This is a genomic window from Kribbella sp. NPDC051952 (assembly GCF_040680855.1).
Classification (GTDB): Bacteria; Actinomycetota; Actinomycetes; order Propionibacteriales; family Kribbellaceae; genus Kribbella.
This window is the reverse complement of record NZ_JBFAXQ010000039.1, coordinates 1-51,438: the sequence shown is the minus strand read 5'-3', so window position 1 is coordinate 51,438 and position 51,438 is coordinate 1. Positions and strand designations below refer to the sequence as shown.

Genomic DNA, 51,438 nt, shown 5'->3' with positions numbered 1-51,438 from the left:
GCCTCGGTCCGGGCTGTCACCTGCTGTTCGTCGGGCACGGTGTGCTGGGCGATCGCGAGCGAGTGGGGAGAGCCGGTCGCGCCAGGGGGAGAGTGGACTGGGGGTCCTCGCGCGATCACATCGCGGGTCGGGCACGCAGCTCGGGCGGGCAAGGCACGGGAGCCTCCCGCTTGGGCTTGCGCCGGAACCAGGCCGGGCGCTGGAACTCACGCCGGAGACGGTCCTGCCGGTAGCGGATCTCGGCCTGGAGTGAGTCGGGTGAGTAGAAGAACATGATCTCTCCTCCGGGAGCTTGTCTGATGGATAGACAGTGCGCTCCTGAGGACCACCCCCACATCGGCACATATCCCTATGCCGGAGGCAACCAATGCCTTAGCGCTCACGCCCACGCGCTAGGCAACCGCAACCTGTTACGCGAGCCCCTAGGCCAGGGCGGCGGCTTTGCGTTCTAGGACTGTGCGTTCGCGTTGGTTGGTACATAGGCGGGCCGCTAACTCGAGCTCGGCGCGGGCTTCCGGTCGGCGGCCGAGGCGGGTCAGTAGTTCGCCGCGTACGGTCGGGACCAGGTGCGAGCCGGGGAGCCGATCCATGGCGATCAGCTCGTCGACAATCGCCAGGGCCTGCGCCGGGCCGGAGGCCATGGCCACGGCGACGGCACGGTTGAGTTCGACGACGGGCGAGGGTGCGACCCGGCCGAGCGCCTCGTACAGCACGACGATCCGGTCCCAGTCGGTCTCCTCGACCGAGGGCGCCGACGCGTGGGCGGCTGCGATCGCGGCCTGCAGACCGTAGGGCCCGAGACCGCGGGGCGAGGCCTTGACCAGTGCGGCCATCCCACGGCGAATCGCGGAGTAGTCCCACCGCTGCCGGTCCTGGTCCTCCAGCAGGACCGGCGTGCCGTCCGGGCCGGTCCGAGCCGGGAAGCGCGCGGCCGTCAGTTCGCACAACGCGAGCAGACCGTGCACCTCCGGCTCGTCCGGTTGCAGCGCAGCCAACGTGCGGGCCAGTCGGATCGCCTCGTACGCAAGGTCCCGCCGTACAAGCCGATCGCCCGACGTTGCGGTCGACCCCTCGGTGAAGATCACGTAGATGACGCTGAGTACGCCGCCCAACCGCTCCCGGCGCTCGGCCGCCGCCGGCAGCTCGAACGGGACCCCGGCCGCCGCGATCGTCTTCTTGCCCCGGGTGATGCGAGCCTGCACGGTCGGCACTGACACGAGGAACGCGCGGGCGATCTCCTCGCTCGACAGGCCGCCGACCACGCGCAAGGTCAGCGCCACCCGGGCCTCGCGGGAGAGCACCGGGTGGCAGCTGATGAACATCAACGCCAGTACGTCGTCGTCGATCCGGTTGGGGTCGATCTCGTCCTCGACCACCGCCGGGGCGGCCGCCATCAGGGCGTACTTGTCTTTCAGGTTGGTCCGGCGGCGGATCGCGTCGATCGCCCGCCGCCGGGCCGTAGCCATCAGCCAGCCGGCCGGATCGGCCGGGGCAGTGTGCGGCCAGGACACCAGCGCCTCGGCCACCGCCTCCTGGGCCGCATCCTCGGCCAACCCGAAATCCCCGGTGAACCGGGTCAGCGCGGCAACGATCCGCGCCGACTCGATCCGCCAGACCGCCTCGACGTCGGCCGTATCCATCAGTTCTGGCCGCGGCTGTCCGGCCGGGCGCCTTCCTTGGCGAACTCCCCGCTCTGGTCCGGGACCTCGTCCTCCTCGGGCACCCGCCGGACCTCGATCTTGGTCCCCGCCACCGCCGGGACCCGCTTGGCCCACTCGACCGCCTCCTGCTTCGAGGCGACGTCGAGCAGGAAGAAGCCGCCGAACAGTTCCTTGGTCTCGCCGTACGGGCCGTCCGTCACCACCGGCGCCTCGTCGCCGAAGTGCACCACGACGCCAAGGCTCGGGTCGTCCAGTCCTTCGGCCCCGAGGTACACGCCGGCCTTGTCGGCCTCCTCGAGGAACGTGCGGGTCGCGGCCATCAACTCCTGGACGTTCGCCATCATCGCCGCGTTCGACTCGTCGGTGCCCCGCATGATCAGCATGTACTTCGACATTTCGCGTTCTCCTCGTCCGACGGGACCGCTTCTCGGCCCGCGCACCCTCAGGTCGAACGGTCCGCCCACGGATCGACAAGCCGTTCCAAAAACTTTCCGCCGCGCCGATCTTCGGGCAAATGTACCGGTCACCGATGGAGCCGGACGCGCGTCTGGGGCGGTGAAAACTATGTGCGGTGGCGCGGCAAGGTGGAGTTAGATCGGGGCGTGTCGATCACACTGCAGACTGCGACCCCTGGCTCGTTGGACGAGGTTGTCGAGGCGGTGGCGTCCTGGCAGCAGGAGGGCGGGCCGGTCCAGCTTCACTCGGGTGACCTGGGATGGAAGTGGCGCTTCGGCGCGGAGGCGATGGCCGAGGGCGTTCGGGTGTGGCGTCGTGACCGGGAGATCCTGGCGGTTGGTCTCGTGGACGGTGTGGGGCTGATCCGGATGGCGATCGCACCGAGCGTCGATCTCGACGAACCGTTCGCCGACCAGCTTCTGGCTGATCTGTCGGACCCGGAGCGTGGGGTGCTGCCCGCCGGCCCGGCGAGTGTCGAAGCTCGCGCCGGCACCGCGTTTCGAGAGCTGCTGAGTCAACGCGGTTGGACCGCGGACGAGTCGTGGACACCGCTGTGGCGCGATCTCACCGACAAGGTGGAGGACCACGGTCTCCGGATCGAGGTCGTCGATGCGCAGACCGCTGCGGTACGGGTCGCCGTCAACAAAGCCGCGTTCCCCAACTCGACGTTCACCCTCGAGCGCTGGCACGTGATGGCCGCGGCCTCGCCGTACCGCCGGGCTCGGTGCTTGATCGGGTACGACGCGGACGACACCGCGGTCGCCGGGGCCACGGTGTGGTCGGCCGGGGCTGGACGACCGGGCCTGCTGGAGCCGTTGGGTGTCCACAAGGACCACCGCGGCCACCGGTACGGCACCGCGATCTCCCTGGCGGCGGCCGCCGCGTTGCGGGAGCTGGGCTCGTCCAGCGCAACCGTATGCACACCGACGAGCAACGTCGCCGGCGTAGCCGCCTACGCCTCGGCCGGCTACCACAAACTCCCAGCCGTCACCGACTACCGTCGCCCAAGCTGAGGGGTTGTGTAGCGGGCGATTACGTCTACGCAGCGCTGGAACTGGGCCGGTGTCGCAGGGTTCTTCCAGGCGAGCATTTCGAGGATCCAGTCGATGGCGAAGGCCGGCGTGAGGCCCGCGGCTGCGGTCTCGGGATCGGAGACTCGTGCGTACCCGCGGTGCAGTAGGTCCGCGCGATCGTTCAAGGGTGCGCCGGCGGACACCTCCCAGCGGGCGAGGTCGAAGGCCGGCGACGCGGGACCGGCGAACTCCCAGTCGATGACGCCGACGACCGTACCGTCGTGGATCAGGAGATTCTTGGGCAGAAAGTCGCCCTGGGCGAGCCATAGCGGGGGCGCCGTGCGGGTCATGATCTCGTGGCGCAAGAAGTCAGCACCACGCTCGACGACGGCGGCTGCTTCTGGGTTGAGCGTCTCCGCGACGATGCGCGTGATCCTGGCGACCGCAGGTTCGTCGGGCAGCCGCAGCTCGTGGTGAATGCCGGCGTCCGGAGCCACGCTGTGTACGCGCGCCAGAATCTCACCGGCGTCCAGGGTCAACCGCTCGACGTCAGCGGCAGGCAGCTCGCCGATCAGCTCCGCGAAGGACCGTCCCGGCAGGAACTCCTGGATCGAGAAGGACAGCAGTTCGCCGTCGTGATCGAGATGCTCGAGGCCAAGCACCTCCGCCGTCGGAACGCCTGCCGCACGCGCCTGCGTCATGAGCTGCGCCTCGTCGATGAACCACGGCGTACTCTGCCGCGCGATCCGGACGACAACAGCGACCCCGCGACCAAGCTCAGCGCGGTACGTCTCGTTCATCCCGCCACCGGCAAGAGGAACCAGACACTCGACCTCGCGGCCACAAACCGACCGCACCACCAAGTCGACAACCGCCCGAGACGTCATAACCATCACCCAAGTCTCACCCAACCCCCCGCCCCAAGCACCTGCATTTCCGTCCCTGTGCGCAGCTCGGGCGGCCTGGCGCAAATCGGCATTTTATGGCCTCGACGTGGTGCCTTTACGGTCGATTTCATGGTTATGGAGAGGGAGTTTCAGGCGGCCGAGGAGCTCGTGGCCGCGTTGCGTGTTGGTGAAGTGACGTCGGTGGAACTGACCGAGGAGGCGATCGCTCGGATCGAGCGCGAAGACAAGGTGATCAACGCGATCTGTGTTCGGGACTTCGACCGGGCGCGGGCCGCCGCGGGTGATGCCGACCGGGCGCGGGCGCGTGGTGAGGACCGGCCGCTGCTCGGTATTCCGGTGACGGTCAAGGAGTCCTACGACATTGCCGGACTGCCCACGACCTGGGGTATTCCGCAGTACCGGGACTATGTGCCACCGGAAGACGCCGTACAGGTCTCGCGGCTCAAGGCGGCCGGCGCGGTGCTGCTCGGGAAGACCAATGTGCCGTTGGGCCTGCAGGGTCTGCAGAGTTCCAACCAGATCTACGGCACCACCAACAACCCGTGGGATCACGGACGCACCTCGGGCGGGTCGTCCGGCGGGTCGGCGGCGGCACTGGCGTGCGGATTCGGCGCGCTGTCGATCGGTTCCGACATCGCCGGCTCGCTGCGTACCCCCGCACACTTCTGCGGCATCTACGCACACAAACCGACCCGCGGCCTGGCAGACGGCCGCGGCATGACCCCGCCGCCCGGGCCGGCTTTGCCGTGCGAGCCCGACCTCGCCGTCGTGGGCCCGATGGCACGGACCGCCCGCGACCTCACCCTCCTGCTCGACGTCATGGCCGGACCGGACCCGCTGACCCTCGGCGTCGCTTACCACCTGACACTGCCACCGGCGCGCCACGAAACGCTCCGCGACTTCCGGGTCCTGGTCCTCGACGAGCATCCGCTCATCCCGACCGGGTCCGCCGTACGGGCCGGCGTCGACCGCGTGGCCGCGGCCCTGGCCGACGGCGGCGCCCACGTCGAACGGCACAGTCTGCTGCTGCCCGACCTCACCGAGGCCGCGACGATCTACACGCAACTGCTGATCTCCAGCTCCCCGGCGCGCTTCCCCACCGAATCGCTCGAGCAGCTACGGACCCGCGCCGCCGAACTACCCGCCGACGACCAGAGCCTCGAAGCCACCCGGCTACGCGCGCTGGAATTCAGCCACCACGACTGGATGGCAGCAGACAACCGCCGCGAACTCCACCGGCACGGCTGGCGGCAACTGTTCGCCGAATTCGACGTCGTGGTCTGCCCGGTCACACCGACGCCCGCGTTCCCGCACGACCACACCCCCGACCTGCTGGCACGACGGATCGACATCGACGGCGTCGACTACCCCGACCTCGACCAGCTCGTCTGGGCCGGCCTGGCCACCATGCCCGGCCTCCCCGCCACCGCCATCCCCGCGGGCCTGTCCCCCGAGGGACTACCGGTCGGCGTGCAACTCATCGGCCCGATGTTCGAGGACCGCACCCCGCTACGGCTGGCCGAACTCCTCGAACAGAAACTCGGCGGCTTCCAACCACCCAAGTAGTGCACACCACCGCGTGCCCGTCAGCGCTTCGTCAGCGGCTCGTCAGTGGCGATCGGCAGCGTAGGTGTCTGTGTTCGACACCGAATCGAGAAGGGGAGAACAGATATGCGCAAGCTGATCGTGGCCCTGGCGACGCTGGCCTCTGTGGCTGGGCTGGCGTTCGCGGCGGGTGGGCCGGCTCAGGCGGAGGGCTCGGTGAATCCGTTCGCCGACCAGGCGCGGGCCGCGGGGTTGTCCATGGACCAAGCGCGGACCTTGCAGGCGAACGTCGATCGCGAGCTCGCGGCGAGTGGTGGCAAGCAGGTCGCCGCGAACAAGATCGAGTGGGCCGGCGGCGAGACGCTCGTACCGTTGCCCGGCGAGGCGACTGTCCGGGACCTGACGGCAGCCGCGCGACCGACGTACAACCGGTGCCCGTACTTGTACCTGTGCACCTTCTACGGCACGAACTTCACCGGCACGATGCACCTGATGAAGGAATGCCGGGAGTACTCCGACGAGACCTACACGCAGTCCTTCCACTCCTGGATCAACAACCAGTCCAACGGCACCAAAGCCCAGTTCCGGAACTGGGCCCACAACACGATCCTCACCACCGGCCTGCCGTTGAGCTATGACAAGGATTCCGATTGGCTCGGCGACTACACCGATTTCTTCAAACCCTGCAACTAGTGTCCCGTAAGCGACACTAGAGGCCTAGGTGCCGTACGAGAGGTTCAGTTCGAAGTGTTCGGGGTCGAGTAGTTCGTCGGCGTGTTCGGCGAAGCGTTCGTCGGCGGTCCAGCTGGTTCGGGTGGTGTGGAGGAACCAGCCGCCGTGGGGGCGGCCGAGGAGGGTGGCTTCGGGTGGGGTGAGGGGGCGGCCGCGGAGGCGTTGTTCGCAGTGGTCGAGGTAGAGGCCGGCGCGGTTCAGGGTCGTGCTGATCGAGCCGCGGTCGAGCCCGCGTTCGGGGAGGTCGCGGAGCGAGGTGATCGCCGGGATCCGGCTGCGCTCTAGGGAGATCGCCGTACCGTCGGCAAGTTGCCGGACCCGCTCGATCACGATCACCTCGGGGGAGTCGAGGCCGGCCACGGACGCCAGGTCCGGCTCGCGGACGAGCTCGATCCGGATGGTCCGCATCCGGGTCTCGATGCCCTGCTCAGACAGGGCATGCGTCCACCCGAGACGCCCGTCCAACGGCCGCCCGTCGAACAAGACGAACGACCCCTTCCCGGTCCGGGTGGTGATCAACTCGTCCTCAGCCAGTACGGCGAGAGCCGCACGGACCGTATTCCGGCTGACCGAGAATCGCCGCGCCAGTTCGACCTCCCCAGGCAGTTGCGCACCACGCCGTACGACGCCCGAACGGATCTCCCGGCCGAGGACCGCCGCGATCCGCTCGTGCTTCAGCGTCATGTTTCGCATGATCACAACTGGTCGATGCCGACGATCTCCAGCATCGGTGCGTACAGCCGCATGATGTCGATCGCCTTGCGATGGTTGTCGTCGGTCGAGCCGGCGCAGGCCTCCTCGACCACCTGGACGCGGATGCCGGCGTCGACCGCGGCGAGGGCCGTGCTGATCACACAGCAATCCGTGGTCACACCGGCGAGCACCAACCGCGCACCCGCCCGGGCCGCGAGCTCAGGACCCCAGGCGCCGAAGGTGGTCTTGTCCAGAGTTCGAGCTCCCTTGAACTCGTCGACGAGCTGGTAGTCGTCCGCGTCCGGCGGCTGCAGCGCGAACGGGAACTCCTCGTAGTAAGGCACCCAGGCACCGGTCGGTTTCGCCGGCGCCACGAACCGGGTGAACACGACGTCCGGTGTGAAGAGCTCGATCAGCCGCTTGGTCGGCTCGATCACCCGGTCGAACTCCGGCGTGGCCCAGCCGGACTTCGGGTCGGCGAAGATCCGCTGCAGATCGATCAGGGCCAACGTCATCGGGCGATCGTCTCCTGCTCACGGACGGCGGCAACTCCGGCGAACCGCTGTACGACGAATCCGGCCACGAGCGCGACCAGTACGCCGAGATTCGCGAAGGCCCACGAGCCTTCCTTCCCACCGAGCCCGAGCGGCCCGAGCAGGTACCCCTGCCAGGTCAGCCAGTCCGCCAGCGTGTTCGTGACCAGACCCCAGCCGATGCCGGTGGCAACGATCATCGTGATCACCGGCAGCCACCGGATGTCGCCGTACCGGCCGGTCGGGGTGTAGAGGTCGCTGTCGGCGTAGTCGCGCCGGCGGCTCGCGATGTCGGCCAGCATGATGCCGCACCACGCGGCGATCGGGACCCCGAGCGTGATCAGGAAGCCCTGGAACTGGCCGAGGAACTCGCCGCCGTAGAAGACCACGTAGACGGTCCCGGCGATCATCACGAGCCCGTCGACGAAGGCCGCGACGTACCGCTTGACCGGCAGACCGAGCGACAGCAACGCCAGACCGGACGAGTAGATGTCGAGGACCGCGCCGCCGACCAGGCCGAGTACGGCGACGATCACGAACGGGACCAGGAACCAGGTCGGCAACGCCCCGGCCAGCGCCCCGATCGGGTCGGCCCCGATCGCCTTGCTCAGGTCCGCCGACGAGCCCGCCAGCAAGAGGCCGAAGATGAGCAGTACGACGGGAGCCACCGACCCGGCGAACGTCGTCCAGCCGACCACCCCACTGCTCGACGCCCGCCGCGGCAGGTAGCGGGAGTAGTCCGCGGCCGCGTTCACCCAACCGAGCCCGAAGCCCGTCATCAGGAACACCAGCGCACCGATCACCGCCTGGGTCGAACCGCTCGGCAGCGCGGACACCGTGCTCCAGTGGATGTGGTCGGCAACCAAGATGATGTAGACGACCGTGAGTACGCCGGTGACGATCGTGATCACGGTCTGCGCCCGCATGATCAGGTCGAACCCGAGCACCCCGCAGGCCACGATCAGTACGCCGACAACGACCAGCGCGACCACCTTCGTCACGTTGCCACCGCCCCAGCCGAGGCGCTCGAACACGGTCGCGGTCGCCAGCGTCGCGAGGATCGTCAGCACGGTCTCCCAGCCGACCGTCAGCAACCACGACACCAGCGACGGGAGTTTGTTGCCCCGGACACCGAACGCGGCCCGGCTGAGCACCATCGTCGGCGCCGAACCGCGCTTACCGGCCAGTGCGATCAGCCCGCAGAGCAGGAACGAGAAGACGACCCCGATCAGCCCGGCGATCACCGCCTGCCAGAACGAGATCCCGAAGCCGAGCGCGAACGCGCCGTAGCTCAGACCCAGCACGGAGACGTTCGCCCCGAACCAGGGCCAGAACAGGTCACTCGGCTTGCCCTTGCGATCCGCGTCCGCGATCACGTTCAGCCCGTTGCTCTCCACTGCGAGCGCGCGGGTCTGCTGCCCCTCGAGCTGGTCGGCCATGGCGTCTCCCCACCAAGAATGGACCTGTTCAGTCCTGTTCAATCACGGTAGGCCCGGGCCGGGTCGTGGTCAACAATGAATTTCATGCTGAGCGAAGCGGTGGACGGGTTCCGATTGGCGTACGACCGGGCCGGCGAGGGACCGGCGGTGATCCTGCTGCACGGCTGGCCGGGGGACCGCACCGACTACCGCCTGCTCGCACCGATGCTGGTCGAGCACGGGGTCGAGGTGGTGGTGCCCGACCTGCGGGGGTTCGGCGAGTCGGACCGGTTCTCCGCAGACCCTTCGCAGTACGGCGTTGCCGCGCAAGGGCGGAGCGTGGTTGCCCTGATGGAGGAGCTCGGGCTCGAGCGTCCGGTGCTCGCCGGGTACGACGTCGGCAGCCGGATCGCGCAAGGGATCGCGCGGTCGCGGCCCGAGCTGATCGAAGGGATCGTCGTCGCGCCGCCACTGCCGGGGATCGGGAAGCGTGTGTTCTCCGAGCATGCGCAGGCGGAGTTCTGGTACCAGGCGTTCCATCGGCTGCCGGTGATCGAGGAGCTGATCGATGGGAAGCCCGACGCGGTTCGCGCCTATCTGAAGCACTTCTGGACGCACTGGTCCGGGCCTGGATTCGAGCCGGAGCTGGATCATCTGGTCGAGCTGTACTCACGGCCGGGGGCGTTCACGGCATCGATCAACTGGTACCGGGCGGGTGCGGGGTCGGTGGCTACGTCGGCGGCCGAGTCGGCGCCGGCGTCGTACGACCGGATCAGTGTGCCGACGGTGGTGCTGTGGCCGGAGTTCGATCCGCTGTTCCCGCGGATGTGGTCGGACCGCATCGACGACTTCTTCAGCGACGTACGGCTCCGGCTGGTCGACGGCGTCGGGCACTTCGCCCCGCTGGAATACCCGGAGATCCTCGCCGAAGAGATTGTCGGACTAGGCTGAGCGCATGTCCGAGACGGAGCTGGGGATGCCGACCGTGCGGCCGGCTGTTGGTGCGCTGGCCAAACTCGCTCCCGAGCCGGTCCGGTATCTGCTGAACTGGGGCCGGAAGTACTCGCTCTGGGTGTTCAACTTCGGGCTGGCGTGCTGCGCGATCGAGTTCATCGCGGCGTCGATGGGCCGGCACGACTTCATCCGGCTGGGCGTGATCCCGTTCGCGCCCGGGCCGCGGCAGGCCGACCTGATGGTGGTGTCGGGCACCGTGACGGACAAGATGGCGCCGGCGATCAAGCGGCTCTACGACCAGATGCCGGAGCCGAAGTACGTGATCTCGTTCGGCTCCTGCTCGAACTCCGGCGGCCCGTACTGGGACTCGTACTGCGTGACCAAAGGCGTCGACCAGATCATCCCGGTCGACGTGTACGTGCCCGGCTGCCCGCCGCGGCCGGAGGCGCTGCTGCAGGGGATCCTCAAGCTGCAGGAGAAGATCGCCGGCGAGGACATGACGTCGCGGTACGACGAGCCGTCCGCGGCGGCGCTGAACCGCGGCCTGGTGACGCCTTGAGTGATGACGCCCTGAATGCGCTGACCGGCGCCGGGATCGCCGCGACATCCGTGGACAGCTTCGGTCCGGCGGTGATCGACGTACCTGCGGAGTCGTGGGTGGCGGCGCACGAAGTACTGCGGGACGCGGTCGGCTTCACGTTCTTCGACTTCCTGAGCGCTTCGGACGAGCTCACCGATGGGTTCCGGGTCGTGTCGCATCTCGCGGACTTCTGGGGCGGGTCGCATGTCGACCATCTGCTCGTTCGCACGCTGATTCCGCGCGATCAACCGACGTTGGCGACGCTGTCCGAGTTGTACGCCGGTGCCAACTGGCATGAGCGTGAGACCTTCGAGATGTTCGGGATCAGCTTCGAGGGGCATCCGAATCTGATCCCGCTGCTGCTTCCCGATGGGTTTGAGGGCAACCCGCTCCGCAAGGAGTTCATCCTCGCCGCGCGGGTCGCCAAGCCCTGGCCCGGCGCGAAGGAGCCGGGCGAGTCCGACCACGCTCCCGCGGGCGCGCCGAGCCGCCGCCGAACCCTCCCGCCTGGCGTCCCCGATCCTGAAACCTGGGGGCCCCGCGCACCCGGCTCCCCGGATCCGGATCCTCTCGCGCCAGCCCAGGCCGCAGCCACGCCAGCCCGCCCTCGCCGCGCCGGAGCAGAACGCCGTACCCGCAAACAAGCCGAGCCCCCGCCGCCCAGCGAGCCCTCACCGGCGGCTGATCCGCCTCAGGAGTGAGGCGGGGTGTAGTTGAAGACCTCTTCGCGGGTGATCTGGCCGGACTCCACCGTGCACAGGGAGAGCTTGGTGACCTGTGAACGCTGGCCTGTCGCGGTGTCGCGCTGGTCGAAGGTGAAGCGGACCGCGAACCGGTCGTCGGACAGCAGCGGTCCGAGGATGTCGACACCCAGGATCTCGCGGCCGACCATCGCCCGGCGCGCGTTCTCCAGGACGGCCTGGACCCCCTTGACCTCGACCTCGTTCCCATCGGTCTCGAGTGGTGCCACGCGAACCGAGTCGGTCGCGGCCAGCGCCAGCGCCTCGTCGACGCGTCCGGCGGTCAGGGCAGCGACGTACCGGTCCGCGACCTCGGCGGTCGACAGCCGCCGGAACTCGTCCGCATGCTCCTCGGCCCAGTCCGCGAACGTGAGCGCCGGGCGGCCCGTGAGTTGGGTGACCGTGTTCGTGACGGGCTCGGGGTTGTCGACGAGCGAGGCCCAGTAAGTGACGGCGCTGTCGGCGACCGCCTGGTCGGCGCCTTGGTCGAGCATCGCCTGGCGCGCCTCGTCGCCGGACAGTCCTTCGACGCGCATGTCCTTGCCGACGGCGCGCGCGATCGTCTCGACCTGGGCGGCCTGTGTGAGTACCTCTGGGCCGGTCAGCTCGTAGGTCTGGCCGATGTGGTGGTCGTCCAGTAGCGCGAGTACGGCGACCGCCGCGATGTCCCGCTCGTGGATCAGTGACCGCCCGGCCTCGGGATACGGCAGCCGGACGACATCACCGTCGCGAAACTCCCGGGCCCATCCCTGTGCATTCACCGCGAACCCGCCGGGCCTGATGAACGTCCAGTCCTTGTCCGCCTTCCGCAGTAGCTCCTCGACGTCTCCCCAGACCCCGCCCGACGACGCGTTCAGCGACGACAGGTAGACGACCCGCCGGGGCAACTCCGGCACGATGTCCTCGGCCCCGGCGGCATCGAACGACGGCCACAGCAGGAACGCCGCATCCACCTCCGCCGCAGCACGTCGTACGGCGTCCACGTCGTAGAGGTCACCCTGGATCAGTTCGACGTCGGGCGGGGGGCCGGCGAGGTTCGGCGTACGGACGAGGGCGCGGACGGTCACGCCCGCGGCGCGCAGCCCGGCCACGACGTGCCGGCCGACGCGTCCGGTGGCTCCAGTGACAAGAACGGTGGTCATCTGAGTCTCCTCGAGATCGGTGTCGCGACCCACCTTTCGACCTCAACGGCGGTTCAGGTCAAGCCGGACTCGATAGGGTGCGGTCATGCTGGAGTTCGTGGTGCGGGTGGTGGGCGTCCTGGTCGCCTTCCTGGTGGCGCCGTTGCTGGTCGGTCAGGCCGAGCACAAGGTGATGGCGCACATGCAGTCGCGACTCGGCCCGATGTACGCCGGTGCGTTCCACGGCTGGGCGCAGTTGGTCGCGGACGGCGTGAAGTTCGTGCAGAAGGAGAGCGTGGTCCCGGCCGCCGCCGACAGGCGTGTCTTCGAGTGGGCGCCGATCGTCGCGCTGCTGCCCTATCTGGCCGCGCTTGCTGCGATCCCGCTCGCGCCGGGGATCGTCGCGGCGGACCTCGACTCCGGGCTGTTCTTCGTGCTCGCGGTGATGAGCATCGGGGTGCTCGGCTCGTTGATGGCGGGGTGGGCGAGCGGGAACAAGTACAGCCTGCTCGGCGGGCTGCGGGTCGCGGCGCAACTGATGAGCTACGAGCTCCCGTTCGTCCTCGCCGCAGCGAGTGTCGCGGTCGCCGCCGGTTCGCTCAGCCTGACCGAGATCGGCCACGCCTGGAATCCTTGGTGGCTGCTCTGGCAGCTGCCCGGGATGATCGTGTTCTTCATCGCCGGCCTGGCCGAGCTGCAGCGGCCGCCGTTCGACATGCCGGTCGCGGACTCCGAGGTCATTTTCGGCCCGTACACCGAGTACACCGGCCTCCGGTTCGCGCTGTTCCTGCTCGCCGAGTACGCCGGGATCGTCATCCTCGCCGCCTTGACCTCAGTCCTCTTCCTCGGCGGCTGGAGCGGCCCGGGCCCGGAGTCGATCGGCTGGATCTGGTCAATCGTGAAGATCGCGTTCGTCTCGGTCCTGGTCATCTGGGTCCGAGTCTCGTTCCCCCGTCTCCGCGCCGACCAGCTCCAGAAGCTCGCCTGGCAAGGCCTGGTCCCGGTGGCGCTCGCCCAACTAGCCCTCACCGGCATCGGCGTCACCGTTTTCTAGGTCGGACCTGCACCACTCACCAAAGCCGCTGGGTTCACCGCCGAGCAGACGAGCTGAGCGCGCGTCCCGATCCGTCGGGCCAGTTAGTGAGTGACGGGCGTCCGCGCTTCTAGTCCAGCACGACCATCAGGGCTTCGAAGCCGGTCGAGGTGTGGCTGGAGTGGCCGAAGCCGGTGGTGTCCTCGACCAGGAGGACATCACCCGGCTTGGCCGAGACCGTTTCGGTGGAGGTGATGACGTCGCAGTGGCCGGACAGCATGACCACCAGGCGGCGGCCGGCTTCCGGCTGTTCGGGGTGACCGCCGGGTCCCGTCGTGCGGACGACCATCGCCGCCGACGCGCGCAGTGGGGCCGCCGCGCTCAGATCGCCCGGTACCTCGGGCCCGAACTCAAGCTTCCAGTCCTCGAACCGTGCGATTCCGTCGTCGCCTGCGTACAACCTTTTCAACATACGCACCATTACGCACCAGATCCCTGGCCGGTTCCTAGGACGTGGCTCTATGGTCGAAGCCGGGTTGCCGCGGAGGGCTCTGGCGTGGGATCGGTGTGGACAGGTGGCTCGGGACTCGCTTGATCTTCAGGTGTGTGGGCCACCTCGGTGCGCAACGCTCGTACCTCGATGGTGAGGGCCAGGATTTGTCGGCGGAGGTCTGATTCGTCACGTTCCTCGCGGGCGACGTGTTCGACGAACCAAGAGGCCAGGGCGGCAGTTACGACGCCGAGTAGCGCGATCCCGCCGAGCATCAGCCCGACGCCGGCGATGCGGCCCGCGTTCGTCGTCGGGTAGCGGTCGCCGTACCCGACTGTGGTGATGGTCGTGACGGCCCACCACGACGCATCTCCGAAGGTCCTTATGTTCGCGTCCGGTCGTGAGCGCTCCGCGTCCAGCACCGCGACTGCGGTTGTGAATCCCAGCAGCCCAACACCGGCGACCACGTAGACCATCGCTCGCCCACGCAGGGAGGACTCGGCGCGACGGTTGAGCCGAGTCAGCGCAGTCACGACCCGCAGCGCCCGCAACGGGCGGAGCAGCGGCAGTGCCAGCACCAACAGGTCGACGATGTGCGTCCGCAGGAAGACCACACGACGCCGTACGAGGGCCAGTCGCAGCAGGAAGTCGCCGGCGAAGATGACCCAGATCGCAACCGTCACGATCGAGCACGCTCGCCGAAGCGCGTCAGGCATATCAGGCTCGAGCACCGGCCACGCGTAGGCGGCCAGAAACACCCCAGCAGCCAAGGTCAACGGCCACTCAGCACGCCGCTCGTACCGCTCGACGAACGCATCCCTTCCCATCGAACTCCCCCCGACCACCCACATCGCCCATCGACCACGGCGTGTTACGCAACCCAGTTCGTGTGACCCGCCACCGACTGCCAACGATCTCAGCGTGCACGGGCCCCGACGCGCGCGAGTCAGTCACAGGACTTGTTGCTCGCAACATCTCGCAACATCCGTTGACGGCAACAGGGCGGAACTACAGACTTGGGGTCGGCAATATTTCGCAATCACCTGGGGAGATATCATGCGCCTTGCTTTGGTTGCCGGTGATCCTGATTCCGTGCCGGACAATTCACCGACGCTGTACAAGACAGATCGTGGTAGCTGGGTTGTGCAGGGCTGGGTCGTGAGCGATCCGGAGGCGCTGGCCCAGTTGAATGTGCCTGAAGGTGAGACCGTCGTTGAGATTCCGGATCGCATGATCCCGTTCTTCAAGTAGGAGGATCGTGCCGGAGCTTACGTACGAAGAGTTTCAAGGGATCATCGCGTCGGCGAAGCGGAGCGTCGCTCACCTCGAAACCCGTGACTCGTACGGGACTTCCACAGAGATACCGCATATCGCGAGATGGGAGGCAGGGGAGCCGGACGATCTGGAATGGCTGCAGGAGTGGTGCGCGACAGTTCGTGAGCACGTTCGGAATGGCCACAGCGTGCGGAGGGCGAAGATTGTTTCCGAGCCGCTGAGCCAGTACCAGCGTTGGGTCTACGGCGTGTTCGGACCGATGGTCGAAGCGGGCGAGGACGTCCGATGGGTTCCGCGGCGGCTGGTGTCGTCGATCGCGTTGCCGGGCAACGACTGCTACGTCGTCGATGACGAGCTGGTGATCTTCCTCCACTACGCAGGATCAGGACTCAACACGTCGCTCGAGACCTCGACCAAGCAGGATGACCTCGATCTGTGCAGGGCCGCTTTCGACGAAGTGTGGGCGCTGGGCATCCCGCACCGTGAGTACAAGCCCGAATAGCGCGGCGAGGAAGGCACAGGAGGCGCTCGGCCTCCGCCTCCGAGAACTGCGCAGAGAGGCCGGCCTGACCGGTCGCGCGCTTGCCGCCGCGGCCGGCTGGCATTTCACACGCGTCAGCAAGATTGAGAACGGAGTTCAGGCGCCAACCGATCTGGACATCCGGGTGTGGTGCGCAGCCTGCGAGGCAGAGGAACAGGTTGGCGATCTGATCGCACAGGCGCGGTCGATTCAGTCCATGTACATGGAGTTCCGTCATCGGACCCGCTCTGGCATGAAGCAGCTCATGCTCTCGCCGATCCCGCTCTACGAGCGCACCGCGCAGTTTCGCATCTATGAGCACAACGCGATCCCCGGCATCTTCCAGACGCCGAGCTACGCACGGGCGATGCTGACGTTCTGGTTCGGCTTCCTGAACATCCAGAACGATCTCGATGAGTCGGTTGCTGCACGGATGCAGCGTCAGGCCGTCCTCTACCAGACCACGAAGACGTTTGCCGTCGTACTGGAAGAGGCTGCGTTGTACACACGGTTCGGTCGTCAGGACGCGATGGCCGGCCAACTCGATCGTCTGCTGACAGTGATGACCATGCCCAATATCTCGCTCGGGATCGTGCCGAGGACGGTCGACCGCGAAGTGATCGGTACAGCCGGTTTCTGGATGTTCGATGACAAGCTCGTCAAGTTGGAGACGCCGACGGCGAGTATCGAGGTGAGCCAACCGCAAGAAATCGCGCTCTATGCACGAATGTTCGACACATTGCGAGAGCCCGCCGTTTACGGCCGCGAGGCACGAAGGTTGATCGTCAAGGCGCAGGATGAGATCTCGCAACATCCGGCAACCTAGTAGAGCTCAGAAATTGGAGCGTCTTACGGTCGACGAATGAATACAGCAATGCTCGTATTGACGGTCGCGACCACCGTTCTTGCCGGCTTAATGGTGCGGGACATCTTGCGGGATCTCGAGGGCCGATAGGAAGTGAGTACCGCCGAGGATTGCCTGAGCGACGGTGTGGGCGGACCTGAGTTGCCGTTGGCGCTCGGTTACATGCGGCGGCATCTGCTGGTAGTCGACTCTGAAGTGCATCGCACGAAGGAGCGGCTCGGCCACTTCGCCCAGGCCTCGGGTCTCCGGCTTGGCGGCGTGTACGTCGAGGTGATCGAGACCTGGCCCGCAGCCTTCGAGATGTTGCTACAGGCGGCCTTGGTCGAGAAACCGCGAGCGCTGATCGTTCCGAGCGTGATCCACCTTGCTGCGCTTGGAGCTCCTGTGAGCATCAAGCAACACATTGAAAGGCTCACCGGTGCCCGGGTCCTGGCGGCGAGTGATGTTGTGTCCTACCTGCCCGGTGCGGCGGCGTCTTGATACCTCTGAATCGGCGTCGCCGCGCCGTCCCATCACCGGAATCGGGTGTCGTTGCCTGTCGATTTGGGGGTGGGGGGTTCGTATAGGGGTGAGGACAGAGATCGGGAGGTTGGGATGAGTCAGTACTTGCTTAGTATTTATCAGCCTGATGGGGCGCCGCCTCCGCCTGAGGTGTTGGGGCCGATCATGCGGGAGTTGGAGAGTCTCAACGGGGAGATGCGGGCGGCGGGGGTGTGGGTGTTTGCGGTGGGGTTGCATCCGCCGGAGACGGCGACTGTTTTGAAGGCTTCCAATGATGAGGTGCTGGTGACGGATGGGCCGTTTACCGAGGGTAAGGAGCATCTGGGTGGGTTCACCGTCATCGAGGTGGAGGATCTTGATGCGGCGTTGGGGTGGGCGCGGCGGTTGGCGAAGGTGTTGAGTCCGTTGTCGATCGAGGTCAGGCCGTCGCAGTCGTGACTCCGGACGTTGCCGGGGTGTTCCGGGCTGAGCACGGGCGGGCGGTTGCTGTGCTGACCCGGGTGTTCGGGGACCTCGAGATCGCCGAGGACGCCGTACAGGACGCGTTCGCGGCGGCGATCGAGAAGTGGCCGGAGTCCGGCGTACCGCCTAGTCCGGCGGGGTGGATCATCACGACCGCTCGGAACCGGGCGATCGACCGTCTCAGGCGGGAGTCGGCCCGGGCGGACAAGCATGCCCAGGCGGCGCTGTTGCACGCGCAGGACGAACCAGTGGAGGAGGGCGCCGTGCACGACGACCGCCTCCGGTTGATCTTCACGTGCTGCCACCCGGCGCTGGCCCTCAACGTTCGTGTCGCGCTGACGCTGCGCATGCTCGGCGGGCTGACGACGCCCGAGATCGCCCGCGCGTTCCTCGTACCTGAGCCGACGATGGCGCAGCGGCTCGTCCGCGCGAAGGCGAAGATCCGCGCGGCCGGCATCCCGTACCGCGTCCCGTACGAAGCCGATCTGCCCGAGCGCGTCCGCGGCGTACTGGCCGTGGTCTACCTGATCTTCAACGAGGGGTACGCCGCCTCATCCGGCGAAAGCCTCGTCCGTGACGAACTGAGCGAGGAGGCGATCCGCCTCGGCCGCCTCCTGGTCGAACTGATGCCCGATGAGCCCGAGGCCGTCGGCCTGCTCGCCCTCATGCTCCTCCAGCACTCGCGCCGCCCCGCGCGTGTCACGCCGACCGGCGAGCTGATCCGGCTCCCGGACCAGGACCGCGGCCTGTGGGACCGAGCGCTGATTGCCGAAGGCCAGGAGTTGGTACGTCGTTGCCTCCGCCGCAACCAGCCCGGTCCGTATCAACTCCAGGCCGCGATCAACGCCGTTCACTCGGACGCTGCGTCCGCCGACGAGACCGATTGGCGGCAGATCCTGCAGCTCTACAACCACCTACTGACCATCGAGCCGACCCCGATCGTCGCCCTCAACCGCGCCGTCGCGGTCGCCGAGGTCGACGGCCCAGCCGCGGCCCTCAAGCTGATCGACGAGCTCGACCTCGGCTCGTACTACCTCTTCCACGCCATCCGCGCCGACCTCCTGACCACATTGGGCCGCCGTGACGAGGCGCGCGCCGCCTACGCAACAGCCCTCGACCTGACCTCCAACGAGGCCGAACAAAACTTCCTCCGCGAACGACTCTGAAACGGCCGAAACTCCCACATCGGATTCCAGCACCTGAGCGGTCCGGGTGGAGCAGCCGAAGATTAAGTAAGGTCCGACGCGTGCCGGGATTTGAGTTGGTTTGTGAGGTGGAGCCGCCCACGCGGCCGGACCTGAAGAAGGTGCGGCATCAGATCGGGGTGATGAGCCCGATCGCGGACGCGTTCCTGATCCCCGACAACCACATCGGCCGCGCGACCGTATCCAGTGTCGCGGTCGCGAACGAGGTCCAGGCGATGGGCTCGCGCGGCATCGCCTGCCTCAACTCGCGGGACCGCAACCTCCTCGGGTTCAAACGAGACCTCCTGACGGCCGCGGCGTACGGCGTGGAGCAGTTCCTCTTCGTCCACGGTGACGACCCCGCCGAGGGCGCCCGGACCAGCCAGCTCACCGTCCGGACGATGATCGATCAGGCGCGACAGACGGCGTACCCGGGCTGCAACCCGTTCCAGGTCGGCGCCGCCACCCGGCTGCGGCCGGTCCCGGGCTGGAAGGCGGAGGCGGACTTCCTCTACGTCCAGGTCAGCTATGACTTGGACGAGTTGCTCCGCTGGCGGGAGAGCGTCGTACTGGACATCCCCGTGTACGCCGGAGTCATGGTGCTCGCGTCCGCCAAGATGGCCCACAACCTGGCCTCCCTGCCGCAGCTGAACATCCCGGAGACCCTGATCGACGCCGTCGAGCGGGACCGTGACGCCGGCGTCGACCATGCCTGTGAGCAGATTCTCAAGATCCGCGACTCCGGCGCGTTCGACGGCGTACACCTGATCCCGGTCAGCCGCTACCGCCAGGTCGCGGCCCGCCTCGAGCGCGAACTCTGACCTGCCGGGTCGCACCGGATCGGGCCGGAACCGACTAGTCTCCTGCAAGCAGGGTTGTACTGACGGGAGGTGGGAGCGTGGCGTTACCTGGCAAGGGGTTGATCGAGGGGCTGAAGGTCACGGCGAAGACGCTGGCCCGCCGGTCCGTCACCGAGCAGTACCCCGATGTCCAGCCGGAGTTGCCGCCGCGCAGCCGGGGCGTGATCGCGCTGCTGGAGGAGAACTGCACCTCCTGCATGCTGTGCGCCCGGGAGTGCCCGAGTTGGTGCATCTACATCGACTCGCACACCGAGACCGCGCCGTCGGTCGGTGAGCAGGCCCGCGAGCGCAGCCGGAACGTGCTGGACCGGTTCGCGATCGACTTCAGCCTGTGCATGTACTGCGGGATCTGCATCGAGGCCTGCCCGTTCGACGCGCTGTTCTGGTCGCCGGAGTTCGAGTACGCCGAGACCGACCTGCGGAACCTCACCCACGAGAAGGAACGCCTCCGCGACTGGATGTGGACGGTCCCCGCACCGCAGCCGATCGACCCGGGCCCCACCGTCACCCCTGCGCCGGAGGACAAGGCGTGACAACTGTTCTCTTCAGCGTTGCGGGAGTCATCGCCCTCATCGCCGCCGTCATCGTCGTCACCTCTCGCCGGATCGTGCACGCAGCGCTCTGGCTGGTCGTTGCCCTCGGCGCCGTCGCCGGTTGCTTCGGCGCACTGCACGCCGAGTTCGTCGCGCTGGTCCAGATTCTCGTGTACGTCGGCGCCATCGTCGTACTGGTCCTCTTCGCACTGATGTTGACCAAGGCACCGACCAATCCACTGCCCGGCGCAACTACCGGCCGCAGCCCGTTCGCGGCCGCGGTCGCGGCGGTCCTGGCTGTGCTCCTCGGAGTCGGGGTGATTCTTGCCTTCGGCAACGAGAAGATCAAGCCGGTTCACGACGGATCCGCACGGGCCGTCGGTACGGCGGTCTTCAAGGACTGGGTGCTTCCGTTCGAGGTCCTGTCCGTTCTCCTGCTCGCCGCGCTGATCGGCGCGATCGCGTTGTCCCAGCGGAAGACGGAGGACGACTGACATGCCGTTGATCCTCCCGCTCCTGCTGGCCGTCGCACTCTTCTGCATCGGCGTGTACGGCGTCCTTGCGCGCCGCAACGCGATCACGCTGCTGATGTCGTTCGAGCTGATGCTCAACGCGGTCAACCTCAACCTGGTTGCCTTCGACGCCTGGCGGGTGAACGACGCCACCGGCCAGACGATGGCCGTCTTCGTCATCACGCTGGCCGCGGCCGAGATCGGGCTCGGCCTGGCGATCGTGTTGCTGCTCTTCCGCGGCCACGGCTCAGTGGACGCCGACGCGGCACGTGACCTGGTCGAGCAGGACGCCGCCGTGGAGCCGGAGAAGGCCTCGTGATCGCGACCGTCTGGCGGGTGGCCGGCGTCGGCTTCTCCCTACTGATCATCTTGATGGCCGGTCTGCTGTACGGCGCCGACCCGGGCCAGGCTGATTTCCTGAACTCGACCGTCGGCGACCTCACCATCGGTTTCGCCGTACGGACCGACGATCTCACTGTCCTGCTGCTCGCGGTCGTCGGCGTGATCGCGACCTGCGTCCAGGTCTACTCGCTCGGATACCTGCACCAGCGGGCCGCGTCGTACCACGCGCTCGTCACGCTCTTCACGGCCGCGATGGTGACCGTCGTCGTCTCGGATAGCCTGTTCTTCCTGCTGATCGGGTGGGAGGTGATGGGTGCCTGTTCGTACCTGCTGATCAGTCACTACTGGGAGCGGCGCGACGCTCGGTCCGGCGCAGTCAAGGCGTTCCTGATGACCCGGCTCGGCGATGTCGGATTCCTGTTCGGCATCTTCGTGCTCGGTGTTGGTGCCGGGACGTTCCGGATCTCGGAGCTCGACCCAGCCGCGATCTCGCCCGGCGTACTCACCACCGGGACCCTCCTGCTGCTGGTTGGCGTGGTCGGCAAGTCGGCCCAGGTTCCCTTGCAGACCTGGCTTCCGGACGCGATGCCCGGCCCGAGCCCGGTCAGCGCCCTGATCCACGCGGCCACGATGGTTGCCGCCGGCGTCTTCCTGATCGCCCGGCTCTACAACGTCTTCTCCGCCTCCGAGACCACGATGACGGTGCTCGCCGTGATCGCCTGCGTGACCATGCTCTTCGCCGCCCTCTGCGCGATGGCCGCGGTCGAGGTGAAGCGGGTGCTCGCCTGGTCGACCGTCAGCCAACTCGCGATCATGTTCTCCGCACTCTCCCTGGGTACGGCGGAAGGACGGCACGCAGCGCTCTTCCACCTGGTCACGCACGCCGCGTTCAAGGGACTACTGTTCCTCTGCGCCGGTGTGCTGCTCCACCAGGTTGGCAGCGCGGCTTTCGTCGTACTGCGTCGCTACACCCGGCGCGGGCGGTTGCGGAACGCGCTGCGGGTCACGTTCATCACGATGACGGTCGGGCTGGCCGCACTGGCCGGCGTACCCGGTTTTGCCGGCTTCTTCTCCAAGGACACGATCCTCGAGGCGGCCTGGGAGCACGGGCGGCACGACGGCTCGGTCGTCGGTTGGATCGTGCTCGGATCGGTTGGCCTGACGGCTGCGCTGACCGCCTTCTACTGCACGCGGATGTGGTTGTGGGTGTTCTTCCGGACGCCCGCGCTCGCCGGTGCGGTCGGGGCCTTCGAGGACGACGACGCCGCGATCGCCGACCTCGACGAGCCCGACACGACCAAGCTGCGGGACGCGCCGTGGGTGATGCTCACGCCGCTGATCCTGCTCGCGCTCGCCGCGATCGGTCTCGGGTACGCCGATGGTGTCCACCTGAACTGGGTGATCGGGCTGGTGTCGGTCGCGCTCGTCCTGCTCGGTGCGCTGCCGGCGTACTCGCTGTGGTCGCGGGGTGCGGATCCGCGGCCGGTCGTGCTGGAGCGTGAGTTCGGCGTGGATGCGGCGTACGGCGGGCTGTTCGTCGTACCCATTAGCCGGCTGGCTCGTTTGACCGTCGCGGGGGATCGAGACGTCATCGGGGGATATGTGCGCGCGGCTGGACGGACCGGGACGCTGGTGTCGCAGGGCATGCGCCGGTTGCAGACCGGGAACGTGCAGACGTACCTGACCGCGGCCGTGATCGGTGTGGTCGCGCTGGCTGTGCTGGCTGGGGTGATCGGCTCGTGAACGCAATCCTGCTGGGGATTCTGCTGCTGCCCATTCTCTCCGCGCTCGCCCTGTGGGCGACCCCGGCGGGGATCGGTGATCGGCTCGCTGCGTCGTACGGATCCGTGGTCTCGGGGCTCGTGCTGATCGGGTCTTTGCTGCTCTGGCCGCGGACCGAGGGGTGGTTCGCTTATACGCCGTTGTCCAGTGACGTGATCGGGGAGAACGCGCGGCCGATGCGGGCCGTGACCGACGTACCGTGGATTCCGTCGCTCGGCGTGCGGTTCCACGTCGCGGTGGACTCGATCTCGATGCCGCTGATCGTGCTGACGGCGCTGCTGACGTTCCTGTGCTGCCTGTACTCGTTGAAGATCACGCCGCGAATCGGGCGGACCCGGTCGCTGATCGCGCTGCTGCTGGTGATCGAGGCCGGCGTGATCGGCACGTTCTCGGCGATGGATCTGGTGCTGTTCTTCGTCTGCTTCGAGATCGTGCTGATCCCGATGTGGCTGATCATCGACATCTGGGGCGACGATCACGACCCGGCCGGGCGGAAGCGGGCCGCGAACACTTTCGTGTTGATGACGGTGCTTGGGTCGGCGCTGATGCTGCTTGGGTTCCTGCTCGTGTACCGGCAGGCGGGGACTTTTGACATCGTTCAGTTGAGCAACAATCCGGTGCGCGGCGGGCATGGGATCGCGCTCGCGGCCGCGTTGCTGATCGCGGTCGGGCTCGCGGTGAAGGTGCCGTTGTGGCCGCTGCACATCTGGCTGCCGGACGCGCATGCGAAGGCGCCCACGGTCGGGTCCGTTTTGCTGGCCGGCGTACTGCTGAAGCTGGGGACGTACGGGCTGATCCGGATCCTGGTCCCGGTGTTGCCGGATGCGGTTGTGACGATCGCGCCATACCTGGCTGGGTTCTCCGTGGTCGCGATCATCGCCGGGTCGCTGGCGTGCTTGGCGCAGACGGATGTGAAGCGGCTGATCGCGTACTCGAGCGTCGGGCACATGGGGTTCATCGGGCTCGGGATCGCGACGCTGTCGCCGGCTGGGATGCGGGGGGCGCTGTTCGCGAACATTGCGCATGGGATCATCACCGGGCTGCTGTTCTTCCTCGCGGGTGCGATCAAGGACCGGCACGACACCAGCGATCTAAGGGTGATCGGACGGGCTTTGTACGCACGGCTCCCGCGGATCGGGGCGTTGTTGACGTTCGCCTGCCTGGCGTCGCTCGGACTGCCGGGGCTGGCTGGGTTCTGGGGCGAGATGCTGGTGCTGCTGGGCTCCTACCGCCCTGCTGATTCGTTGCCTCGGACAACGTATTTGGTGTTCATGGTGATCGCTGGGCTCGGGACTGTGCTGACTGCGGCGTACTTCCTCCGCCTGGTGCGCAACCTGTGTCAGGGTGATCCGGCCGAGAATCCGGCGGCCGCGTTCGCCGTGGATCTGAGCCGGATCGAGCTGATCACCTGGGCGCCGTTGATCGCGCTGACCGTTCTCCTCGGTGTGTGGCCGGGGCTCCTTCTGCAGCAGTGGGGTGCCCTGTGACGCTCACCTGGACCGACTGGCAGGCGATCGCCGTACCGCTGGTGCTGGCGATCGGTGCTGTCGCCGTACTGTTGATCGACGGCTTCTGGCGGAGTGCTCCGCAGCAGCTTCGGCATACGGTGATCACGCTGCTCACGGGTGCTGTGATTCTGTTCGGGCTGGTGTTCGTGTGGGCACAGCGGGATGACTTCAAGCCCGCGTTCTGCCGGCCGGCGGTGGAGGGGCCGGCGGAGTGTTCGCTGGTGTTCGAGCCGTTGACGGCTGGGCTGTGGGCCGTCCTGCTGATCGGCGGGCTTGGGGTTGTCGGGCTGTCGGCGTACCGGCTGTTGGCTTCGGATATCCCGATCGGTGAGTATCACTTCCTCCTGCTGAGCGTGCTGGTCGGCGCGACCGTGCTTGCCGGGTCGCGCGACCTCGCGACGATGGTGATTGGGCTGGAGGTCGTGTCGCTGCCGAGCTTCGCGATGGTCGCGCTGCGGCGGGATCGGCGTGGATCCGAGGGCGCGCTGAAGGCGTTCCTGGTGTCGGTGCTGTCGACCGCTGTGATGCTGTTCGGGATCTCCTACCTGTACGGGGTGACTGGGTCGCTGTATCTGTCCACGATCGCTAATCGGCTGACCGGGTTGGACCCTTCGCTGTCGCGGGTCGCTTTCGCGGCGGGGCTGTTTGTGATTGTCGGGTTCGCTTTCAAGATCGCGGCGGTCCCCTTCCATGCCTGGCTGCCGGACACGTACGTCGGTGCGCCGGTTGAGGTCACCGCCTTCCTCGCGGTCGTATCGAAGTCGGCCGGGGTCGCGGGTCTGCTCGTCCTCGTGACGGCCGGGGTCGCGCCGGATGGGTCGTCGCTGCGAACGGTCGTCGCGATCCTCGCGGCTGTGACGATGACGGTCGGGAACCTCGCTGCCCTTCGCCAGGTCGAGGCGGTGCGACTGCTGGCGTGGTCGTCGATCGGTCAGGTCGGGTTCTTGCTCGCGCCGCTTGCAGTTGGCGATGCGCAGGCGGTTGTCGGGTATATGGCGGCGTACGTCGTAGTCACGCTTGGGGCGTTTGGTTCGGTCGCTGTGGTCCAGCGCTACCGGCCGGGCGGTCTGCTGTCCGACTACCGCGGCATGGTGCGGTCCGAGCCGGGGTTGGCGGCCGCTTTGATCTTCTTCTTGGTCGTCCTTGCCGGTCTCCCGCCGGGCCTGGCGGGTCTCTTCACCAAGTTCGCCGCGTTCCAGGCGGTTATCGACGCTCACCTGGGTTGGCTGGCCATCGTGATGGCCCTCAATGTCATGATCGGCCTGGCCGTCTACCTCCGCTGGGTCGCCGAACTCTTCCGCCTCCCCGCCGACGACCCCTTCTCGGTAGACATCGAGTCCCCAGCGGTCGCCATGATCTCCCTCTGCGCCGCCACAGCCGCCGTAATCTCCATCCTCCCCAGCACCCTCTTCTCCCTCGCCACGTAAGAACCGGGGAGAGCTCACGCGGGGGTTGAAGAGCCCCACGCGAGCCCCACGCGCGCTCCTGCGCCGCGTGCTGCGCGGCCGCTCCCACCCGCCCGGTGCGCGCGCTGTCGCGCTTCATCGACCACCCCGTGGTTGCGGGGTGCTCGTACTTGCTCGCGTTCACGCACGTCGGGTGAAAGGCCCACGCAACCGCCACGCGCCTCCTTCGTCGCGTGCTGCGCGGCCACTCCCACCCGCCCGGTGCACGCGCTGTCGCGCTTCATCGACCACCCCGTGGTTGCGGGGTGCTCGTACTTGCTCGCGTTCACGCACGTCGGGTGAAAGGCCCCACGCGCCCTTGCACGCGCTGTCGCGCTTCATCGACCAACCCGTGGTGCCAGCTGCTCGTACGACCTGCCAGCGCGAGCACTACGTCGCCCCCGCGGGTGGCAGCTGCTCGTGTTTCGTTCGTCTACCGGAGGGCGACGATTGAGCGGCCGCTGATGGCTAGGAGTTGGTTGCCGGCGGCTACTATGCCGCGGTCGCACTTGATGGACTTGGGTAGCTGGGTGGTCTTGTGCTCGCTGAGTGAGGTGAGCTGGCAGGTGTCCGAGACCTGGTTCATGAAGATCAGGCGCCCGTCGGTCGTGACGGCGTACGGGTCGCCGTACCGCGCCGGCATCGTCGCCGTCCACACCACGCGTCCGGTGTCGGCGTCGATCGCGGTCGCGACGGTTCCGCTGTACACCTCGGCCTTGCTCGGGCAGCTGATCAGTACGACGAAATTGCCCGCCGTCTCGACCTTCGGCGGGCAGGCCCACGTGGTCGGCATCGGCCAGCGCCACTTCACGTCACCCGACCGCGGCTGTACGCCGACCAGCATGCCGCGCCCGGACACGGGGGAGCCCGACTCAGGCTCGACGCCGACGACCGATCCGCCGACCGCGGTCAGGCCGCCCAGCGACGTGCTCTGATGGCTCCACAGTTGTTTGCCGTTCTTCAGGTTCAGACCGACGAGCTCGTCGGGGTCACCGCAGCTGCGGCTCAGATGGGCGACGACAGTGTCCGCCGTGGCGGCCGCGCTGATGCCCGTGCAGGTCCCCGGCTCGTAGGTCCAGCGGTTCGAGCCGTCGACGTTCGTTCCGTACAGCTTGTCCGAGCCCTTGCTCACCGTCCGGCCCGTGACCAGCGGATCCAGGTTGTCGATGGTGTAGTCCTTGGTCCGCCCAGGCCAGGCCGCTGTCCGTCGACCGGTGTCGGCGTCGAGTACGAAGTACCCGAGATCATCGAAGTCGGCGAGCAGCGCCTGCCCGCCGCTCACGGCGTACAGACGCGGTTGTACGTCGGAATCCGCCCGCGCGTACCGCCAACGCACCTGACCGGTCGCCGGGTCGAGCATCTCGATCGTCCCGATCTGGCGGGAGACGGCAATCCCGAACCGGGTGGCGACCATGTCCCGCAGGCTGTCGCTCGCCCGGCCTGCCGCGGTGGTCCACCCGACCTCGCCGGTCAGCTCCGAACGTACGTTCTGCCCGGCCGGCTGGTGCTGTCCTTCCAGTTGCTCGTTCGCGCTGAGCAGGTACGCGCGCTGCACCGGGTTGATCACGAAGATCGTCGCCAGCACGATCACAGCGACCGCGCCGAACCCGGCCAGCACCTGGCCGCGGTTCCGCGGTCGAACGGGGTCGCGAGTGAGGAGGGAGGCGCCGAGCGCGGCGGCACCGGCGACGACGAGCAGGACCGCTGACGCGACCATCAGCGGGACGCGCTGGCCGACCCCGGAACCCTCGCTGGTCTCCGGAGTGACGATCCAGACCGCGACGGCCGCCACGACACCGGCGGCGATCACCAGGCCGGCAACGATCCGGCCCGAGCGGGCGGACCGGGTCGCGCACCAGTAGACGGTCGGCACCGCGCACAGCGCCAGTACGGTCAGCACGACTGACGGCCAGACGGAGTCCTCGTCGTACTCCGGAACTCGCCAAGGCGATCGGGCTGCCCCGAACGCGGCGACGAAGGCGACGAGGGCCGTCACGAGGGCGCCGACGACCAGAGCCGCCCGCTGCCATCCACGCCAGGGCGCCGGGAGCAGGGCGTCCAGAGTTGCGTACTCGGCCTCGAGGTTGGCCCGCGCGTCCGCCTCGAACCTCTCCTGCGCATGCCCGGTCCGGTAGATCGGCGATTTCAGCAGCTTGCGGACTTCGTCGTACCGGCGCTTGACCTCGGTGAAGGGCTCGGGTGACTCGGTCCCGCGTTCGGCATCCCGACGTACCTCGGCGGCGTGGGTTATGTAGTGGTCGCTCGCCAGCACGGCGTTGACGGCATCGAGCAGTACGTCGGCATTCGCGTCCTGCGCCTTGATCTCCCCGATCCCACCGGTCAGCCGGACGAGCCGAGCGACCTCCGCGGTCCGGGCCGGGCTGACGCCGTACGCCGGAAGAAGCCGCTCAGCCAACCGCGCCGAAGCCTCCGCGTCCTCGGTCGGCGTCCACCCCGACTCGTGGTCGGCCCGGTGAAACCACACAGCCAACTCAACCGCAGCCGCATCTGTACTCAGCTGATCCAACGCCTCCAACGCAGTCAGAACGATCCCGACGTACCGATCCCGGTACGCGTTCCTGCCCTTCTGCGTGTATCGCGCCACCAACTCGTCGGCCAACGCCCCCGCATCCGGGACAACGTCCCGCCACAACTCCCGCAACCCAGCCACCCACAGATCCTGACAGACACCGGGTCCGTGAGCTGAGCTTGGTAGCGGGGTCAGATGTGCGGAGAATCGACGGCCTCACACTGGACACGGGGCCTAGTGCGGCTTGAGGGTCTTGGTGGCGAAGTAGCCGGGTAGCCAGCCGGCGGTTATCTCCGAGTGGTGTGGGGCCTCGGTGAAGGCGGTGATGGCGAAGCCTGCGGCGGTCTGGCCGCCGATCTGCTCGGTGAGCGTGTGGCTGTACTCCAGCGGCGAGTCGGCGCCCCACAGCCGCTCCCGCTCTCCTGGCTCCAGATGGGTGAGGTCGCTGTACGGGAGGCGATGCCGTACGACGAGTTCGCCGCGCGTGTCCATCGCGTCCGCGTCGAAGAGGTAGACGTCCGGGTTGACGAAGCCGGACAGCAGCGTGCCGCCCGGCCTCAGCACGCGGTGGCACTCCCGCCAGACCGGGGCCAGCTCGGGGATGAAGAGGTTGGAGACCGGGTGCACAACCAGGTCGAACGAGGCGTCCGGGAACACGCTCAGGTCGCGCGCATCGCCGAGCACGGTACGCACGTCGAGCCCGTCCCGCGCGGCGACCATTTCGTCCTGCGCGAGCTGCCCGGGTGAGTTGTCGAAGACGGTCACCCGCGCGCCGGCCGCGGCGAGCACCGGACCCTGCTGCCCGCCGCCGGAGGCGAGGCAGAGCACGTCGCAGGCGGTGAGGTCCGAAGGAAACCAGGTGGGGTCGACCGGCTCGTACCCGATCAGCACGATGGACCACTCACCGGCCCGCGCCTTCGCGACCACCTCGGGTGTCACCGGCCGCGACCACTCGTTGCCCTTCTCCACCTCGCGGTCCCACGCGCGGCGGTTGTGGGCGACAGGATCTGTGTACGGCTCGCTCATGCGCCGAATGCTAGCCCCGCCGGCCATCCACCTCCGCCGCATTTCCGGCCGATGATGCCGCGACATGACGATGGCCCCTGGTCTGCGTTTCCGCAGGTCAGGGGCCATTCTCATGCTTACGAGAAGCGTGTGGCGGGTGCAGGGTTCGAACCTGCGTAGGGCATACGCCGACAGATTTACAGCCCAGGCCACGAAAGCCGTCTGACCAGCCAATACGCCACTTGCTGGCGCCCTGAGGGCATGGCTCGGGCGCGCCTACTCCTTCTTGCAAGGTCGAGGCCCGCACTTACGCCGCCTTGATCAGTGTCGACCTGGCCAGTTCGAGGTGCGTCTCTCGTCGGCCGAGAGTCCAGAACCGTGGAGGCGCACGAGTTGCATGGTTGGCCCCAGGTGACCGCTGCACCCGTCTGGCGAGCTTCCCGTCGGTCGCCCAAGTCGCTCGGGCGAACCCACGAGGCGGCCAGCCTCGCACCCGGACTGCGATGGGGGCGGGTCACGAGTGACCTCGGTCACTTCGACCGATACGCTACCTACCCGACGGCGCCGAGAGCGCCGCCCACCGCAAGAGTCTGTGGAGAGTAAGTGGGCCGACGGGAAGCGTTCTGGACGGCAGTCGTCGGCGTCGGTCTTCTTTGGGTCGGCCAGGTGGGTGGCCTCGCGCTCGATAGGGCAGCTGGCCTGGATAAGTGGCCCGGCCCGCTCGACTACGTCCGACAGCATTCGTGGTGGTTCGTAGCTGGCACGACGGTCGCTCTGACGGCACTCATCCTCCTGGGACGGCGCTGGGTCGATCGAGGACAAGTAGCCAGTGGCGCTGGGCCCACGATTAACCTACAGGGCTCAACCTTCAACGGGCCCGTCGCGCTGTCGCAAGGCGCAGGCGCGCCGGCTACGAGCACATCGCCGCCACCCGCTGAGGAGCTAGCGCAACCGCAACTCGAGAGGGAGCCACGGTCGCAACCAGTGGTCCTCTTTTACGCGTCCCCATTCCTCGACGGCTCCTGGCGTCAGAGACTTCTGACCACAGCAAGGGCTGTCAACCCAGACGCACTATGCGTTCGGCTTGAAGAGCAGAACATGAAGCTCTCGAACGTCACTGCGATCGTAATTGCGTTCTCCGCGGCTCAACAGGCGCTGGTCAGGAAGCGGACGCTCGCCAAGATGAGAAGTGCCAGGGAGAGCTATCCCGAAACCCCGCTGATCTTGGCTGCCGTGGACTTCGCAGATGAGCCGATAACGACCGAGGACGGTCACCGCCTCCTGCAGGCGGCGGGCTATGATCTAGACGACGCCCAGTTCATCATCTGCGCCACAGAAGAAGAATTTCAGTCGAGTCTCTCCTCGCATTTGCTATTTACAGTGGAAGTCGAAAGTATGCAAGCCCTCTTAGACCGGGCCCGGAATACCCGCATCTCTGACCGGGAGATTGAGTGATGACGAGCGGTAACGGCGACCTTCACATCGAGTGGCTCGTAGCTTGCCTGTCACCCGGAGACGTGGCGCCACATCCGAATTTCAAGAGCGACAGTGCGAACGGCGCAGAACTACTTGCGCTCGTGGTTCAGTTCCAGTGGCAGGAATATGCGACCTATCGCGACCTCTCGGAGGACGGGCAAGAGAACCAGCCTGGAACTCCAATCGAGCGGTATGCAATTCCAGACGCCGCACGGCAGGCTCTTGAGTCTGTAAGCATCCTGGAGGGCCTTGACCGCTTGGTCGCCGAGGCGGAAGATGACGAGTTGGCATTGGGAGAACGGGCGGCAGCCGCTCTTCTCGCGGCGGTATCGAGCAGCGAACTTGACAAGCCGGACGCTTACGTCAGCTTACTCGCGGAACTCGCTTCAGTTATCCAGAATAGTAGCCTCGGTGGATCCTCTTCACGTAATTTGGCGACCGGAATACTACTTCAACAATGTGCCTTGCAATCCCTGCAGTCTGGTCGGAAATCAGAAGCGCGCGCGTTTGCGAGCAGGGTAGTTGAGACTCTCGCCGACCTAGATGGCGAGTGGGACGATTTCGCCGTCTCTAGAGGCATCAGCTGGACTGCGGCCGCTTCTCAGCGTCGACTGAGCGAACTAACAACGAGTAATGCGCGGTCCCTTCTCGTAAATACCGGAGATCACCTCGACCGATCGTGGACCGAGATCGTGAGGGCTCCGTTCCCGAATGCAGCTGTACGCCCTGTACAGGATGCATTGTCAGCCATGACCACAGTCGTCGATGAGGTATTCAAACAGAAGTACTCCTCCAGGGGGAGACAGAGCATCGTCCTCGGAGGTGGCGATAGTGCGCTTCAACTCCTGTACTCATCGCTGCTAAATGCCGAAGTAACAGGAAATATGGCGCGCACGGCACGCCTTCGCCAGACAATGGGAAACGTGTTTGCCATTAGATTGTCAGGCGAACCGAATTACGAAGAATGGCATGAAGAGGCGATTCGACTATTCAGGCAGGGAGATTCTGAGGATCACCTCCGTCCGTTCCTTGATAATCTGAGAGCTCAAGGTTCATTCGCGACCATCAAGATCGCGGCTGAGAGACTTATCGATACGCGAAATGGCCAGGACTTTATTACTAGTGCGGATCTAGCTCTGATCGACTTTGCGGCCGATCTGATTTCGACGCTACACTCTGACCGGGGCCTAGGGTTAGCCATCAGGTATGCCGGCCAGAACGCGAGCGGTCGGGTCAAAGGTTCACACGCGGCTGACTGGTCACTCGTTGAAAAATCACTCAAGACCGCCAATGCGATCGTTTCTGGAAATCGCAAGGTCGATATGGAGTACATTGCTTCATCGGCCCTGAAATTGGTCGACTTCCCGACATCTGCAGCGGATCAGTTGATATTTTCCGCTTTGGCCAGATTGGCATCGAACATCAACTGGGCGGCCGTCTCAGCGGATGTTCGCACGGAATGGGCCGAAACCGTGAGGGTTGCAAGTCAGTCGCCAAACGTTCTTGCGATTGATTGCACACGAGTGTACGCAGCGCTTGACGCCCCGAAGCCCAAGGAGGTGCTTTCCAGACTTGATGGGCTTGAGCACGTCGCGGCATCGGTGGAGGGCTTGCTTGGTGAACCAGCATCGAGTGCAGATCTGGACAAGGCCGTCGAAACGGTTGGAAGCACATTAGATTCGATGCGGCAAGATGCTGCAAATGGCGTCTATTCAGGATACACTTGGTCGCCGCTCGCGTTGGCGACCTATCTCATTGCATCCCATGGCAGAACAGACCTTTGGCCTCGCCTGACGGGAGCATTGACCGACCCCATGTTGCCTAATGACGGAAAGCTCGATGCTCTAGATGTCCTGATGCATCATGCTTGGTCACTTAAACTGCCCCCTGAGGTCAAGTCCGAGTTGGCCTCGAAGAGTATCCCGTGGGCAGGCCAGGGCCCAGACCATACGTTTTTCGCACTGCCGGAGGGGCAATTCGACGCCGCGTGTCGGAGCTTCTACCTAGCGTTCGATATCGGCACACCCGAAAAAATGCAGATGGCAACTCTGCGCGACGTTGCTTCAAGGGAAAGCAGAGTACGCGCTGAGGCTGCACGGACCTGCTTTTTTGCGGCGGTCAGCGCGCCGGCCCTGGAATGGCCGGAAATTATCCTGATGCAGCTGTCTCACGATCAGGACCCTCGCGTCATGCGCAATGCTTCTAAATGGCTGGCCTACCTCAGCGTGCTGCCGGATTTGGCCTTAAAAAGAGCGGTAGCCGACCGCGTCTCTTCGCTACTTGGTAGGCCGGGTCTTGCTGTGGCGCTCGGGGCTTTGGACGGCTTGGCCGCGGCGAGACGTGATCAGGCGCTCTCTCCCGATGCTCTATGGTGCGAGCAGGAGGTACGTGCACTATTCGACTTCCATGGTTCGCGAATAGTCAGGGATTCGGCTGAGGCCGTACTCAATCTTTATGGCCGTAGGCCGACAGTGGAGCGTCGAGAGTGATCAGCTCAGGGAAGGTGCACTTGCAAAATACGATCCACGAATTTCTTGATTTCCTGGGTGCTAGGTCAGAGGTTCGAATTCACGGAGAACCCAGTCCCATCGGAAATTCTCGGCGACTTGATCTCCTGTGCCCGATACAACAGGCTTGAGCGATGCGGCCGAGCCGTCATGGGGATCGATCACTCGCACTCCCGCGTAGCGGAGCACGGCCAGCGACGCGAGCCAGGCCGGGTGGCCGGCTAGGTCGTCCTTTGTCAAACGGGATTGCTGCGATGGGGGTGCGAGAGCCGAGTGCGGCGCACAGGATCGTGAGCGGATAGGTGTTCGCGCTGCCGTTCGCCCAGGCGTTGAGCGTATTGAAAGTAGTCGGCACCACAGCCACCGCGTCTGCTTTCGGCGTGCGCTTAGGCCGGCGAAGCCATACCACCGCAGGAGTACGACACTACGATCACCTGGCTGAAGCGCCACACGTTCGACCTGTCGGAGGTCGCGCAAAGCGAAACCCTCCGAGGAGCGCTCGACCGGCTCGCGACGAAGCGGGACGGAAAGGCAGCGGCGGCGAAAACGATCACCAGGCGACGGGCCACGCTGCATGGCGCATTGCAGTACGCCGTCGAACTCGATCTACTGCCCGCGAACCCACTGGACAACCTCCACTGGGATTCACAGCAGAGCAGCGATCGAGTCGATCGCCGGCTGTTGCCGAACCGCCAAGCGGTAGCTCGCCTGCTCGCGGCGATCGGAGAATCCAACCCGTCGTTGGAGACCTACTTCGCCTGCCTGTACTACGCCGCGATGCGACCGGCCGAAGCGCGACACCTGAGCACAGACAACCTGATCAGCCTGCCGGAACACGGTTCGGGCGAGCTACTGCTGGACGGCTCAACTCAGCAAACCGGCAGACGGTGGACGGACGACGGCGAGGTCCGCCAGGAACGAACCCTCAAGCATCGAGCCGAGAACACCACGCGACGAGTGCCCGCGCCACCAGCCCTTGTGCAGGCCCTACGAAGCCACGTAGAGCGCTTTGGACCCGGCCTGACGGTCACCTCTTCGTGACTCGCGCAGGTCGGCTCGGGCGTCCACTGCCGGCGGCCTACTGCACGCCCGTTCACCCGAACACCGTCACCCGAACCTGGGCGAAGGCACGTGCGAAGGTCCTCACCGCGGACCAGATCGCGAAGCGCCACGCCGCCCGTCCGTATGACCTTCGGCATGCGGGGATCACCTTCCAGCTCAACGCCGGCGTCCCCGCCACCCAAGTAGCTGAGTGGGCGGGCAACTCGGTCAAGATGGTCATGGAGGTCTACGCCGGGTGCATCGACGGCCAGACCAGCACGGCCCTCAAGCGCCTGATGGCCGCGACGGACGAGGACGAGGCAGGACCGGTCCCAACTTCCTAGGGCACGAATAGGGCACACAGGGCCGTAGATTCCCGGATCTGGCTGGACACTGCCGGACACAGCAAGAGAGCCTCTGGTCTGCGTTTCCGCAGGTCAGAGGCTCTTTTCTAGCTGGTGGCGGGTGCAGGGTTCGAACCTGCGTAGGCATACGCCGACAGATTTACAGTCTGCTCCCTTTGGCCGCTCGGGCAACCCGCCAGGGTGGTGCTGGTTCGTGAACCGGCGTGGGAGACGATACAACAGAGGGTGCCCCTGACAGCAAATCGGAAAGGAACTGCCCATGGCTTCGGAGTCCTCCTTCGACATTGTGAACAAGGTCGATCACCAGGAGGTGGACAACGCCGTGAACCAGGCGGCGAAGGAGATCAGCCAGCGGTTCGACTTCAAGAACGTGGACGCGGGCATCAAGCTGTCCGGTGAGGCGATCGACATGCAGGCCAACACCGAGGAGCGGGTGAACGCGGTCCTCGACGTACTCAAGGACAAGCTGGTCAAGCGGCAGATCTCGCTCAAGGGGCTGCAGGCCGACGACCCGAAGCTGTCCGGCAAGGTCTACAAGATCAACGCCACGATCGACGCCGGCATCAGCCAGGAGAACGCGAAGAAGCTGTCCAAGCTGATCCGCGACGAGGGTCCGAAGGGCGTCAAGGCGCAGATCCAGGGCGACGAGCTCCGGGTCAGCAGCAAGAGCCGCGACGACCTGCAGGCCGTCCAGGCCCTGATCAAGGGCGAGGACCTCGAGTTCGCCGTCCAGTTCGTCAACTACCGCTGAGCTCCGGCCCGGTAATCGGCTCGCTTCGGCGGACCGTTGCCGGGCATGCTGGCGGCCCTTGCCACGCACCGTGACGGCTGATATCACTGTGCGCACGGAGCGCAAGGGGGATGTCAGGTGGGGGAGATCAACGCGGCGTGGATGGTTCGTGCCGGCCGGAGTGGGGAGCGGGCCGAGGCCGCCATCGCCGAAGGGCTTGCTATCGCGGGCTGGGTCGAGCTGGGCGACCTGTCAGAGGTCAAGACAAGGTCCGAGCTGCGTGAAGTCGTGCGAGCGTCATATCCCGATCGAGGTAACACAGTAATCGGCAACTGGACGGGCCAGCTCTGGCGGTTCATCTCCCGCATCCAGGTCGGAGATCTGCTGGTCCTGCCGCGAAACAGCGACCAGATCGCTATCGGTACGGTGACCGGCGCGTACGAGTACCGCGCGGCGGCCGACCCGAATCTTCGTCATGTCCGTCCGGTGAAGTGGTTCCGCACCGATGTGTCGCGGGCGGACGACGTGCTCCCCGATCTGCAGAACTCGATGGGTTCTCTGCTCACCGTGTTCGGGTTGAAGAGACATGACGCCGTGCGGCGGATCCAGCATCTTGCGGAGACCGGTACAGATCCTGGCCAGGACCAGTCCGAGTCCGGTGGTGGCGGACCGGCCAACCGGGATGAACTGCTGGACCAAGCCGCGAAGGGCGAAGGTGAGGCGCCTAAGCTCACGATTCGTCAGCTGCTCGGCTTGTGGAACACGGGCCGGCGGACCGTAGGAACCGTGGCGGCGATCGAGTCCGATCTGGCAGATCGCGGGCTGACGACGGTCCCGCCGTTCACCGAGGGCTGGATCGACAACACTATTCGTCTCGTCCCCATCAGTACGGAGCCTGAACCTACGGACGGACCCGCGGCCGTCGAGCCAAGTCGCGACATTCCGACTGCGGATGAACTCCCGGCAGTCTCCTTGCGAGTCGGCGATCTGGAGTCGGCGAACAGCCCGGTCATGGGTGTCGACTCCGAGCAGTCGCTGGACGCGGCTATCACGCTGATGCTGGCCAACGACTTCTCCCAGCTGGCGGTCCACGACTCGGCGGGCGGCGTGCGCGCTGTGAGCTGGGAGTCGGTCGCCCGGGCCAGCGTGGCCTACCCGAACGTGACGCTTGCCCACGCGACTGTCGGCGCTCGCATCGTCGACTACGACGCAGACCTGCTGGCGCAGGTCGACGAGATCTACGAGTTCGGGTACGTCCTCGTTCGCGGCCCGGACCGCGTCTCCATCACCGGTATCGTCACGACGGCGGACCTGACCTTGCAGTTCGCGTCGATGGCTCGCCCGATCGCCTTGATCGAGGAAGTCGAGCGTCGGCTGCGGCGACGTGCAGATGAGGCCTTCACCCTGGAGGAACTGCGCGCGGGGGCCAGCAGCCCGAACCGAATCAGGTCGGCCGCAGACCTCATGTTGGGGGCCTACGACAACCGACTTCTGGCGACGGAGGAGTCATTCCGTCGGATGGGGTGGCGGCTCGATCACACGCTCTTCCTCAACTCGCTCACGGCCGTGCGACGTATCCGCAACGAGCTGATGCACTTCTCGACGGACCCGTTGACCCCGGAGCAGATGCAGTCCATCCAGGGCTTGGTCAACATGCTTCGTACGGTCGACCCGCGCGCCTAAGTCAAACTCAATACCCAGTCGCGCGGCTCGGCGTTGAGCGGGCATGCTGGCGGGTGTGGGTGAGACGTTGATGCGGCGGCGGTTGGTTGAGGACTTCGGGCTGGATGTGGTGGAGCTCTCACCGGTCGCGCACGGGGCTGATCTGGCCGCGCAGGTGTGGAAGGCGAGTACGGCGACCAATACGTACGCCGTGAAGTGGAGCGGCGCCGGCTCCAACACCGGGCATCAGGTGGCGGCGTACCTGGCCGACATCGGCCTCGGTGGGGTCCCGGAGCTGATCCGGACCGTCGAGGGCGGGCTCTGGACGTTCCACGGGAAGAAGAAGCGGCTCACGGTCACTCCGTGGATCGACGGCGTACGCGCGGCCGACACCGGACTCACGATCGAGCAGTGGGCGCAGTACGGCGTACTCCTCCGGCGCGTGCACGACTCGGAGCCCCCGCACCGGCTCCGGGACGCGCTCCCGAAGCACAGCCTGATCGACGCGCGGGTCCCGGCGATCGCCGAGAAGCTACAGGCGCGACTCACCACCCAGGCGCCTGAGGACGAGCTCGAGGAGGAGCTGGTCGCGGTCTGGAAGCAGTACGACGACACCATCACCAACCTGCTCACCGCCCGCCCACCGGAGCCGACCGGCCCCCGAGTCGTCTGTCACGCCGACCCCCACCTCGGCAACGTCCTCGTAGACAACCAGCTACACCTCATCGACTGGGACGACGTGATCCTCGCCCCGCGCGAACAGGACCTGATGTTCATGCTCGGCGGCATGGGCGACGTCGGCCCCACCACGTCCACCGAGACCGACGCCTTCCTCACGGGCTACGGCCCCCACCCGATCGACCACGAGGCCGTCCACTACTACCGCCACGTCCGTGCCTACGAGGACGTCATCACCTGGTCCGACCAGGTCATCACCGGCCCCGACAACGCTGAAGCCCTGGACATCGTCAAAGGCATCCTCGAACATGGACTCGCACACCTGGCGGTCAGTGCCGGGCAGTGATCCAGCCAGCGACCTGAGTTCCCAGGACCTCGCCGTCCAGCATCGAATGGCGGAAGTGCAGGCCGGACAGGATCCGTGCCTCTCGCACATCACTCCGTACGGCGGCCAGGTTCGTATACGCGCGAGTCGTCCCGGTGACCTGACTACTGATGGTCAGCGGCACCTCAGCAGTATGGAAGAACGCCTTCAACGCCCCGGTCGCCCCAGCGGTGAAGCAGGCATGGCCGGACGGATACTCCGGATGGTTGACGTTCAGCAGGGGCTGCCATGTCGGGTCGACCGGTGTGCGCGGGTTCCCGTCAGCCCGCTGGATCGCATGCACCGGCCGCCAGGACAGGTAGTGGAACTTGGCATCCCAGCAAGCGATCACAGCATCCCCAGCGGACACGTGCGCCAGTGCAAGCATCTGCGCCGCCCCGGACAGTGACAGGTGCCGGTCGGCCGCCAATTGCAGGAACACCCGACTCCACTGCTGTGCGGTCTGCTCCGCCCAGAACCGTGCAGTCTCCGTCTGCTGGGCAGTCCGCGTCGTACTGTCCACCCGGCCAACAGACGCGACCTCAGCGACGTCCCGGGCATAACGCTTGCTGGTCAGCGGATCAGGTCCGTCCGGCCGGAACTGCGCCCGGTACCGCAGCGCCAGCGGCCGGACCTGCGTGAGCACGATGTCCACGGGTGGCGTCGGCAGTGTCGGCTCCCACACCCCCGGACCAGGCGGCTTCTGGACATAAGGCACCACGTTGTCCAAACCGTCCCCCGCACGCCAGGCCAGTACGGCGACAGCAACAGACCGCCCCAACGCGATCCCACGCGCCTTCGCGCGACCGTCCGGCACCCCAGCCAGGTAGTCGGCGTACGTCCCCTCCAGCCCCGAAGCCGGCACCCGCGCCTTCAGTACGTCGTACGCCGCAGTTGCGACCGCAGCCGACGCCGAAGCATGCCGATCAGGACGTACGGCGAAATGGAACGGCCGGCCATATCCCAAACCAGCGACCGTGTCCGCGATCGCGATGTGCACGATCCCCAGCAACACCTCGGAACTGGCCGGGGGACGCCCGGCCACGATCGCCTGCGTTGCGTACCGGCTCCAATCAAGCACCGGCGCGGCGGACACCGGCCCGGACGCAGCAGCGGGCGACCAACCGGCCGCCGTGAGTACCAGAGCGAAGGCAGCCGTCAGCGCCGGCCACCGGATCAGCGATCTCATCAGTGGGTTCCCCTCCCGAAAGGACTCTCACCACCCTGGCCAGCCTCCAACAAGGACTGCCATACGTAGTTCGACGTATGGGCGGGACGTCGTTCCGGGCATAGCCTGACGGCGGGGAGGAGTAGCGCGATGGTGGAGCAGTTGACGGTCACCGAACGCGATCTGCGCACGATGCTCGACGTCATCGAGCGCGGCCGGGAGGCGGATCCCGAGGAGGTGTTCCCGCGCGATCTCCTGCGCGGGCTGGCCGAGCTGATCCCCGCCGAGGACATCACCTTCCAGGTGAGCCGGCCGTTCGACCGGGAGTTGGTCGCCGTCGAGGAGGTGGCCGTCCAGCAGTGGGAGTTCGACACCGGTTGGGACGACGAGTTCTGGCGGTCCTACTGGGCCGACGAAGTGTGCAGCCGGCCGCAACGCACCGGCGACTACACCTCCGTCTGGAAGCTGTCCGACTACCAGCGTCAGCCGGCCAACGATTGGGCACCGGTCGACATCCGCCACGAAATCATCGTGCCGTTCCCGGCCCGTGGTGCCGAGGATCGCCGGCTGCTGCTGTTCCGGTGGACCGGACCTGATTTCAGCGAGCGCGAGAGACTATTGCTGGAGCTGCTCCGGCCGCACCTGATCGAAGTGCATCGCGAACACGAGCGCCGCCGGGCCGGCATCCCCGACCTCACCATTCGGCAGTTGCAGCTACTCCGCCTGGTCGCCGACGGACACAGCAACACCCAGATCGCGCACCGGCTATTCGTTGCCGAGGGCACCGTTCGTAAGCATCTGGAGAATATCTACGACCGCCTCGGCGTCACCAGCCGTACCGCGGCCGTCGCGACCATGTTCCGCCGTACACACTCCGGCTAGGCGTGCCGCATCCACACGTTCGGCTCGACGTAGATGCCGTGGTCGGCTGAACGGTCGATGCTCAGGGTCGTCAGGCCGGCGGGGATGGTGTAGGTGCCGGAGGAGGGGAACTGCATGTCGGTCCACTTCTCCCACTCGGCGACCGTGCCCGTCATGGTCTGGGAGGCGGTAGCAGGCGCCAGTATCTGAGCGCCCAGACGGACGTGAGTGCGCAGCCACGGATCGAGGGGCAGGCCGTCGGGTCGCGACCACGTCATGAAGGTCTCGATCGGAGTCAGCGGGTAGCGCGACTTCAACGTAGGCCGGACCGGCGCGATCACCTGCGGCAGTCCGCTCTCGACCGCGCGGTCCCGGACCGCGGTGATGACCCGGCTCGAGTGCCCCTGCCCCTGCTCGTCGGACCGTACGGCGGCAGCCATCAGCACCCAGGTGTTCGGTACGACGCCTTCCTCGTACGACGTGACCGACCGCGCGAGCGTGTCCGTGAACCCGCCCGGCAGATCCTCGACCGTCCCGTCCCAGGCGATCGGCACCCCCCAGCACCCCGCGATCAGCCGATGGTCGGAGGAGACCAGGTAGAACTCCCACTCCGGGAAGTACTCCAGCCGCCGGTCGCGATACTTCTTCACCTCGACGTCGTGGAAGATGAACTCCGGCCAGTCCTCGACGAACCGCTGCTCCGCCTCTTCGTCGTACTGCGGGCCGTCAGCGACCGGGATCAGTTCATACATGCCAGGCACGCTAGTCCGCGGCCGGGCCACCGGCCACCGCATCGCGGATCACCCGCGGCGAACCGCCCAGCTCGCGGCGGCAGGTCTTGTTGAACGCCTGCAGGTCGGGGATCCCGACCGACGCGGCGACCGCGGGGATGGACAGGGTGGAGGCAACGAGGAGGTGGCGTGCCCGCATCATCCGGCGGGCCCGGAGGTAGGCGATGACGGTCTGGCCGGTCTCCGCGTGGAAGAGGCGGGTCAGGTGGTTGTGCGACACCCCGGCGACCCGGGCCAGGGCCGGGATCGTCAACGGCTGGGCGAGGTTGGCCTCGATGTAGGCGATCGCGGTCGCCACCGCCGGGTGGCCGGTCTCGGGCGTGGCGGCGGTCAGGTCGACGATCCGCCAGAGCGCGGTCCAGATCTCGGCCGTCACCCGCGCGGACCCCGACGGCGACGCCTCGAGCGCCGACCGCAGCAAACCAGACAGTACGGGCGCAGCCGCCCCAGCATCCTGTACGACGGGGACGGACGACGGCTCGCCCGTGACGCGGGGCCGGAAGTGGGCGTACAGGTGCTCGGACCGGCCGCGATAGTCGAACTGAACCTGCGCTCCGGCCGGCGTCAGCGACACGTACCCCGGCGCGACGGAGTACGTCGTACCGAACAGGGTGAGGTCGGCCGAGTAGTTGTAAAGGTGCAGCTGCCACAGGTCCGGCAGCTGGAAGACGTCGCGCAACCGGCGAACGCCGTGGATGCCGGCGCCGACGTTCACCACCTCGGGCGGCTGCGCCAGGTGCAACGCGATCATGGTGAGAAATTACCACTAGTGGTGATCACAGCCAACGCATTCCAACGTGGCAGGAATCTAGCCTGGAGGAGTAGTAACCACTATCCCCCGAGAGGGAGACTCATGCCGCATCCGCATCGCAAGAACCTGCTCACCTCGGTTCAGATGGCGCATTTCGTCGCCACCGGGTCGTTCCGGATGGACGCCGTCGTACCCGACGAGATGAACCAGCAGGCGATCGAGGTCCTCAAGGCCGGCATCCCGGGCGTCCCGTACGGGACGCCGCTGTCGGAGGCGTTCGAGGGCAGCGAGTTCGTCCAGCGCCTGGTGCAACTGCCCGAGGTCGCCGGCGCGATCCACAGCCTGGTCGGTCCCGACCCGACCGTCGACCACCACGCGGTGCACATCCGCAAGGCCAACGAGGGTGAGGCGCAGAACCTGCACGGCGACGCGATCATCGACGTACGGCCGGATGCGTTCGACGTCCAGCTGATGTACTACCCGCAGGACGTGACGCTGGAGATGGGCGGCACGCTGAGCGTGCCCGGCAGCCACCTGCGCAAGACCAACGAGTCCGACACCGGCCGGTACCAGAACCTGCTCGGCCAGACCCGGCTGGTCTGCCCGGCCGGCACGGTCCAGCTGCTGCACCACGGCATCTGGCACGGCGGCCGCAAGAACGACAGCGAAATCGACCGCTACATGTTCAAGATCCGGTTCAACCCGACCGTGCGTCAGGTCCGGCTCTGGAACCTCGAGGACCTGTACGACGACGAGGTAGCGCGTGAGCTCGACCAGTCGTTCCCCTGGTACGAGAACGCCACCGGCCGGCTGGAGAAGTACAACCGGATCAAGCTGTGGCAGGCCCTGACCGGCGACGACACCTACGACCCGGAGTTCTGGGTCACCCGGGTCTCGAACCGCCCGCAGCGCGTCGTCGCCCAGCGCAGCCTCAACCCGCACGCGAAGAAGGAGATCCGATGACCGCCGCCGCTGAGGCTCCCCAGCAGACGACTGTCCGGCAGAAGGTGCTGGTCCTGTACCTGGCTTCGTCCGCGCTCGACGCCCGCGTCGTCGGCTGGTCGACGTACGACGGGACCGGCGAGACGCACCCGACCACGGGGGACAGCGACGAGCCGCCGTACGCGACCGGGCTGGATGCGTTGAAGGACGGTTGGCGGTTGTTCCAGGCCGCGCAGCTGCTGCCGCCGCAGCCGGGGCACGAGTACGACACGTCGTTCCTCAAGCACGAGTTCTTCTTCGAGAAGCTCGTCTGAACTGAGAGAGAGCCCCGGCCCAACAGGGCCGGGGCTCTCGCATGTCTCAGACCGGCAGGACGCAGGTCGGCTTCGGCCAGCTGACCGACTCGCCGTCCTGGGTCAGCGTCCCGTCCGCGCTGACGGTGAACGGCGTGATCAGGTCGGACTGTTCGTTGCTCGCGTACACCCGGCTGCCGTCGTTGCTGAAGGCAAGGTGTCGCGGCCAGTTGCCGCCGGAGCCGATCGTCTGCACCAGCTCGACGCTTAGGCCGTCCGCGGCCGTCGCGAATACCGCGATCGTGTTGTCGCCACGGTTCGAGCCGTACAAGAATCGGCCGTCGGCGGCGATCAGCAGCTCGGCCGGGAAGTTCTCACCGGGGGAGTCGGCCGGCCGGGTCGACACGGTCTGCACCACCTGCAGCTTGCCGTCCGCGTACCCGCAGACGCACAGCGTCGAGTCGAGCTCGTTGATCACGTACGCCGCAGCCGCGGTCGGGTGGAACACCATGTGCCGCGGACCGGCGCCCGGGTGGATGTGCAGCCGGTCGACCTCCTCCAACTGCCCGTTCGCGGTCAGCGTCGAAGAGTAGACCGTGTCGGAGCCGAGGTCGATGTCGAACACGTACGCGCCGGCCGGGTCGAACGCGATCTGGTGCGCGTGCGGGCCCTCCTGGCGATCGGCATTCGGGCCGGTCCCGGAGCGCTGCAGGAACTGGCTCGCCTCACCGAGCGATCCGTCGTCCTGGATCGGGTGAATCGCGACCGATCCCGAGGTGTAGTTGGCGGACAGCAGGTAGCGACCGGACGGGTCGATGTCCAGGTGGCACGGGTGTACCCCGCCGGTCGGCTGCTTGTTGAGCAGCTCCAGCCCGCCGTCCGCCTGGATCGCGAACGCCGTGACCTTCCCGTCGTCCTCCTCGTCGGTCGCGTAGAGGAACCGCCCGTCCGCAGACCTGACCAGGAACGACGGGTCCGCCAGCGTCGCCGCCAGTACGACGCCGTCCAGCGAACCGAACCCGATCCCGTCCCCGCCACCCGACTGGCTCGTGTAGCCCCCGACATAGATCCGCTCAGAAGTCATGGGGCCTACCCTGCCAGGTCACTGGCCGACGGGCACCTGCCTGTCCATCCCGTAGAGCGCGGAGCCCCAGCCCAGATCGGCGACCAACATCTGCCAACCCAGCCGCCGATACAGCCGCGGCGCCGGTCGGTCGTCGGCCCACGTGGTGAGCAGAGCCTTCTGGTTCGACAGGCCCGTCATCAACTCCGTCATCAACGCCTGCCCCAACCCCTGGCGCTGCGCGTCGACCGCTACCGCAAGATGCACGACCTCGAAGTGACCGCCGATCCATTCATCGGCCAGTTCCGGGCCGATCGCGGCCGCGACCCGGTCCGGCCACCACTGCCCGCGCTGCCCGGTGAACCCGTACGCGAACCCGACGATCCGCTCGCCCGACCGGGCCGCGACGAGCTTGAAGTCGTCTCGCGCGGCGTGCGTCGGCAGTCGCTCGGTGGCGAACTCCTCGACGCCTGCGTCCTCGTCGTACCCGGGCGCACTGTAAGCGGAGTGGAAGACCTCACCCAGCGGATAGGCGACCTCAAGCGCTCGGGTCCGATCAAGTACGTCGATCACCTCACCTAGCCTAAGCGGATGGACACTGAGGCGTTCCTGCGGCGGATCGGCGTGAACGAGTACGATGGTCCGCCTCGGCTGGAGGCGTTGTCCCGGTTGCACGCGGCGTTCGTCGACCAGATCCCGTACGAGTCCGTGCAGTTCCAGCTGGAGCCGGGCAAGCCGCTGGACCTGGAGGAGACGGCGAAGCGGATCATCGCCCGCGAGATCGGTGGGTACTGCTTCCAGCTGAACGGGACCTTCGCGCTCCTGCTCACCGAGCTGGGCTACCAGGTCAAGATGCATCGAGGTGGCGCGGAGACGCCGACTCGTCCCGGCGATGTCGACGCCAGCCATCTCGTCCTCACGGTCAGTGGACTCGTCGACGATCCGGATCGCGTCTGGCTGGTCGACGGCGGTCTCGGCGAGGCGCTGCTGCGACCGCTGCCGCTGGAAGAGGGCAGCAGTGACTACCAGGAGCCGTTCGAACTCCGGTTGCGCCGGTCCGAGAAGGTCGACGGCTGGCGGATGGACCACGATCCGCGCGCCAACCTGATCGGCATGGACTTCGAGTCCGCTGCGGTCGGCCTGGACGCGTTCGCCACCCAGCACGCGAACCTCTCGACCAACCCGGACTCCCCGTTCCGCCGATTGGCCTCGGTGTTCCGCCGCAAGCCGACGTCGGCCGCCGTACTGCGTTCCGTCGGCCTGACCGAGACGTACGCCGATCGCATCGACAACTCGATCATCGAGAACCCGGCCGACTACTTCGCCCTCCTCGCGGACGTCTTCTACCTCCCGCTTCCGCATCTCGACACCCGTCAGCGCGACGAGTTGTGGCGCCGTGTGTGGTCGCAGTACGAGGACTTCCTCGCGAAAACCAGCGGGGGAATAGGCTCGGCATGACGCGCGGTTGGCTAATGATTGACCTGGTTCGTGATCGAGGAGAGCGATGAAACCCACCGAGTTCGTGACGGTGAACGGGCAGTTCTGGGCGGAGCACCTGAAGGGTGTGGCCGAGCATCTGCCGGCGAGTCATGGGCGGGAGCTGCCAGGCCCGTTGCTGTATCCGCGGCTGATGGTGCTGACCGAGACCCCGGACTGGAACATCCTCGAGCTCGTCGGCGTGAGCCGTGAGTACCGGTCGCTGGAGGTGCGCCGGCAGAAGGTGCGCTCGGTGGAGGAGTACTTCGGACTCGGCGAGGGCCCGGCCGTGGTCGACCTGCCGGGGCAGAACCTGTTCAAGGACGCGACGATCGCGACCGAGGCCGGCCGGCATGAGCTCGACGGCCGCTTCCCGACCGCGGCGAAGCTGATCGGCGAGGAGTACGTCGGTCCGGGCGACCAGTTGCTGGCGTTCGCACCGGGGAACTACTCGACCTTCGAGCGCACCCTGCTCGTGCACACGGCGAACGACTCGACCCGCTTGCACTGGACGTTCTTCGCGATCGCGATCCACCGCTCGGAGCCCGCGGACAAGTACCTGGACTTCCTCCGGACCTACAACAACGCCAGGCCGCACCTCGACCCGATCGGCACCCTGAGCGTGCCGGCGCCGGATCTGAAGGGCGCGCCGTTCGCCAGCACGTACCTCGCGCACGGTCTGCAGGACTCGACCGTCGACCAGTTCCTGGACGCGAACGAGAGCATCCTGCTGTCCGCCTTCGACGCGACCCGGCTGGTCCGGCAGCCCGACCTGGGCGACCTGCAGCCCGACTTCATCCTGGAGCGCGCGGACGGCAGCCACATCGTCGGCCAGCTCGGTCTCCCGGTCGCCGACACCAGCAACGGCAAGAAGCGCCGCCGCGCCTTCCGCTCCACGGTCGCCGAGGGCTCGGTCCAGCTGGCCAAGTACGCCGAGTACTTCGACAACGCGGACAACCGAGCCGCGGCCCAGTCGAAGTACGACGTGGACGTCACCGCTCCTCGCAAGCTCCTGATCATTCCGTCCCAGGAGCTCGTCCCGGCAGCCGACCTGGCGGGAGCCGGAGCCGGCGTGGAGGTCGTCGACTACGACACGATCCTCCGCCTCCACATCGCCGCGAGCGCCTGAGTGGTGGAGTACTTCGTCTACGGACGGGACCGGGCCGGCAGCGGCGACCTCAAGGGCGAGCTGACCCCGGAGCACTGGGCGTTCATGGACGAGTACGCCGGTGCCCTGATCGCCCGCGGCCCGACCGTGACCGAGGACCGGGAGGAGTCGACCGGCAGCGTGCACATCGTCGACCTCCCGGACCTCGATGCGGCCCGCTCATTCGCGTACGACGAGACCTACTACCAAGGCGGCGTCTTCGAGGACGTCCTGCTCTGCCGCTTCATCAAGCATCTGGGCACCACGATGTGGGACTTCGCCGACGCCGAGGAGAGCTACGGCCGCTACCTCGTCCTCACCAAGGACGCCCCACGGCCGCTCAGCTCAAAGCACCTGATCATGTACGGCGACCTGCGCAGCCTCGACGATGACACGCACGTAGGCCGAGCGGCCCTCGTCGAAGCACCGGATGCTGCGGCGGCCGCCGTACTCACAGAGGCAGCCGAGACCGACGTCCACCCCTGGGAGTTCGGCGGCAGGCGCTAGCCCTCGTCATTGTGTAAGTAGGCGGCTATCTCCTGGGTGACCCGTCGGCCACTGTCGGACGAGTCACCCAGGGAGCTGGCCGAGTGATCCAGTCCCTCGTACTCCAGGTAGGTGAAGCCGATGCCCTTGAGCACCGGCCGGAGCCGCCGCATCCGGGTGATCGCTGGGTCGGCAGTTCCGACGTACGCGATCTTGGTGCCGGCGAAGCACCTGAGCTGGTGGTGCCAGTCGTACGTGCGATAGCTGCGCCAGAACTCCAACGGGGGCTTCGGTAGCCGTGGCTCCCGCTCGAGTCGGCGCATCTCGCCGTCGGACGGGAAGCCGATCGGGGCGAAGCCGCCCATCACGAGCGCGGTCGCGCGGCCGGTCGAGGTAGCCGCGATCGCGGCCATCGCGGCGGTCTGCGAGAACCCCCAGACGGCGAACTGGTCGATACCTTCGTGGTCGAGCACGGTCAGGACCTGTTCGCAGATGCTTCCGAACGCGTAGTTGAGCGGCCGATCGCTGGCGCCGAAGCCGACCGGATGCACCTGCAGCACGCGGAACCGATCGGCCAGTTGCCCGGCGGCCTGGAAGTCGAGGGGACGGCGGTTGTTCTTCAGCAGCACGAGGGCAGGTCCGTCGCCCTGCACCCGATAGGCGATGCGGGAGCCCTGCAGTTCGACGTACCGGCGGGGTTGCATCAGGCCCGGCTGAGGATTGTTTGCAGCGTGGTGACGAGGGTCCGGCGGGTGGAGACGGTGAGGTCCGAGGTGAGGGCCTCGATGCGGTCGACGACGGCGTTGTGCGCGTCGTGGGCGAGGGCGCGGCCGGCCGGGGTGAGTTCGATGTGGCAGGCCCGGCGGTCGGCCGGGTTCGCGATCCGGGCGACCAGTTCGCGGCGTTCGAGCCGGTCGACCATGCTGGTCAGGCTGGAGCGCTCGATGCTCAGGATCCGGCTGAGCTCGGTCATGCCGAGCGGGCCGCCGAGCAGGACACACAGCAGATGCGCCTGCTGCGGGGTGAGGCCGAGCGGACGGCTGGTCTCGGCGTGCAGATCCTGTAGGAGGTGCATCGCCTGGACCAGAGCGCTCGCCAGCTCCTGATCCTGTGCTGTCGTCGTCGCCATCTCCCCATGGTAGTCCGGCCACCGAATAGTTCGAAGGACAAATAGTTCGTAGTGCTACTATTTAGGTCTACGAACTATCTGGGAGACCACCATGACTGTGAAGTTCGGATACGGATCGCCGGACCAGCTCCGTGACGTGGACGCCATCCTGCGGCTGGCCGAGCAGGCCGACCGGGACGGGCTGGACCACGTCAGCCTGTCGGACCACCCGTACGTCGCCGACCTGCTGGAGGGGTACGCCGCGATCGGCTTCCTCCTCGGCCGGACCGAGCGGCTGTCGGCCTTCGTCAACGTGACGAACCTGCCGCTGCGTCCGGCCCCGCTGCTCGCCCGGACGGCGTCCGCCCTGTCGGCGTTGTCCGGTGGGCGATTCGTCCTCGGGCTCGGTGCCGGTGGTGCGATGGACCGCATCACCACGATGGGAGTCCCCGAGCAGCGCCCGGCCGATCAGGTCGAGTCTTTCGAGGAAGCCATGCAGTTGGTCCGCGCGATGTCCGACGGCCGTCCGGCACCGACCAAGCACTACCCGATCGGCGCGCTGAAGGCGGCTCGCGTCGCCGCGCCGTTGATCTGGACCGGCTCGAACGGACCGAAGTCGCTCGCTGCGACCGGTCGGCAGGCGGACGGCTGGATCCCCGGCCGGGCCGCGGACTGGTTGAGTGAGCGCTACCGCTGGTCCCGCCCGATCATCGACGAGGCCGCGCTCGCGGTCGGCCGCAAACCCTCCGACGTCGCCACCATCTACAACTTCCCGGGCGAGCTGACGGCAACGCCCGTACGGCGTACTCGCGACGACGAGGGTCGCTGGATCGGCGGCTCCCCGGCCCAATGGGTCGAGGAGCTCACCGACGGGATCCTCAACCACGGTGCCGCCGGGTTCACGCTGTTCCCGCGCGGCGCGGATCCGTACGACGTGCAGCTGTCCCGCTGGTCCCAGGAGGTGGTCCCAGCGGTCCGCAGCGCAATCAGTTGAGGGCTGCCAGTTCCTCGGGGGACAGCTCCAGAGCGGCGGCGGCGATGTTCTCCTCGACGTGATCGGGGTTGCCGGTGCCGGGGATGCCGAGCACGTTCGGGCTGCGATGCAGCGTCCAGGCGAGCCGCACCTGGGCCGGCGTGACGCCGTGCGCGGTCGCGATCGCCTGGACGGCGTCGGAGTGGTCGGGCGCCGCGCCGCCTTCCCGGGACTCCCCGGCGATCGCGAAGAACGGCACGTACGCGATGCCGCGTTCCGCCAGCGAGCTGATCAACGGGTCCTCGTCCCGGCGCAGGTCGATGGCGTAGCTGTTCTGCACGCAGACGATCGGAGCGATCTCGAGCGCCTCGTCGACGTGGTCGGCCCGCACGTTCGACACCCCGAGCTGGCGGATCAGTCCTTTGTCACGCAGGTCCGCGAGCCAGCTGAAGCGTTCGGCGATCGAGTCTTCGCCCGGCTTCTTCATGATGCGCAGGTTGACCACGTCGAGGCAGTCGAGGCCGAGCTGACGCAGGTTCGTCTCCACCTGGGTCCGCAGCTCGGCCGCGGTCTTCGCGTTGTAGAAGCCGCGCTCGGGATCCTCGCCCGGCCCGACCTTGGTCGTGATGACCAGCTTATCCGGGTACGGCGCCAACGCCTCGCGGATCAGCTCGTTGGCGAACCGCTTCGGCCCCTCCCCGACACCGAGCGTCCCACCGGGTGACGCGTAGAACGCCGCCGTGTCGATGTGGTTCACACCGAGCTCGACCGCGCGTCGCAACACCTGGATCGCCACTGAGCGATCGGGGTTCGCGGTGGTCCGCATCGCGCCGAAGCCCATCCGGTTGACGGTGACGTCGCCCAGTTTCCACGTACCCGCCGCACTCGCGTCGCTCATTCTTCGATCGCACCCTTCACCGCTCGGAGATGTTGGCGGAACGTCAACGTCGGATCGGCGGCTCGCGCGGTCAGGAACTCCGCGAACCGCACCTGCTGCCGCAGCGAGCGGCCGGCCCGGATCTCGTCCGCCTGCCGGTGCTCGGTGTCACGGATGGATTCGGCCAGCGTGAGCAACTCGTCGACCCGGTCGGCCGGGACGAAGATCACACCGTCCTCATCCGCGAACACGACGTCGTCGCGGGTCACCGTCCAGTCGCCGATCGTTGCCGTGGACAACGCATCGGCGGGTTGCGGGTCGAGCCGGAGCGGACCGGTCGGCAGGGCGCCGAGGCTGAACACAGGCAGCCCGATCGCCGTGATGTCGACCGTGTCGCGATGCAGACCCCAGATCACGATGCCGGCGACGCCGGCCGCTTGGGCCTCCAGGGCCGCCATGTCGCCGACGCACGCCTCGTCGCGCCGGCCGCCGTTGTCCACCACGAGTACGTCGCCCGGCTCTGCGGACTCGAACGCCTCCAGGAACACGTCGACACTGCCGACATGCTGAGCCGGCAGCACCCGCCCCGCGACCCGGCCGCCGTTCACAGCCGTCAACGACACCGTGCGTACCGGCACTCCAACCCGAACGCAAGCATCCGCCACATGCGCCGTCGTCAGGTCCTTGAACCGCTCCAGCATCCCCAGCCCCTCTCGATGACCAATGCTGTCGACCTTAGGGTCAGTGTCCAAAGATCGACGCTGGTTCCGACCTTAGGAGAGGAAGGCAAGGATCTCTTTCAGTGGGGGTTCGGTGGTGGTGTCGACGGTCATCGCGGGGACGGGGAGATCGACCGGCTGGAAGGCGTTGTGGGTTCGCATCCGCGCCTCGGCGCTGATCTGTGCGTCCTCGTGCGCGGACCGGTCGGAGCTCGCCGTACGGGTGTTGATCCGGGCGAGTGCGACCTCGGCCGGGACCGTGCAGTGCAGGATGCGGACGTCGGCCCGGTCGAGGAGTGGGGCCAGGCCCGGGTTCCACAGCCGGTCCTGGAAGGCGGCCTCGGCGACGACCGTCGTACCGCGGCCGATCAGCAGGCCGATCACGTCGAAGAACGTGGACAGCGTCCGCATCGTCAGCGGATCTCCCGGCCCGGGCACGAACCCGGGGGTGGCGTGCGCCATCCCTTCCTTGATCTCGTCCCGGCAGATCGCCGGGCATCCGATCGCGGCCGCGACGCGGTGCGCCAGAGTCGTCTTACCGGTTCCGGGCGGGCCGCTCACGACGACCAGGAGTGGTTTGGACTGCACCCGCCGCACCTTAGCGAGGCCGCCGTCCCGATCTCTACTGGAACGTAAAGCGTGCGTTAGGGCGTGTCTGATGGTCCAGCGCCTACTGCGCGGCACTCGGCACGGCGCCTCGGCGCACTGGAGCAAAGGCCACGATGGAAAAACATCGAGGCCTTCACTCCAGCTCGCAGA

General features: G+C 66.9%; 55 protein-coding genes, 1 tRNA gene and 1 pseudogene. 34 read left to right on the top strand and 23 right to left on the bottom strand.

Annotated elements, in window-relative coordinates:
* Positions 1 to 115: 115 nt before the first annotated feature.
* The 3 genes from AB0L70_RS38925 to AB0L70_RS38915 all read right to left on the bottom strand — a co-directional run bounded on the left by AB0L70_RS38925 (position 116) and on the right by AB0L70_RS38915 (position 2,056).
* Positions 116 to 274: a hypothetical protein gene (locus AB0L70_RS38925; protein WP_363691914.1), complete on the bottom strand. Its 159-nt coding sequence runs from the start codon at positions 272 to 274 to the stop codon at positions 116 to 118.
* A gap of 148 nt (positions 275 to 422) precedes the next feature.
* Positions 423 to 1,640: a DUF6596 domain-containing protein gene (locus AB0L70_RS38920; protein WP_363691913.1), complete on the bottom strand. Its 1,218-nt coding sequence runs from the start codon at positions 1,638 to 1,640 to the stop codon at positions 423 to 425.
* Positions 1,640 to 2,056 (bottom strand): YciI family protein, encoded by a 417-nt coding sequence (locus tag AB0L70_RS38915; RefSeq protein WP_363691912.1) that lies wholly within the window; start codon positions 2,054 to 2,056, stop codon positions 1,640 to 1,642. The genes AB0L70_RS38920 and AB0L70_RS38915 overlap by 1 nt, the downstream gene beginning before the upstream one ends.
* 207 nt (positions 2,057 to 2,263) lie before the next feature.
* Between AB0L70_RS38915 and AB0L70_RS38910 the strand changes: the two genes are divergently transcribed.
* On the top strand, positions 2,264 to 3,130 hold the full coding sequence (locus AB0L70_RS38910) for a GNAT family N-acetyltransferase (protein WP_363691911.1): 867 nt from the start codon (positions 2,264 to 2,266) through the stop codon (positions 3,128 to 3,130).
* On the opposite strand, the gene AB0L70_RS38905 is transcribed toward AB0L70_RS38910, so the two are convergent.
* Positions 3,112 to 4,017 (bottom strand): phosphotransferase, encoded by a 906-nt coding sequence (locus AB0L70_RS38905; protein ID WP_363691910.1) that lies wholly within the window; start codon positions 4,015 to 4,017, stop codon positions 3,112 to 3,114. The two genes, AB0L70_RS38910 and AB0L70_RS38905, sit on opposite strands and share 19 nt — an antisense overlap.
* Positions 4,018 to 4,146: 129 nt before the next feature.
* Here AB0L70_RS38905 and AB0L70_RS38900 point away from each other — a divergent pair, with 129 nt between their 5' ends.
* Together AB0L70_RS38900 and AB0L70_RS38895 are read left to right on the top strand one after the other, a co-directional pair.
* Complete coding sequence (locus AB0L70_RS38900; protein ID WP_363691909.1) at positions 4,147 to 5,604, top strand: amidase; 1,458 nt, start codon at positions 4,147 to 4,149, stop codon at positions 5,602 to 5,604.
* A 105-nt stretch (positions 5,605 to 5,709) separates the two neighbouring features.
* On the top strand, positions 5,710 to 6,276 hold the full coding sequence (locus AB0L70_RS38895) for a peptidase inhibitor family I36 protein (protein ID WP_363691908.1): 567 nt from the start codon (positions 5,710 to 5,712) through the stop codon (positions 6,274 to 6,276).
* Between the two features lie 24 nt (positions 6,277 to 6,300).
* Here the strand turns inward: AB0L70_RS38895 and AB0L70_RS38890 are convergent, their stop codons facing one another.
* From AB0L70_RS38890 to AB0L70_RS38880, 3 genes are read right to left on the bottom strand one after another with little or no spacing between them, the layout of a single operon-like run.
* Positions 6,301 to 6,999, bottom strand: a complete 699-nt coding sequence (locus AB0L70_RS38890) for a GntR family transcriptional regulator (RefSeq protein WP_363691907.1) — start codon at positions 6,997 to 6,999, stop codon at positions 6,301 to 6,303.
* 11 nt (positions 7,000 to 7,010) lie between these two features.
* Positions 7,011 to 7,523 (bottom strand): cysteine hydrolase, encoded by a 513-nt coding sequence (locus AB0L70_RS38885; protein WP_363691906.1) that lies wholly within the window; start codon positions 7,521 to 7,523, stop codon positions 7,011 to 7,013.
* Positions 7,520 to 8,980: a cytosine permease gene (locus AB0L70_RS38880; protein WP_363691905.1), complete on the bottom strand. Its 1,461-nt coding sequence runs from the start codon at positions 8,978 to 8,980 to the stop codon at positions 7,520 to 7,522. Before AB0L70_RS38880 ends, AB0L70_RS38885 begins: the two co-directional genes overlap by 4 nt.
* A gap of 84 nt (positions 8,981 to 9,064) precedes the next feature.
* Between AB0L70_RS38880 and AB0L70_RS38875 the strand changes: the two genes are divergently transcribed.
* From AB0L70_RS38875 to AB0L70_RS38865, 3 genes are read left to right on the top strand one after another with little or no spacing between them, the layout of a single operon-like run.
* Entirely contained in the window at positions 9,065 to 9,910 is an 846-nt protein-coding gene (locus AB0L70_RS38875) for an alpha/beta hydrolase (protein WP_363691904.1), read from the top strand.
* A gap of 4 nt (positions 9,911 to 9,914) precedes the next feature.
* A complete protein-coding gene (locus AB0L70_RS38870) occupies positions 9,915 to 10,472 on the top strand; it encodes an NADH-quinone oxidoreductase subunit B family protein (protein WP_363691903.1) in 558 nt (185 codons plus the stop codon).
* Positions 10,469 to 11,194, top strand: coding sequence for an NADH-quinone oxidoreductase subunit C (locus AB0L70_RS38865; RefSeq protein WP_363691902.1), 726 nt, complete (start codon positions 10,469 to 10,471; stop codon positions 11,192 to 11,194). The genes AB0L70_RS38870 and AB0L70_RS38865 overlap by 4 nt, the downstream gene beginning before the upstream one ends.
* Here the strand turns inward: AB0L70_RS38865 and AB0L70_RS38860 are convergent.
* On the bottom strand, positions 11,185 to 12,375 hold the full coding sequence (locus AB0L70_RS38860; RefSeq protein ID WP_363691901.1) for an NAD(P)H-binding protein: 1,191 nt from the start codon (positions 12,373 to 12,375) through the stop codon (positions 11,185 to 11,187). The genes AB0L70_RS38865 and AB0L70_RS38860 overlap by 10 nt on opposite strands.
* 85 nt (positions 12,376 to 12,460) lie before the next feature.
* On the opposite strand from AB0L70_RS38860, the gene AB0L70_RS38855 reads away from it, so the two are divergent.
* Positions 12,461 to 13,408, top strand: coding sequence for a complex I subunit 1 family protein (locus AB0L70_RS38855; RefSeq protein ID WP_363691900.1), 948 nt, complete (start codon positions 12,461 to 12,463; stop codon positions 13,406 to 13,408).
* A gap of 109 nt (positions 13,409 to 13,517) precedes the next feature.
* Here AB0L70_RS38855 and AB0L70_RS38850 read toward each other — a convergent pair whose 3' ends face one another.
* Together AB0L70_RS38850 and AB0L70_RS38845 are read right to left on the bottom strand one after the other, a co-directional pair.
* A complete protein-coding gene (locus AB0L70_RS38850) occupies positions 13,518 to 13,859 on the bottom strand; it encodes a hypothetical protein (protein ID WP_363691899.1) in 342 nt (113 codons plus the stop codon).
* Between the two features lie 47 nt (positions 13,860 to 13,906).
* Entirely contained in the window at positions 13,907 to 14,704 is a 798-nt protein-coding gene (locus tag AB0L70_RS38845) for a potassium channel family protein (protein WP_363691898.1), read from the bottom strand.
* 229 nt (positions 14,705 to 14,933) lie between these two features.
* Between AB0L70_RS38845 and AB0L70_RS38840 the strand changes: the two genes are divergently transcribed.
* The 13 genes and pseudogenes from AB0L70_RS38840 to AB0L70_RS38780 all read left to right on the top strand — a co-directional run bounded on the left by AB0L70_RS38840 (position 14,934) and on the right by AB0L70_RS38780 (position 25,648).
* A complete protein-coding gene (locus AB0L70_RS38840; RefSeq protein ID WP_363691897.1) occupies positions 14,934 to 15,128 on the top strand; it encodes a hypothetical protein in 195 nt (64 codons plus the stop codon).
* A 7-nt stretch (positions 15,129 to 15,135) separates the two neighbouring features.
* The gene (locus AB0L70_RS38835; RefSeq protein WP_363691896.1) at positions 15,136 to 15,654 is read left to right on the top strand and encodes a DUF6879 family protein; all 519 of its coding nucleotides are present in this window, start codon (positions 15,136 to 15,138) and stop codon (positions 15,652 to 15,654) included.
* Entirely contained in the window at positions 15,635 to 16,498 is an 864-nt protein-coding gene (locus tag AB0L70_RS38830) for a helix-turn-helix transcriptional regulator (RefSeq protein WP_363691895.1), read from the top strand. The genes AB0L70_RS38835 and AB0L70_RS38830 overlap by 20 nt, the downstream gene beginning before the upstream one ends.
* A 180-nt stretch (positions 16,499 to 16,678) precedes the next feature.
* Positions 16,679 to 17,017, top strand: a complete 339-nt coding sequence (locus AB0L70_RS38825; protein WP_363691894.1) for a hypothetical protein — start codon at positions 16,679 to 16,681, stop codon at positions 17,015 to 17,017.
* A gap of 186 nt (positions 17,018 to 17,203) precedes the next feature.
* Positions 17,204 to 17,476 (top strand): YciI family protein, encoded by a 273-nt coding sequence (locus AB0L70_RS38820; RefSeq protein WP_363691893.1) that lies wholly within the window; start codon positions 17,204 to 17,206, stop codon positions 17,474 to 17,476.
* Entirely contained in the window at positions 17,473 to 18,666 is a 1,194-nt protein-coding gene (locus AB0L70_RS38815; RefSeq protein ID WP_363691892.1) for an RNA polymerase sigma factor, read from the top strand. The genes AB0L70_RS38820 and AB0L70_RS38815 overlap by 4 nt, the downstream gene beginning before the upstream one ends.
* A gap of 107 nt (positions 18,667 to 18,773) precedes the next feature.
* On the top strand, positions 18,774 to 19,505 hold the full coding sequence (locus AB0L70_RS38810; RefSeq protein WP_363691891.1) for a methylenetetrahydrofolate reductase: 732 nt from the start codon (positions 18,774 to 18,776) through the stop codon (positions 19,503 to 19,505).
* Positions 19,506 to 19,705: 200 nt separating this feature from the next.
* A pseudogene (locus AB0L70_RS38805) lies at positions 19,706 to 19,939 on the top strand (4Fe-4S binding protein); the annotation flags it as partial.
* Positions 19,940 to 20,073: 134 nt separating this feature from the next.
* Complete coding sequence (locus tag AB0L70_RS38800; protein WP_363691890.1) at positions 20,074 to 20,571, top strand: NADH-quinone oxidoreductase subunit J; 498 nt, start codon at positions 20,074 to 20,076, stop codon at positions 20,569 to 20,571.
* A 1-nt stretch (position 20,572) separates the two neighbouring features.
* Positions 20,573 to 20,908, top strand: coding sequence for an NADH-quinone oxidoreductase subunit NuoK (nuoK, locus tag AB0L70_RS38795; RefSeq protein WP_363691889.1), 336 nt, complete (start codon positions 20,573 to 20,575; stop codon positions 20,906 to 20,908).
* Positions 20,905 to 22,674 (top strand): NADH-quinone oxidoreductase subunit L, encoded by a 1,770-nt coding sequence (locus tag AB0L70_RS38790; protein WP_363691888.1) that lies wholly within the window; start codon positions 20,905 to 20,907, stop codon positions 22,672 to 22,674. The genes nuoK and AB0L70_RS38790 overlap by 4 nt, the downstream gene beginning before the upstream one ends.
* On the top strand, positions 22,671 to 24,200 hold the full coding sequence (locus tag AB0L70_RS38785; RefSeq protein ID WP_363691887.1) for an NADH-quinone oxidoreductase subunit M: 1,530 nt from the start codon (positions 22,671 to 22,673) through the stop codon (positions 24,198 to 24,200). The genes AB0L70_RS38790 and AB0L70_RS38785 overlap by 4 nt, the downstream gene beginning before the upstream one ends.
* A complete protein-coding gene (locus AB0L70_RS38780; RefSeq protein WP_363691886.1) occupies positions 24,197 to 25,648 on the top strand; it encodes an NADH-quinone oxidoreductase subunit N in 1,452 nt (483 codons plus the stop codon). The genes AB0L70_RS38785 and AB0L70_RS38780 overlap by 4 nt, the downstream gene beginning before the upstream one ends.
* A 451-nt stretch (positions 25,649 to 26,099) precedes the next feature.
* On the opposite strand, the gene AB0L70_RS38775 is transcribed toward AB0L70_RS38780, so the two are convergent.
* Positions 26,100 to 28,337, bottom strand: a complete 2,238-nt coding sequence (locus tag AB0L70_RS38775; RefSeq protein WP_363691885.1) for a PQQ-binding-like beta-propeller repeat protein — start codon at positions 28,335 to 28,337, stop codon at positions 26,100 to 26,102.
* A 93-nt stretch (positions 28,338 to 28,430) separates the two neighbouring features.
* Positions 28,431 to 29,222, bottom strand: a complete 792-nt coding sequence (locus tag AB0L70_RS38770; protein ID WP_363691884.1) for a methyltransferase domain-containing protein — start codon at positions 29,220 to 29,222, stop codon at positions 28,431 to 28,433.
* A gap of 1,077 nt (positions 29,223 to 30,299) precedes the next feature.
* On the opposite strand from AB0L70_RS38770, the gene AB0L70_RS38765 reads away from it, so the two are divergent.
* From AB0L70_RS38765 to AB0L70_RS38750, 4 genes are all read left to right on the top strand, one after another.
* Positions 30,300 to 30,656 carry a hypothetical protein gene (locus AB0L70_RS38765; protein ID WP_363691883.1) on the top strand — a complete coding sequence of 119 codons (357 nt, stop codon included), beginning with the start codon at positions 30,300 to 30,302 and terminating at the stop codon, positions 30,654 to 30,656.
* On the top strand, positions 30,656 to 33,166 hold the full coding sequence (locus AB0L70_RS38760) for a hypothetical protein (RefSeq protein ID WP_363691882.1): 2,511 nt from the start codon (positions 30,656 to 30,658) through the stop codon (positions 33,164 to 33,166). Before AB0L70_RS38765 ends, AB0L70_RS38760 begins: the two co-directional genes overlap by 1 nt.
* Before the next feature lie 600 nt (positions 33,167 to 33,766).
* Positions 33,767 to 34,225 (top strand): hypothetical protein, encoded by a 459-nt coding sequence (locus AB0L70_RS38755; protein WP_363691881.1) that lies wholly within the window; start codon positions 33,767 to 33,769, stop codon positions 34,223 to 34,225.
* Positions 34,222 to 34,569, top strand: coding sequence for a hypothetical protein (locus AB0L70_RS38750; protein ID WP_363691880.1), 348 nt, complete (start codon positions 34,222 to 34,224; stop codon positions 34,567 to 34,569). Before AB0L70_RS38755 ends, AB0L70_RS38750 begins: the two co-directional genes overlap by 4 nt.
* A 112-nt stretch (positions 34,570 to 34,681) precedes the next feature.
* On the opposite strand, the gene AB0L70_RS38745 is transcribed toward AB0L70_RS38750, so the two are convergent.
* A tRNA-Tyr gene (locus AB0L70_RS38745) sits at positions 34,682 to 34,767 on the bottom strand.
* Between the two features lie 82 nt (positions 34,768 to 34,849).
* Between AB0L70_RS38745 and AB0L70_RS38740 the strand changes: the two genes are divergently transcribed.
* The 3 genes from AB0L70_RS38740 to AB0L70_RS38730 all read left to right on the top strand — a co-directional run bounded on the left by AB0L70_RS38740 (position 34,850) and on the right by AB0L70_RS38730 (position 38,006).
* Positions 34,850 to 35,341: a YajQ family cyclic di-GMP-binding protein gene (locus tag AB0L70_RS38740; RefSeq protein WP_363691879.1), complete on the top strand. Its 492-nt coding sequence runs from the start codon at positions 34,850 to 34,852 to the stop codon at positions 35,339 to 35,341.
* A gap of 117 nt (positions 35,342 to 35,458) precedes the next feature.
* A complete protein-coding gene (locus tag AB0L70_RS38735; RefSeq protein WP_363691878.1) occupies positions 35,459 to 37,003 on the top strand; it encodes a hypothetical protein in 1,545 nt (514 codons plus the stop codon).
* 55 nt (positions 37,004 to 37,058) lie between these two features.
* Positions 37,059 to 38,006 (top strand): phosphotransferase, encoded by a 948-nt coding sequence (locus AB0L70_RS38730; RefSeq protein WP_363691876.1) that lies wholly within the window; start codon positions 37,059 to 37,061, stop codon positions 38,004 to 38,006.
* Here AB0L70_RS38730 and AB0L70_RS38725 read toward each other — a convergent pair.
* Complete coding sequence (locus AB0L70_RS38725; protein WP_363691875.1) at positions 37,990 to 39,213, bottom strand: vanadium-dependent haloperoxidase; 1,224 nt, start codon at positions 39,211 to 39,213, stop codon at positions 37,990 to 37,992. The two genes, AB0L70_RS38730 and AB0L70_RS38725, sit on opposite strands and share 17 nt — an antisense overlap.
* Positions 39,214 to 39,342: 129 nt before the next feature.
* Here AB0L70_RS38725 and AB0L70_RS38720 point away from each other — a divergent pair, with 129 nt between their 5' ends.
* Positions 39,343 to 40,074, top strand: a complete 732-nt coding sequence (locus AB0L70_RS38720; protein ID WP_363691874.1) for a LuxR C-terminal-related transcriptional regulator — start codon at positions 39,343 to 39,345, stop codon at positions 40,072 to 40,074.
* Here the strand turns inward: AB0L70_RS38720 and AB0L70_RS38715 are convergent.
* Both AB0L70_RS38715 and AB0L70_RS38710 read right to left on the bottom strand, forming a co-directional pair.
* A complete protein-coding gene (locus AB0L70_RS38715; protein WP_363691873.1) occupies positions 40,071 to 40,805 on the bottom strand; it encodes a hypothetical protein in 735 nt (244 codons plus the stop codon). The two genes, AB0L70_RS38720 and AB0L70_RS38715, sit on opposite strands and share 4 nt — an antisense overlap.
* A gap of 10 nt (positions 40,806 to 40,815) precedes the next feature.
* Positions 40,816 to 41,595 (bottom strand): helix-turn-helix domain-containing protein, encoded by a 780-nt coding sequence (locus tag AB0L70_RS38710; RefSeq protein WP_363691872.1) that lies wholly within the window; start codon positions 41,593 to 41,595, stop codon positions 40,816 to 40,818.
* A 102-nt stretch (positions 41,596 to 41,697) separates the two neighbouring features.
* Between AB0L70_RS38710 and AB0L70_RS38705 the strand changes: the two genes are divergently transcribed.
* Both AB0L70_RS38705 and AB0L70_RS38700 read left to right on the top strand, forming a co-directional pair.
* The gene (locus AB0L70_RS38705; protein ID WP_363691871.1) at positions 41,698 to 42,558 is read left to right on the top strand and encodes a phytanoyl-CoA dioxygenase family protein; all 861 of its coding nucleotides are present in this window, start codon (positions 41,698 to 41,700) and stop codon (positions 42,556 to 42,558) included.
* Complete coding sequence (locus AB0L70_RS38700) at positions 42,555 to 42,851, top strand: hypothetical protein (protein WP_363691870.1); 297 nt, start codon at positions 42,555 to 42,557, stop codon at positions 42,849 to 42,851. Before AB0L70_RS38705 ends, AB0L70_RS38700 begins: the two co-directional genes overlap by 4 nt.
* 46 nt (positions 42,852 to 42,897) lie before the next feature.
* On the opposite strand, the gene AB0L70_RS38695 is transcribed toward AB0L70_RS38700, so the two are convergent.
* Positions 42,898 to 43,914 (bottom strand): lactonase family protein, encoded by a 1,017-nt coding sequence (locus tag AB0L70_RS38695; RefSeq protein WP_363691869.1) that lies wholly within the window; start codon positions 43,912 to 43,914, stop codon positions 42,898 to 42,900.
* 18 nt (positions 43,915 to 43,932) lie between these two features.
* The gene (locus tag AB0L70_RS38690; protein WP_363691868.1) at positions 43,933 to 44,466 is read right to left on the bottom strand and encodes a GNAT family N-acetyltransferase; all 534 of its coding nucleotides are present in this window, start codon (positions 44,464 to 44,466) and stop codon (positions 43,933 to 43,935) included.
* Positions 44,467 to 44,484: 18 nt separating this feature from the next.
* Here AB0L70_RS38690 and AB0L70_RS38685 point away from each other — a divergent pair, with 18 nt between their 5' ends.
* From AB0L70_RS38685 to AB0L70_RS38675, 3 genes are read left to right on the top strand one after another with little or no spacing between them, the layout of a single operon-like run.
* On the top strand, positions 44,485 to 45,351 hold the full coding sequence (locus tag AB0L70_RS38685; protein WP_363691867.1) for an arylamine N-acetyltransferase: 867 nt from the start codon (positions 44,485 to 44,487) through the stop codon (positions 45,349 to 45,351).
* A gap of 46 nt (positions 45,352 to 45,397) precedes the next feature.
* Positions 45,398 to 46,498, top strand: a complete 1,101-nt coding sequence (locus tag AB0L70_RS38680; RefSeq protein ID WP_363691866.1) for a hypothetical protein — start codon at positions 45,398 to 45,400, stop codon at positions 46,496 to 46,498.
* A complete protein-coding gene (locus tag AB0L70_RS38675) occupies positions 46,499 to 47,023 on the top strand; it encodes a YciI family protein (protein ID WP_363691865.1) in 525 nt (174 codons plus the stop codon).
* Here AB0L70_RS38675 and AB0L70_RS38670 read toward each other — a convergent pair.
* Positions 47,020 to 47,706: an alpha/beta fold hydrolase gene (locus tag AB0L70_RS38670; protein ID WP_363691864.1), complete on the bottom strand. Its 687-nt coding sequence runs from the start codon at positions 47,704 to 47,706 to the stop codon at positions 47,020 to 47,022. The genes AB0L70_RS38675 and AB0L70_RS38670 overlap by 4 nt on opposite strands.
* Complete coding sequence (locus AB0L70_RS38665; RefSeq protein ID WP_363691863.1) at positions 47,706 to 48,131, bottom strand: MarR family transcriptional regulator; 426 nt, start codon at positions 48,129 to 48,131, stop codon at positions 47,706 to 47,708. The genes AB0L70_RS38670 and AB0L70_RS38665 overlap by 1 nt, the downstream gene beginning before the upstream one ends.
* Before the next feature lie 91 nt (positions 48,132 to 48,222).
* Here AB0L70_RS38665 and AB0L70_RS38660 point away from each other — a divergent pair, with 91 nt between their 5' ends.
* Positions 48,223 to 49,104: an LLM class flavin-dependent oxidoreductase gene (locus AB0L70_RS38660; protein WP_363691862.1), complete on the top strand. Its 882-nt coding sequence runs from the start codon at positions 48,223 to 48,225 to the stop codon at positions 49,102 to 49,104.
* Here the strand turns inward: AB0L70_RS38660 and AB0L70_RS38655 are convergent.
* From AB0L70_RS38655 to AB0L70_RS38645, 3 genes are all read right to left on the bottom strand, one after another.
* Positions 49,097 to 49,981: an oxidoreductase gene (locus tag AB0L70_RS38655; protein ID WP_363691861.1), complete on the bottom strand. Its 885-nt coding sequence runs from the start codon at positions 49,979 to 49,981 to the stop codon at positions 49,097 to 49,099. The two genes, AB0L70_RS38660 and AB0L70_RS38655, sit on opposite strands and share 8 nt — an antisense overlap.
* Positions 49,978 to 50,661 carry an RraA family protein gene (locus AB0L70_RS38650; protein ID WP_363691860.1) on the bottom strand — a complete coding sequence of 228 codons (684 nt, stop codon included), beginning with the start codon at positions 50,659 to 50,661 and terminating at the stop codon, positions 49,978 to 49,980. The genes AB0L70_RS38655 and AB0L70_RS38650 overlap by 4 nt, the downstream gene beginning before the upstream one ends.
* Before the next feature lie 72 nt (positions 50,662 to 50,733).
* On the bottom strand, positions 50,734 to 51,267 hold the full coding sequence (locus tag AB0L70_RS38645; protein ID WP_363691859.1) for an AAA family ATPase: 534 nt from the start codon (positions 51,265 to 51,267) through the stop codon (positions 50,734 to 50,736).
* Positions 51,268 to 51,438 lie beyond the last annotated feature (171 nt).

Bases quoted from the DNA above. Each gene is read 5' to 3' on its own strand.
- AB0L70_RS38765 (WP_363691883.1), top strand. From the start codon at position 30,300: ATGAAGCTCTCGAACGTCACTGCGATCGTAATTGCGTTCTCCGCGGCT.
- AB0L70_RS38870 (WP_363691903.1), top strand. From the start codon at position 9,915: ATGTCCGAGACGGAGCTGGGGATGCCGACCGTGCGGCCGGCTGTTGGT.
- AB0L70_RS38700 (WP_363691870.1), top strand. From the start codon at position 42,555: ATGACCGCCGCCGCTGAGGCTCCCCAGCAGACGACTGTCCGGCAGAAG.
- AB0L70_RS38880 (WP_363691905.1), bottom strand. From the start codon at position 8,980: ATGGCCGACCAGCTCGAGGGGCAGCAGACCCGCGCGCTCGCAGTGGAG.
- AB0L70_RS38920 (WP_363691913.1), bottom strand. From the start codon at position 1,640: ATGGATACGGCCGACGTCGAGGCGGTCTGGCGGATCGAGTCGGCGCGG.
- nuoK (WP_363691889.1), top strand. From the start codon at position 20,573: ATGCCGTTGATCCTCCCGCTCCTGCTGGCCGTCGCACTCTTCTGCATC.
- AB0L70_RS38670 (WP_363691864.1), bottom strand. From the start codon at position 47,706: ATGCAACCCCGCCGGTACGTCGAACTGCAGGGCTCCCGCATCGCCTAT.
- AB0L70_RS38850 (WP_363691899.1), bottom strand. From the start codon at position 13,859: ATGTTGAAAAGGTTGTACGCAGGCGACGACGGAATCGCACGGTTCGAG.
- AB0L70_RS38900 (WP_363691909.1), top strand. From the start codon at position 4,147: ATGGTTATGGAGAGGGAGTTTCAGGCGGCCGAGGAGCTCGTGGCCGCG.
- AB0L70_RS38885 (WP_363691906.1), bottom strand. From the start codon at position 7,523: ATGACGTTGGCCCTGATCGATCTGCAGCGGATCTTCGCCGACCCGAAG.
- AB0L70_RS38860 (WP_363691901.1), bottom strand. From the start codon at position 12,375: ATGACCACCGTTCTTGTCACTGGAGCCACCGGACGCGTCGGCCGGCAC.
- AB0L70_RS38725 (WP_363691875.1), bottom strand. From the start codon at position 39,213: ATGAGATCGCTGATCCGGTGGCCGGCGCTGACGGCTGCCTTCGCTCTG.
- AB0L70_RS38680 (WP_363691866.1), top strand. From the start codon at position 45,398: ATGAAACCCACCGAGTTCGTGACGGTGAACGGGCAGTTCTGGGCGGAG.
- AB0L70_RS38715 (WP_363691873.1), bottom strand. From the start codon at position 40,805: ATGTATGAACTGATCCCGGTCGCTGACGGCCCGCAGTACGACGAAGAG.
- AB0L70_RS38820 (WP_363691893.1), top strand. From the start codon at position 17,204: ATGCGGGAGTTGGAGAGTCTCAACGGGGAGATGCGGGCGGCGGGGGTG.
- AB0L70_RS38740 (WP_363691879.1), top strand. From the start codon at position 34,850: ATGGCTTCGGAGTCCTCCTTCGACATTGTGAACAAGGTCGATCACCAG.
- AB0L70_RS38685 (WP_363691867.1), top strand. From the start codon at position 44,485: ATGGACACTGAGGCGTTCCTGCGGCGGATCGGCGTGAACGAGTACGAT.
- AB0L70_RS38665 (WP_363691863.1), bottom strand. From the start codon at position 48,131: ATGGCGACGACGACAGCACAGGATCAGGAGCTGGCGAGCGCTCTGGTC.
- AB0L70_RS38655 (WP_363691861.1), bottom strand. From the start codon at position 49,981: ATGAGCGACGCGAGTGCGGCGGGTACGTGGAAACTGGGCGACGTCACC.
- AB0L70_RS38895 (WP_363691908.1), top strand. From the start codon at position 5,710: ATGCGCAAGCTGATCGTGGCCCTGGCGACGCTGGCCTCTGTGGCTGGG.
- AB0L70_RS38705 (WP_363691871.1), top strand. From the start codon at position 41,698: ATGCCGCATCCGCATCGCAAGAACCTGCTCACCTCGGTTCAGATGGCG.
- AB0L70_RS38710 (WP_363691872.1), bottom strand. From the start codon at position 41,595: ATGATCGCGTTGCACCTGGCGCAGCCGCCCGAGGTGGTGAACGTCGGC.
- AB0L70_RS38840 (WP_363691897.1), top strand. From the start codon at position 14,934: ATGCGCCTTGCTTTGGTTGCCGGTGATCCTGATTCCGTGCCGGACAAT.
- AB0L70_RS38695 (WP_363691869.1), bottom strand. From the start codon at position 43,914: ATGACTTCTGAGCGGATCTATGTCGGGGGCTACACGAGCCAGTCGGGT.
- AB0L70_RS38855 (WP_363691900.1), top strand. From the start codon at position 12,461: ATGCTGGAGTTCGTGGTGCGGGTGGTGGGCGTCCTGGTCGCCTTCCTG.
- AB0L70_RS38650 (WP_363691860.1), bottom strand. From the start codon at position 50,661: ATGCTGGAGCGGTTCAAGGACCTGACGACGGCGCATGTGGCGGATGCT.
- AB0L70_RS38915 (WP_363691912.1), bottom strand. From the start codon at position 2,056: ATGTCGAAGTACATGCTGATCATGCGGGGCACCGACGAGTCGAACGCG.
- AB0L70_RS38845 (WP_363691898.1), bottom strand. From the start codon at position 14,704: ATGGGAAGGGATGCGTTCGTCGAGCGGTACGAGCGGCGTGCTGAGTGG.
- AB0L70_RS38905 (WP_363691910.1), bottom strand. From the start codon at position 4,017: ATGACGTCTCGGGCGGTTGTCGACTTGGTGGTGCGGTCGGTTTGTGGC.
- AB0L70_RS38660 (WP_363691862.1), top strand. From the start codon at position 48,223: ATGACTGTGAAGTTCGGATACGGATCGCCGGACCAGCTCCGTGACGTG.
- AB0L70_RS38720 (WP_363691874.1), top strand. From the start codon at position 39,343: ATGGTGGAGCAGTTGACGGTCACCGAACGCGATCTGCGCACGATGCTC.
- AB0L70_RS38770 (WP_363691884.1), bottom strand. From the start codon at position 29,222: ATGAGCGAGCCGTACACAGATCCTGTCGCCCACAACCGCCGCGCGTGG.
- AB0L70_RS38890 (WP_363691907.1), bottom strand. From the start codon at position 6,999: ATGACGCTGAAGCACGAGCGGATCGCGGCGGTCCTCGGCCGGGAGATC.
- AB0L70_RS38925 (WP_363691914.1), bottom strand. From the start codon at position 274: ATGTTCTTCTACTCACCCGACTCACTCCAGGCCGAGATCCGCTACCGG.
- AB0L70_RS38760 (WP_363691882.1), top strand. From the start codon at position 30,656: ATGACGAGCGGTAACGGCGACCTTCACATCGAGTGGCTCGTAGCTTGC.
- AB0L70_RS38875 (WP_363691904.1), top strand. From the start codon at position 9,065: ATGCTGAGCGAAGCGGTGGACGGGTTCCGATTGGCGTACGACCGGGCC.